The 42,182-nt window shown below is 69.3% G+C and carries 39 protein-coding genes; 29 read left to right on the forward strand and 10 right to left on the reverse strand.

The features are described from left to right. Window positions 1-383 precede the first annotated feature (383 nt). On the reverse strand, window positions 384-1,319 hold the full coding sequence (locus AB0L70_RS40335; RefSeq protein WP_363692205.1) for a cytochrome P450: 936 nt from the start codon (window positions 1,317-1,319) through the stop codon (window positions 384-386). A 627-nt stretch (window positions 1,320-1,946) separates the two neighbouring features. Here AB0L70_RS40335 and AB0L70_RS40340 point away from each other — a divergent pair. Further along, window positions 1,947-2,534: a DUF5134 domain-containing protein gene (locus tag AB0L70_RS40340; protein WP_363692206.1), complete on the forward strand. Its 588-nt coding sequence runs from the start codon at window positions 1,947-1,949 to the stop codon at window positions 2,532-2,534. Window positions 2,535-2,566: 32 nt separating this feature from the next. On the opposite strand, the gene pdxY is transcribed toward AB0L70_RS40340, so the two are convergent. The 3 genes from pdxY to AB0L70_RS40355 form a co-directional block, all read right to left on the reverse strand. Further along, window positions 2,567-3,418, reverse strand: coding sequence for a pyridoxal kinase PdxY (gene pdxY / locus AB0L70_RS40345; protein ID WP_363692207.1), 852 nt, complete (start codon window positions 3,416-3,418; stop codon window positions 2,567-2,569). Between the two features lie 61 nt (window positions 3,419-3,479). Beyond that, window positions 3,480-4,652: an acyl-CoA dehydrogenase family protein gene (locus AB0L70_RS40350; protein WP_363692208.1), complete on the reverse strand. Its 1,173-nt coding sequence runs from the start codon at window positions 4,650-4,652 to the stop codon at window positions 3,480-3,482. Window positions 4,653-4,772: 120 nt separating this feature from the next. After that, on the reverse strand, window positions 4,773-5,450 hold the full coding sequence (locus AB0L70_RS40355; protein ID WP_363692209.1) for an SDR family NAD(P)-dependent oxidoreductase: 678 nt from the start codon (window positions 5,448-5,450) through the stop codon (window positions 4,773-4,775). 170 nt (window positions 5,451-5,620) lie between these two features. Here AB0L70_RS40355 and AB0L70_RS40360 point away from each other — a divergent pair, with 170 nt between their 5' ends. The 10 genes from AB0L70_RS40360 (at window position 5,621) to AB0L70_RS40405 (ending at window position 17,413) form a co-directional block, all read left to right on the forward strand. Then, entirely contained in the window at window positions 5,621-6,412 is a 792-nt protein-coding gene (locus AB0L70_RS40360; RefSeq protein ID WP_363692210.1) for a glucose 1-dehydrogenase, read from the forward strand. Between the two features lie 172 nt (window positions 6,413-6,584). After that, window positions 6,585-8,528, forward strand: a complete 1,944-nt coding sequence (locus AB0L70_RS40365; protein WP_363692211.1) for a thiamine pyrophosphate-dependent enzyme — start codon at window positions 6,585-6,587, stop codon at window positions 8,526-8,528. Continuing rightward, window positions 8,525-9,016, forward strand: coding sequence for a VOC family protein (locus AB0L70_RS40370; RefSeq protein WP_363692212.1), 492 nt, complete (start codon window positions 8,525-8,527; stop codon window positions 9,014-9,016). The genes AB0L70_RS40365 and AB0L70_RS40370 overlap by 4 nt, the downstream gene beginning before the upstream one ends. Beyond that, a complete protein-coding gene (locus AB0L70_RS40375; RefSeq protein WP_363692213.1) occupies window positions 9,016-9,750 on the forward strand; it encodes an SDR family NAD(P)-dependent oxidoreductase in 735 nt (244 codons plus the stop codon). Before AB0L70_RS40370 ends, AB0L70_RS40375 begins: the two co-directional genes overlap by 1 nt. 17 nt (window positions 9,751-9,767) lie before the next feature. Beyond that, window positions 9,768-10,079 carry a muconolactone Delta-isomerase family protein gene (locus tag AB0L70_RS40380; protein ID WP_363692214.1) on the forward strand — a complete coding sequence of 104 codons (312 nt, stop codon included), beginning with the start codon at window positions 9,768-9,770 and terminating at the stop codon, window positions 10,077-10,079. Further along, the gene (locus AB0L70_RS40385; RefSeq protein ID WP_363692215.1) at window positions 10,076-11,236 is read left to right on the forward strand and encodes an SDR family oxidoreductase; all 1,161 of its coding nucleotides are present in this window, start codon (window positions 10,076-10,078) and stop codon (window positions 11,234-11,236) included. The genes AB0L70_RS40380 and AB0L70_RS40385 overlap by 4 nt, the downstream gene beginning before the upstream one ends. After that, window positions 11,233-12,114, forward strand: a complete 882-nt coding sequence (locus AB0L70_RS40390) for an amidohydrolase family protein (protein ID WP_363692216.1) — start codon at window positions 11,233-11,235, stop codon at window positions 12,112-12,114. The genes AB0L70_RS40385 and AB0L70_RS40390 overlap by 4 nt, the downstream gene beginning before the upstream one ends. Window positions 12,115-12,126: 12 nt before the next feature. Continuing rightward, entirely contained in the window at window positions 12,127-14,922 is a 2,796-nt protein-coding gene (locus tag AB0L70_RS40395) for an AAA family ATPase (protein WP_363692217.1), read from the forward strand. A 104-nt stretch (window positions 14,923-15,026) separates the two neighbouring features. Continuing rightward, complete coding sequence (locus AB0L70_RS40400) at window positions 15,027-16,217, forward strand: acetyl-CoA C-acyltransferase (protein WP_363692218.1); 1,191 nt, start codon at window positions 15,027-15,029, stop codon at window positions 16,215-16,217. Next, on the forward strand, window positions 16,217-17,413 hold the full coding sequence (locus tag AB0L70_RS40405; RefSeq protein ID WP_363692219.1) for a serine hydrolase domain-containing protein: 1,197 nt from the start codon (window positions 16,217-16,219) through the stop codon (window positions 17,411-17,413). Before AB0L70_RS40400 ends, AB0L70_RS40405 begins: the two co-directional genes overlap by 1 nt. A 19-nt stretch (window positions 17,414-17,432) precedes the next feature. Here AB0L70_RS40405 and AB0L70_RS40410 read toward each other — a convergent pair whose 3' ends face one another. Continuing rightward, window positions 17,433-18,548, reverse strand: a complete 1,116-nt coding sequence (locus tag AB0L70_RS40410; RefSeq protein WP_363692220.1) for an acyl-CoA dehydrogenase family protein — start codon at window positions 18,546-18,548, stop codon at window positions 17,433-17,435. A 187-nt stretch (window positions 18,549-18,735) separates the two neighbouring features. Between AB0L70_RS40410 and AB0L70_RS40415 the strand changes: the two genes are divergently transcribed. After that, on the forward strand, window positions 18,736-19,500 hold the full coding sequence (locus tag AB0L70_RS40415) for an SDR family NAD(P)-dependent oxidoreductase (RefSeq protein ID WP_363692221.1): 765 nt from the start codon (window positions 18,736-18,738) through the stop codon (window positions 19,498-19,500). Here the strand turns inward: AB0L70_RS40415 and AB0L70_RS40420 are convergent, their stop codons facing one another. Then, a complete protein-coding gene (locus AB0L70_RS40420; protein ID WP_363692222.1) occupies window positions 19,501-20,667 on the reverse strand; it encodes an acyl-CoA dehydrogenase family protein in 1,167 nt (388 codons plus the stop codon). Window positions 20,668-20,788: 121 nt separating this feature from the next. On the opposite strand from AB0L70_RS40420, the gene AB0L70_RS40425 reads away from it, so the two are divergent. From AB0L70_RS40425 to AB0L70_RS40480, 12 genes are all read left to right on the forward strand, one after another. Further along, entirely contained in the window at window positions 20,789-21,205 is a 417-nt protein-coding gene (locus AB0L70_RS40425; RefSeq protein ID WP_363692223.1) for a MaoC family dehydratase N-terminal domain-containing protein, read from the forward strand. Beyond that, window positions 21,202-21,639, forward strand: coding sequence for a MaoC/PaaZ C-terminal domain-containing protein (locus tag AB0L70_RS40430; protein ID WP_363692224.1), 438 nt, complete (start codon window positions 21,202-21,204; stop codon window positions 21,637-21,639). Before AB0L70_RS40425 ends, AB0L70_RS40430 begins: the two co-directional genes overlap by 4 nt. Continuing rightward, on the forward strand, window positions 21,632-22,540 hold the full coding sequence (locus tag AB0L70_RS40435) for an SDR family NAD(P)-dependent oxidoreductase (RefSeq protein WP_363692225.1): 909 nt from the start codon (window positions 21,632-21,634) through the stop codon (window positions 22,538-22,540). The genes AB0L70_RS40430 and AB0L70_RS40435 overlap by 8 nt, the downstream gene beginning before the upstream one ends. A 106-nt stretch (window positions 22,541-22,646) precedes the next feature. After that, on the forward strand, window positions 22,647-23,891 hold the full coding sequence (locus AB0L70_RS40440; protein WP_363692226.1) for an ABC transporter substrate-binding protein: 1,245 nt from the start codon (window positions 22,647-22,649) through the stop codon (window positions 23,889-23,891). Then, on the forward strand, window positions 23,891-25,855 hold the full coding sequence (locus AB0L70_RS40445) for an ABC transporter permease (protein WP_363692227.1): 1,965 nt from the start codon (window positions 23,891-23,893) through the stop codon (window positions 25,853-25,855). The genes AB0L70_RS40440 and AB0L70_RS40445 overlap by 1 nt, the downstream gene beginning before the upstream one ends. Continuing rightward, complete coding sequence (locus AB0L70_RS40450) at window positions 25,852-26,607, forward strand: ABC transporter ATP-binding protein (RefSeq protein ID WP_363692228.1); 756 nt, start codon at window positions 25,852-25,854, stop codon at window positions 26,605-26,607. Before AB0L70_RS40445 ends, AB0L70_RS40450 begins: the two co-directional genes overlap by 4 nt. Next, window positions 26,604-27,326 carry an ABC transporter ATP-binding protein gene (locus tag AB0L70_RS40455; protein WP_363692229.1) on the forward strand — a complete coding sequence of 241 codons (723 nt, stop codon included), beginning with the start codon at window positions 26,604-26,606 and terminating at the stop codon, window positions 27,324-27,326. Before AB0L70_RS40450 ends, AB0L70_RS40455 begins: the two co-directional genes overlap by 4 nt. A 94-nt stretch (window positions 27,327-27,420) precedes the next feature. Continuing rightward, window positions 27,421-28,890, forward strand: coding sequence for an AMP-binding protein (locus AB0L70_RS40460; RefSeq protein ID WP_363692230.1), 1,470 nt, complete (start codon window positions 27,421-27,423; stop codon window positions 28,888-28,890). Then, complete coding sequence (locus AB0L70_RS40465) at window positions 28,883-30,043, forward strand: acetyl-CoA C-acetyltransferase (protein ID WP_363692231.1); 1,161 nt, start codon at window positions 28,883-28,885, stop codon at window positions 30,041-30,043. The genes AB0L70_RS40460 and AB0L70_RS40465 overlap by 8 nt, the downstream gene beginning before the upstream one ends. Beyond that, entirely contained in the window at window positions 30,040-31,107 is a 1,068-nt protein-coding gene (locus AB0L70_RS40470; RefSeq protein ID WP_363692232.1) for a CaiB/BaiF CoA-transferase family protein, read from the forward strand. The genes AB0L70_RS40465 and AB0L70_RS40470 overlap by 4 nt, the downstream gene beginning before the upstream one ends. Beyond that, complete coding sequence (locus tag AB0L70_RS40475) at window positions 31,089-32,663, forward strand: AMP-binding protein (RefSeq protein WP_363692233.1); 1,575 nt, start codon at window positions 31,089-31,091, stop codon at window positions 32,661-32,663. The genes AB0L70_RS40470 and AB0L70_RS40475 overlap by 19 nt, the downstream gene beginning before the upstream one ends. A 15-nt stretch (window positions 32,664-32,678) precedes the next feature. Then, on the forward strand, window positions 32,679-33,269 hold the full coding sequence (locus AB0L70_RS40480; RefSeq protein WP_363692234.1) for a TetR/AcrR family transcriptional regulator: 591 nt from the start codon (window positions 32,679-32,681) through the stop codon (window positions 33,267-33,269). Here the strand turns inward: AB0L70_RS40480 and AB0L70_RS40485 are convergent. Next, window positions 33,262-34,449: a lipid-transfer protein gene (locus tag AB0L70_RS40485; protein ID WP_363692235.1), complete on the reverse strand. Its 1,188-nt coding sequence runs from the start codon at window positions 34,447-34,449 to the stop codon at window positions 33,262-33,264. The genes AB0L70_RS40480 and AB0L70_RS40485 overlap by 8 nt on opposite strands. Window positions 34,450-34,459: 10 nt before the next feature. Next, window positions 34,460-35,512 carry an LLM class F420-dependent oxidoreductase gene (locus AB0L70_RS40490; protein WP_363692236.1) on the reverse strand — a complete coding sequence of 351 codons (1,053 nt, stop codon included), beginning with the start codon at window positions 35,510-35,512 and terminating at the stop codon, window positions 34,460-34,462. A gap of 155 nt (window positions 35,513-35,667) precedes the next feature. Between AB0L70_RS40490 and AB0L70_RS40495 the strand changes: the two genes are divergently transcribed. The 5 genes from AB0L70_RS40495 to AB0L70_RS40515 are packed head-to-tail and all read left to right on the forward strand — an operon-like array spanning window position 35,668 to window position 40,729. Next, complete coding sequence (locus tag AB0L70_RS40495) at window positions 35,668-36,966, forward strand: alpha-L-fucosidase (RefSeq protein WP_363692237.1); 1,299 nt, start codon at window positions 35,668-35,670, stop codon at window positions 36,964-36,966. A 32-nt stretch (window positions 36,967-36,998) separates the two neighbouring features. Then, window positions 36,999-37,865 (forward strand): enoyl-CoA hydratase, encoded by an 867-nt coding sequence (locus tag AB0L70_RS40500; RefSeq protein WP_363692238.1) that lies wholly within the window; start codon window positions 36,999-37,001, stop codon window positions 37,863-37,865. Beyond that, a complete protein-coding gene (locus AB0L70_RS40505) occupies window positions 37,862-39,043 on the forward strand; it encodes a thiolase family protein (protein WP_363692239.1) in 1,182 nt (393 codons plus the stop codon). Before AB0L70_RS40500 ends, AB0L70_RS40505 begins: the two co-directional genes overlap by 4 nt. Beyond that, window positions 39,043-39,804 carry a 3-hydroxyacyl-CoA dehydrogenase gene (locus AB0L70_RS40510; RefSeq protein ID WP_363692240.1) on the forward strand — a complete coding sequence of 254 codons (762 nt, stop codon included), beginning with the start codon at window positions 39,043-39,045 and terminating at the stop codon, window positions 39,802-39,804. The genes AB0L70_RS40505 and AB0L70_RS40510 overlap by 1 nt, the downstream gene beginning before the upstream one ends. 22 nt (window positions 39,805-39,826) lie before the next feature. Then, window positions 39,827-40,729, forward strand: a complete 903-nt coding sequence (locus AB0L70_RS40515) for an alpha/beta fold hydrolase (protein ID WP_363692241.1) — start codon at window positions 39,827-39,829, stop codon at window positions 40,727-40,729. 23 nt (window positions 40,730-40,752) lie between these two features. On the opposite strand, the gene AB0L70_RS40520 is transcribed toward AB0L70_RS40515, so the two are convergent. Then, window positions 40,753-41,199 carry a class F sortase gene (locus AB0L70_RS40520; RefSeq protein WP_363692242.1) on the reverse strand — a complete coding sequence of 149 codons (447 nt, stop codon included), beginning with the start codon at window positions 41,197-41,199 and terminating at the stop codon, window positions 40,753-40,755. A gap of 260 nt (window positions 41,200-41,459) precedes the next feature. Further along, window positions 41,460-42,182: ice-binding family protein (locus AB0L70_RS40525; RefSeq protein WP_363692243.1), on the reverse strand; the 723-nt coding region annotated here is incomplete at its 5' end.

Below are 42,182 nucleotides of genomic sequence, written 5' to 3' on the forward strand. Positions count from 1 at the left end.
ACCACAACTCCACCGCCAAGCGTCAACTGGGGAAGGGCTTCGCGCACCAATCGGAGCGGGGCACGACGGCCACTGGGGTGGCGGCTTGTGTTCGGTGACCTGGTCTGGCGGGCCCTGCCACCGGGTGGATCAGCCTAGGGCCTCGGCAGCCGCGCTACTCAGTGACTCCACCGGGCTGGAGGCGCCGCGTCTGCGGCAGCGAATCGCGCACCTCTGCAAGGGCAGCGAGAAGTGAGCTGTAACCATTTCGAAGCTGGTCAGCAGGTACACGTTGCACCCGGAGGCAGAAGCCGGACCAGCAGTCGCTGTGGTAGCCAGGCCCCCGGCGACGGGCCCACCTGCAGTTGCACGGGGGCCTTCTGTGGGCTACCACTCCCTGTTACTCATGCAGACCTCCTTCCTGTTGCTGCGATTGGTGGTTCGGCCGGACCGGCATCCATCAAGGTGAGCGCGAACCGCGGTGGGTCGCACAGCGGCCCCAGCACGGGCATGCTGTCGATCATCCGCAGTTCGGCACTGTTGATCACCTGGTGGCACCGCGTCAGGACGTCGGTGACGAACCGTGCACCGATGCAGGCGGCCGGACCGAGACCGAAGGGCAGGTACGCATCTCGGTACCGCTCCGGCGGATCGATCCATCGCTCCGGCCGGTAGGACTCGGGATCCTCCCAAATCTCCGGTCGCCGATGCATCAGGTAGACGCAGACGAGCACCTGACCGCCCGGCTCCGCTGTACGATCGCCGATCGCGACCGACTGCCGTACGTCGCGATGCAGCAGCCAGGCGGGCGGCCACAGGCGCAGGGCCTCCCGCAGAGGATCTCCGGACGGGACAGGCGGCAACTGCAGAACCGCGCCGGCCGGCGTTTCCGGTGTCCAGCCGGCCCGTAGGAGTATGGACCAGCTCAGGGCGACCGACGTCGCGCGGCACGCGGCTACGATCAGACCGTCCACCGCGAGCGCGACCTCGTCGTCCGAGCCGAGGACGGCGCGCAAGACGGCGACGAGTTCGTTGCCTTGACTGGTCTGTGACAGTTCGCCGTACAGGGTGGACAGGGTTCTGCTGTGGGCCAGTCGCGCCTTCCAGCGCCTTCCCCGGGTGCTGTCGTGTGCCAGACCGGCGAGGGTGGCCAGACTTCGGCCGGCGCGGGTGCCCAGTCGCCTATCGACGTTCGGCAGCACGTGCGGCAACACCATCCGCAGACAGAGCTCACCTGCTGCTGCCGGCCAGGGTGTGGCGCCGGCCCCGAACTCGGTCAGTAGCTCGTTCATCCGGTCCGGTGAGGTCGCCCGCGTCGCCGCCTCCACGGCTGTTGCCATCGCAACCGAGGCGGGACGTCCAGACGCAGATCCGGGAATCCATCCGGGGATCCCGCCGAACGGCGCCGACTCGGCCCGAAGCGGCTCGGTCGTGCTCCTCAGAGACCTCCGGGCCAGTCGCGGATCGGTGACGACGAAGCGGCCGTCCGCCAGCACCCGCACCCCGATCTGCGGCTGCTTCGACCACAGTTCGAGGATGGCAGCCGGAGCGGCGATGAATTGTTCGGTCTCGGCTTCGGATATGTCGACGGTCTCGATGTCTTGCCCCTCCCTGGTGCCGACGTGACCAGAAATCGGCGGTCCGCCCCTTTGCGCGGCGGACCGCCGACGGATGTCAGAACGGCATGCGATACTTGACCCAAAGTCCGCCGGGCCTATCGGTTCCGCCGAAGTTCGAACGCAAGAAATAGCGCAGGGTTCGCATTGATTTCCCTCCTTTATAGTTGATTTGTGTGCTTCTGCCCGCTCCTAGTTGATACCGCGGGCAATGGAATGTAAATCAATTCGAATGATCTCGAAACATGACTCGGGTATACGAGTTGACATCAGCAGCCGTTGCAGGTAAATCCGTGAAGACATTTCCCACGGTGGTCTGGTCGTTGTCGAGTGGGCTGGAGTTGAGCGGACGTGCTGAGTGGAGTCTGGCCAGTTGCGTTGACGGTGGTGTTCGCGGCGACCGGGCTGTACAACCTGTGGCGGCTGGCAACGGCACGCTCCCAGGGCTTCGAAACGGTTGTCGACGTCAACCATGTCGTGATGAGCCCGGCCATGGTGGTGATGTTGTGGTGGCCATCGGCAACAGGTGCTCGGTGGCCCCAGGTCGTTGTCTTCGGTGCGATGGCGCTGGTGTTCTTCCATCGCCTGTCCGGCTCCGACACGGTCCCGACCCGGGCCGGTGAACTGATGCATGCAGCAATGAATCTGGGCATGGTGTGGATGCTGATCACGATGCCGGCGCTGATGCCGGCCGTGATGGACATGCCCGCCATGGCGATGGTCCACGAGCACCGTCGCGGTTCGATCAACGACCTGACCGGGCTGCACGCCTGGGCGGCACTCCTCAGCTGGGTCGTGGCCGGCCTGCTGGCCCTCGCGACGCTTTGGTGGGCAGTCCGGGTCGCACGCGCCCCCGGCCACCGACTTGCCTGCAGCTGCCACGGTCTCTCGTGCGCCGGCATCGCCGCGATGCTGGCCCTGATGACTCCGGCCCTCTGACTCGTCAGCTGGATCCGGGCTCGCCTGGCTGGTCAGGCGATGCGGTGGGGGGTGAACTGCATTTGGGGGTTGGCGTAGGCGTCCTGGGACTCGATGAGTTGGAGCTCGCGCTCTCCTGACTCGTGGGTGCGGGTGAGCAGGTCGAAGACGCTCGAGGTTGCCCGGGCGAGGGCGTCGGCGAGATCGCCCGTACGGCGGTAGTGGGCCGTGAAGAGCGCGGCCGTCACGTCACCCGAGCCGTTCGCCTTCATCGGGATGTACGGCGTTTGCACCAGCCATGCGCCATTGTCGTCGACGGCGAGCATCTCGATCGTGCCGTCCTCACGGTCGGGGCGCTCGACGCTGGTGACCAATACCGTGCGCGGTCCGGTCGCCCGCACGAGCTCCACCGAGGCCAGCGTCGACTCGAGCGTGTCAGGTTCGGTGTCGGTCAGGAACCCCAGCTCGAACTGGTTCGGCGTGATGATGTCGGCGGCCGGAACCACCCGGTCGCGCAGCAGCACAGGAATGGCCGGAGCAACGAAGCATCCGGACTTCGCGTTCCCCATCACCGGGTCGCAGGAGTACACCGCCGAGGGATTCGCCGCCTTCACCCGCTGCACGGCCTCGAGGATGACGTCAGCGATCCCCTCGCCGCCCTGGTAGCCCGAAAGAATCACGTCGATCTGCGGAAGAACCCCGCGGTCCTCGATGCCCAGGAGAACCTCTCGTACGTCGTCCGGGCTGATCATCGGCCCCCGCCACGCGCCGTACCCGGTGTGGTTCGAGAAGTTCACCGTGTACACCGGCAGCACCTCGACTCCGATGCGCTGGAGCGGAAAGACGGCGGCCGAATTGCCCACGTGCCCAAAAGCGACCGCGGACTGAATCGAGAGAATCTTCACCGCCCGATCATCCCACTGCGGCTCTGACGGCCGGTCCGAACCCTGCTGACCTCCGCCCGCGTCAGTTGAAGTGGGCACCTGGTTTGCGGTAGCCGCGGAGTAGGTCGCGGGCGATGATCAGTCGCTGCATCTCGTCAGTACCTTCGAAGATGCGCCAGAGCCGGACCTCACGGAACCATCGCTCGATCGGGAGCTCTTTCGTGTAGCCCATCCCGCCGTGGATCTGGAGCACCCGGTCGGCGACGCGGTTGACGGTGTTCGTGCCGTAGAGCTTGGCGATCGCGCTGTCGTGCTGGGGCGGACGACCCTGATCGACGGACCAGGCGGCGTACAGGACGAGCCAGCGAGCCGCCTCGAGTTCGACCTCGGAGTCGGCGATCATCCACTGGATCGCCTGGTTGTCGCCGATCGGGTTGCCGAACGTCTGCCGCGTCGTCGCCTGCTCGATCGCCAACTGGAGCAGCCGTTCGCAGGCACCGATCCCGCGGGCCGGGATGATGAAGCGGCCCTTCATGATCCAGCGCATCGCCAGTTCGTATCCCTGGCCGATCTCGCCGAGGACGTGATCGTGCGGGACCCGTACGTCGTCGAAGTTGAGCGTGGCCGGCACCGCCTGGCCCATGGTCACGATCGGATCGGACGTCCAGCCACGATCGCGGTCGACCAGGAACGCGGTGAACCCGCCCTTCGAACCCTTCTCGGCGTCGGTGACCGCGATCACGATCGCGAAGTCCGCCTCGTTGCCTCCGGTGATGAAGGTCTTCTCGCCCCGGATCACCCACTCGTCCCCGTCCCGGCGGGCGGTGGTCCGGATCGCGCGGGTGTCGGAGCCGGCGCCCGGCTCGGTGATCGCGAAACACGATTTGCGCTCACCCGAGATCGTCGGCAGCAGGTACTCCTTGCGCTGATCCTCGTTGCTCTCGTACAGAATGTTGTCGGCCTCGCCGCCGAACGAGAACGGTACGAACGTCCGCCCGAGCTCGCTCGTGATCAGCGTCTGGTCGACCGCCGACAGGTCCATCCCGCCGTACTCCTCGGGCGTACTCAGTCCCCAGAACCCGAACGACTTCGCCTTCAGTCTGAGCTCGGTCACGACGTCGGGCTCGACTCCTGGCAGCCCTGCCCGCTCCCGCCTGAGCACCTCGTTCTCCAGCGGCATCAGCTCCTTGCGTACGAAGTCCCGCGTCGTCTCACGAATCGCCCGCTGTTCGTCGCTGAGCGAGAAGTCGACCATCGTGCCTCCATCGATCGGATGCGGACCACCGTAGGCGCTACGCCACCCCCAACCAATGTCGAGGCGGCAGGATCACCGAGCGAGGAGCCGTTCGTATCCGGATGCTGCTGAGCGGCGCACTCAGTAGGTCGCTCGCCCACCGCTGATGTCGTACACCGCCCCGGTCGAGAAGCTGACCCGCTCGGAGCAGAGGAACGCCACCAGCTCCGCAACTTCCTCGGGCCGACCGACCCGCTTCATGGGGATGAGGTTCGTGATGTGCGCCAGTACCTCCGGTGCGGTGTCATCGTTCATCGGCGTCGCGATGACGGCCGGAGCGATGACGTTGACGAGGACACCGCTGGTGGCCAGTTCCTTGCCGACCGACTTCGTCAGCCCGATGACCGCAGCCTTGGATGCGGAGTAGGCCGACAGGTTCGGGTTGCCGTCCTTGCCGGCCATGCTCGCGATGTTGACGACCCGGCCCCAGCCGCGCTCGCACATCGTCGGCACGAACGCCCGCAGGGTGTTCACGGTGCCGATGACGTTCACCTCGAACACCTCGCGCCACTCATCGGCCGTGGTCTCGATCAGCGGCCGGTTCGGTCCGACCACCCCCGCGGAGTTCACCAGGACGTCGATCGGGCCTACCTCCGTTGCGATGCGCGCCAGCGACTCCTCATCGGTGACGTCGGCCGCAACGTCGGCGCCGCGCAGGTCGACGGTGACGACGTCGAGGCCGTCGGCGCGCAATCGCCGGGCCGTTGCCTCGCCGAGGCCGCTGCCGCCGCCGGTGACCAGTGCTTTTCTGCGGATCATGGTTCAGCTCCAGTGCGGTGCGAGGGGATGCCGGCGAGTCGCCGCTGTGCCACGGCAATGGTGGCCGACTTGCGGATCGATGGCCAGGCGATCCCTGCCTTGCCGGTCGCCTCCGACGGACAGCATGGATGATTTCGACAGAGAGACCGGCGAGGAGGGTCCGAGTGGGCATGCGATTTCAGGGGCGGGTTGTTTTGATCACCGGTGCGGGGTCGGGCATCGGACGGGTGACCGCACAGGCCTTTGCTGCTGAGGGTGCGGTGGTGGCCGTCACCGACATTGATGAGGCCGCCGCCACTGAGACGGCGGCCATGACGCCCGGTAGCTTCGCGCTGCGGCTGGACGTCACCGACGCACAGGGGATTCCGGACGTGCTGGCCGGGATTCAGGATCGGTACGGTCCGATCGACGTCTTGATCAACAACGCGATGATCTGCTCGGACACCCCGTTCACCGAGATGAGTGACGAGGCGTTGTTGCGAGAGTTGAACGTCGATCTGGCCGGCGCGATGCGACTCACCCGTGCGGTGCTGCCGGGCATGGTCGCGAAAGGCAGCGGGGTGATCGTGAATCTCAGCTCGGTCAACGGCGTGCAGTACTTCGGCCAGACCGTCTACTCCGCGGCGAAGGCCGGGCTGATCTCCTTCACGAAGGCCATCGCGGCCGAGTACGGCCGACACGGGATCCGCTGCAATGCAGTGGCCCCGGGCACGATAGCGACGCCCGTCTGGCAGCGCCGGATGGAAAGGAATCCGGCCGTCCTCGAGCGCCTTGTCCGGTTCTATCCGCTGGGCAGGGTCGGCCAGAGCGAGGACGTCGCTGATGCCGTGCTCTTCCTGGCCTCGGACCAGGCATCCTGGATCACCGGAATCACCCTCCCGGTCGACGGCGGCCTGCTGGCCGGCAACGTGTCGATTGCCGAGATCGCAGACGATTCCAGCCCTTCGGCCTTGAACTCATGAGGATGCGCGCTCGCCGTGGGTGTCCTAATCCAGGGGTGATCCCTGCTATCGCGGCGCCGGCCGGGCGGTCGATCGTGGGCTGATCAACGCGGTCGCCGGTCGAAGGTGACGGCGGGCGACCCGAGCGAAGGAGCCTGCGGCTGTGTCAGACCTTGACGATTACCGTCAGTTGGTGACGATCCGGCGGTTCGAGGAGCGTTGCCTTCAACTCAGCCGGGACGGCGTGGTGGCCGGCTCGATGCATCTTTGTCTCGGGCAGGAGGCCGTTCCGGTCGGCGCGCTGCGCGCACTCGGGGACGAGGACCGGATCCTGGCGACCTACCGCGGTCATGGTTGGGCGCTGGCCTGCGGCGTCGGAATCGACGGGTTGCTCGCTGAGATCTGTCAACGGGCCGACGGCGTGAACGGTGGCCGCGGCGGGTCGGCGTACCTGTCCTCGCCTGAGCACCGGCTGCTGGGCGAGAACTCGATCGTCGGAGCAGGTGTGCCGATCGGGACCGGAGTGGCGCTGGCCGCCGCGCGCCTCGGCACGGGCGGGGTGGCGGTGGTGTCGATCGGCGATGGCGCCATGAGCCAGGGGTCCGTGCACGAGGCCCTGGTGTTTGCCGCCAGCAACAAGCTTCCACTGGTCGTGATCTGCGAGAACAACGGCTGGGCGGAGATGACGCCTGCCGTGCTGACCCGCCTCACCCCGGAGCTGGCCGATCGTGCCGCCGGCTACGGCATTGCGGCGGAGGTGGTCGACGGCTGCGATCCTGAGGCGGTTCGACGTGCGGTGGCGGCCGCGGCCCAGCGTGCTCGCGAGGGCGCCGGTCCCACGCTGCTGGAGTGCCGGACCGTTCGACTGTCGGGGCACTACAACAAGGACATCGAGCATTACCGGCCGGCGGCTGATCGCGCCGAGGCCCAGGAGCGCGAGCCGATTGCCAGGCTGCGTGCGCGTCTGCTCTCCTCGGGAGTTCCGGCCACCCAGTTGGACGAGATCGAGGCATCGGTCGACAGCGAACTGGACGCGGCCACCGAACGGGTACTGGCGATGCCCGAACCCGATCCCGGCACCGCGACCGCTCACGTCATCGCCGAGATCAGCCCGGTCCGCCCACCCGAGCGCACCGGGCAGGCGACCGAGCTGACGTACCAACGGGCGGTGAACCTGGCGCTGCGCGATGAGCTGACCGCTCGTCCCGAGGTGGTGGTGTACGGCGAGGACGTTGGATTCGCCGGCGGGATCTTCGGCGTGACCCGCGGCCTGCAGAAGGCCTTCGGCCCGGACCGGGTCTTCGACACCCCGATCGCGGAGAGCGCGATCCTCGGATCGGCCGTCGGCGCGGCGGTGACCGGTCTCCGGCCGGTCGTCGAGATCATGTGGGGCGACTTCCTCTGGGTCGCCTTCGACCAGCTGGTGAATCAGGCGTCGAACGTTCGCTACATCAACCGCGGTGAACTCACCGCACCGCTGGTGGTCCGCCTCCAGCAGGGCGCGACACCCGGTTCCTGCGCCCAGCACTCGCAGAGCCTCGAAGCAGTACTCGCGCATGTGCCCGGACTGATCGTCGGAGTCCCCGCGACGCCGGCAGACGCCTATGCGATGACGCGTGCCGCGATCGCCGGCCCGGATCCGGTGATTCTGGTCGAGGCGCGTGAGCTCTATCAGGAGAAGGGCGACGTGTTCGTCGACGCGGCGAGCGAGTCGACGTACGGCGCCCGCTGGCATCGGCGAGGCGCGGACCTCACCATCGTCACCTGGGGCCCGATGGTGCATCGGGCGCTGGCTGCCGCGGCTGTGCTGAGCCGGGACGGCTTGGAGGTCGGCGTACTGGATCTGCGCTGGCTGAACCCGATCGACGACGAGGCCCTGGCCGAAGCGGTCGCTGCGAGCGGCGGCCGGGTGCTCGTCGCACATGAGGCCAACCGGACCGGTGGCTTCGGTGCGGAGATTGCGGCGCGGATCTCCGAGCGGCACTTCGACCAACTCGCCCAGCCGGTCGCTCGGATCGGCGCGCCGGACACCCGCGTGCCGGCCGCGCCCGCACTGCAACGCGCAGTGATCCCGGCTGCGGACCAGATCGTGGCAGCCGCACGTACCCTCACCGCTGCGGCACGGGTGGCCGGATGATCTTCGGCATCCTCCATCACGGTTTCACGGTCAGCGACATCGACAAGGCACTGGCCTGGTACGTCGATGCGCTCGGGCTGGAGCTGGTGCATCGGCAGCGTCAGGACAACGACTACACGCGCAAGCTGGTCGGGGTCGAGGGCGCCGTACTCGAAGTCGCTCAGCTGCGCATCCCAGGTACGCCGCCCGGACCGTCGACGCACGACATCGAGCTCATTCAGTACGTCGCTGAGCAGTCGGACGGGGAGGCGGTCGCGGTGAACCAGGTCGGCGCCGGCCATCTGGCCTTCCTGGTCGACGGCATCGAGGCTCTCGTCGCGCGAGCCCGAGCGGCCGGCGCGCGGTTCCGCAACGAGCCGGTCAGCATCACCGAGGGCGCCAATGCCGGCGGCGCTGCGTGCTATTTGCACGATCCGGACGGCAACACGCTGGAGTTCCTGCAGCCGTCACCCGAGCGACTCCGCCGGATCCGGACGGCGGCTTCTTGATGGCCCGCAGAGTCGCTGTGGTCACGGGCGGCGGTGGCGGTATCGGAGCGGCCACCTGTACGGCGCTGGCCCGGGAGGACTACCTCGTCGTCGTCGCTGATCGCGACGAGGCCAAGGCCGCGGCCGTCTGGGCCGACATTGCCGGTCAAGGGCTGCGGGCCGAGGCGGTCGTGGTGGACGTCGGCTCGTCCGAGTCGGTCAATAAGTTGCTAGCAGCGACTACCGGGTTCGGTGAGCTGCACGCAGTCGTGTGTTGTGCCGGCATTGTGCACGTGGGCTCGGTCGCTGATTGCTCGGACGACGTGTGGAGCCAGGTGATCGACGTCAACCTGACCGGAACGCTGCGGGTCTGCCGGGCTGCCGCACCGCTGTTCGGCTCGAGCGGCGGCAGCATCACCACGGTGGCCTCGATCGCCGGCCGGACCGCGTCGACGTACAGCTCACCGGCGTACGTCGCATCGAAGGCCGGTGTGATCGGCCTGACCCGCGCGCTGGCCGGGCAACTCGCGGGCCGCGGGATCAGGGTCAACTGTGTAGCCCCCGGCGTGATCGAGACGCCGATGACCGCGACGTACGGCGCCGAACGTCTGGCCGTCCTGGCCGGGAAGATCCCGGCGGGCCGGTTGGGATCGGCCGCGGAGGTCGCCGACTGCATCGCCTTCCTGGCCGGACCGCGGAGTTCGTACGTGACCGGTCAGGTCCTGGACGTGAACGGCGGCCAGTTCATCGGCTGACCGGTGAGATCCAACGGATGGAGAAGATGGAGTTCCTGGTCGAGATCGAGATCAACCTGCCGCCGGACTGTCCTGAGGACGAGCGCCTCCGGCTGCTGGCGGCCGAGACGGTGCGCGCTCGGGTGCTGCGCAAGGCCGGGGTCATCCACCGGCTCTGGCGGATTCCTGGTCGCACCGCGAACGTGGGCATCTGGGTCGCGCCGGATGCCACCGCCCTGCACGAGCAGCTCACCTCATTGCCGTTGTGGGGCTGGATGGACGTTCACGTCCGGCCGCTCGCGCTGCATCCCCTGGAGAGCGACGAAGCTGTGAGAGGAGCGACCGGATGAGCTCGGTCGAAGACATCGCACGACGTTACTGGCAGGCCGAGGAGTCCCGGGACATCGACCGGATCCTCGCGTTCTTCACTCCGGACGCGCGGTGGCGCGGGCCGGGGGTGGATCTGCAAGGACACGCGCAGATCCGGACCTTCTACGAGCGCAGTGCCGCCGAGTTCCCCGGGCTCAGCGTGCGGGTCGGACGGGCGTACGGCGATGCGGACGAGGCGGCGATCGAGTGGAGTGCCGTGTTCACCGATGCCGGCGGTACGACGTACGACCTCAAAGGCGTCAACATCATGCGGGTCGAGGATGACCGGATCGCTTCCCTGACCACCCACAACGACCCGTCCGGTCTGTCTCGGGCACCGCGACCGACCCCGATCAGCGAGCGGTTCGCCGGCCGGCGGGTGCTGGTCACCGGTGCCGGCAGCGGGATCGGTGCGGCGACCGCTCGGCAGTTCGTTGCCGAGGGCGCCGTCGTTACCGGCGTCGACCTGAATCCCGACGGTCTGGAGACGGTACGGCGCGAGCTCGGCCCGGCGTTCCAGCCGGTCACCGGCGATATCTCCGACTCGGCGACTCACGACGGACTGGTGGCGACCGCTGCCGGCCCGGACGGCTCGCTCGACGTACTGGTCAACAACGCGGGGGTGTTCCTGCTCGCCGGTGTGGACGCGACCCCGCACGACTGGCAGCGGACCCTGGACGTCAACCTCGTCGGCCCGGCCCGGCTGACCGCTCGGGCGGTGGAGGCGCTGGCGGCCGCGGGCGGCGGGGCGGTGGTCAACGTGGCCAGCGTGTCCGGTCACGTCTCGCAGGCGAACCGGTGGACCTACAACGCGAGCAAGGGCGCGATCCTGGAGATCACCCGCTGCCAGGCGCTCGATCTCGCGCCCCGGGGGATCCGGGTCAACAGCGTCAGCCCGGGCTACGTCTGGACCGAGGTGCTGGACCGCTCGGCCGGCGGCGACCGGGAGAAGTGGGAGCCGATCTGGGGCTCGTACTGTCCGCTGCGACGCTGCGCCGAGCCGTTCGAGGTCGCCGCCGCGATCGGCTTCCTGGCCTCGAGCGGCGCGTCGTTCGTGACCGGATCTGACCTGCTCGTCGACGGTGGCCTGGTCTCGATGAGTCCCGACGGCCTGGCGACGTACGAGTTCAGCTCGTGAGCCTGCCGCGATTCGTCGACGCCCATGTGCACCTGTGGGATCTCGAGGTGCTGCCGTACCCGTGGCTGGACGACCCGGGGTGCGAACCGCTGCGGGCCGACTACCTGCCGGGCGACCTTCGTGCCGACAGCGACGGACTCGACCTGGCCGCGACCGTCCACGTCCAGGCAGAGATGTCGCACGCGCTGGACCCGGTCGCGGAGACCAGTTGGCTGGCCGAACTGGCCGAAGCCGGCGATCCGCCCGTTCCGACAGTCTGCGTCGGGTACGCCGACCTGCGCCGGCCGGATCTCGGCGACGTGCTCGCCCGGCACCAGGAGTACGCGTTCTTCCGGGGAATCCGCCAGGAGGCGTGGTTCGATCCCACCTCCACCCGGGCCGACGTGCCGCGGTCGAACCTGCTCGACGATCCCCGCTGGGTCCGCGGCCTGGGCCGGCTGGCGGCTCGCGGGTTGTCGTTCGACCTGCTGGTGTGGGACCACCAACTCGCGCAGGCCGTGACCGTCTTCCGCGAGTTGCCGGAGTTGACGCTCGTACTGGAGCACCTCGGCGTACCGCCCGCGGCGCAGTACCTCGACCGTTGGCGCAGCGGTCTGCGGGCCTTCGCCGATCAGGTCCCGTGGGCCAAGCTCAAGTTGTCGGCCATCGGGATGGCCGGTGGTCCGGAGACAGGCGGTCCGTTGATCCGCGAGGCGATCGAGATCTTCGGCCCGCACCGATGCCTGTTCGCCAGCAACTTCCCGGTCGAGCGTCCGTCGATGACTTACCGCGACATCTGGGCGACGTACGACGCTGTCACCGCCGATCTGAGCCCCTCCGAACGGGAGGCGGTGTTCGCCGGTACGGCCCTCAGCGTCTACCGGATCGAATCCACCTGAAACCATGCAGCCATGAGCAGCACCGACCTCGGCTCCGGGCCGCGATGGACCGAGCCGCCGTTCACCGGCCGGGAGCGGGAACTCGCTGACCTGGTCGCGACGGTCCGCCGTGCCACCGAGGGCCCGGGTGGCGCGCTGATCCTGCGTGGCGAAGCGGGCATCGGCAAGTCCCGGACCCTGACTGCGGCCGCCCGGCACCTGAGCGGCGATCGGGTCCATCTGCTCCGGGTGCGCGCCCGCGAGCTGGAACGTGCGATCCCGTACCGGGCGTTCCGGCGGGCGCTCGGCCGAGCCTTCGGCGGCGCGGCCGGTGACACCGCGGAGCTGACCCGGGCACTGGTCCACGTTCTCGACGGGACGGCACAGCAGTCGGTGGCGGCGGTACACGGCGCGTCCGGGCGACTGTTCTCCGCGCTGCGTACGGAGCGGCCGGTCCTGCTGCTGGTGGACGACCTGCATCTCGCCGACGACGACACGATCGTGTTGCTGGCCGGCCTTTCGGGCCTGCCGGCCAAGCATCCGCTGGTGGTGATCGCGACCGTCCGCGGGCCTGAGGCAACGAACTGTGAGCCGCTGGTTTCTTGGCTGGAGCGGCTACGTGCCGAGCGCCAACTCTGGCAGTTCGACCTCGGTCCGCTGCCCGACGACGAGCTGGCCCGGCTCGTCGAGGTAGTGATCGGTGCGCCGGCCGCGAGCGACGTACTCGACCTGGTCCGGACCAAGAGCAGCGGCAATCCGTTCTTCGCGATCCAGACCCTGCTCGACCTGACCGAGGGCGACCCGGCCGAGGGGCCTGACCCGACCACCTGGAGTACGGCGGATGATCGGCGTGCGGCCGTTCTGCATCGGATCCTGCGGGTGGCACCCGACGTTCGACGGCTGGCCGCGGCGATCGCGCTGCTCCGTTCGGTCCAGCTGGATCGGCTGGAGCTGGCCGCCGAACTGGCGGGGTTGTCCCCGGCCGCCGCCGCGGCCGGCTGCGACGACCTGCTTGCCCGAGGCATCCTTCGGCTGGACGGCGCCGGTGGCTGCCAGTTCGGTCACGAGCTGGTTCGGGATGCCCTGTATCAACAGATCGGGCCGGCCGAGCACTGGCGCTGGCACACCCTCGCCGCGCAGCGACTCACCGAGTTGCCGGAGTCGGCCGACCGCGATCTGCAGATCGCCGTACATGTGCGCGAGACGGCTCGACCCGGCGACGCCCACGCAATAGCGGTGCTCGCAAGGGCGGCTCAGGCAGTCGGAGTGGCCGCCCCGCGTTCCGCAATCCCGTGGTACCAGCGGGCAGTCGAGCTGGCCGGGAACGACCGGCAGGGCGCTGCGGCGCTGACAGCCAAACTCGCCCGTGCCTACTTGCTTGCGGGCCGACCAGAGGACGCGGCCGGGTCGGGTAGCGAGGCTTTGGCGGTGCTGCCGCCAGGTGAGTCCCGTACTCGCCTGGTGCCGCTGGTGCTGGAGGCTCTGATCGAGCAGTCCGCCCTGACCGAAGCCGTTGCCTTGGTCGAGGCCGAGCGGGTGGCCGGTCGGTGGACAGTGGGATTGGCTGCTCAGGCGTCGTACGTGCTCGCCATGGCCGGGCGGGCTGCCGACGCCGGCGCCGCGACCCGGGAGGTGCTGGCCGGGCTCGATTCGCTGCCCGCCGTACTGCGGATCAATGCACTGGTCCATCTCGTCCACACGCGGTGCGTGATGGCTGGGTACGGCGCTGTGGGGGAGCTGGTCGGAGCGCTGCGCGACGCGGCCGTCGACGCGCCCGTCCAGGCCCAGCTGAACGCGTACTCGACGATCAGTTACGTGCTCGCGATGCAGGGCGATACGGCCGCCTGCGCCGAGGCAATAGCGGCGACGGACGCCGTCGTACCGACGTCCGACTGGCGGCTCTACCAAGCGGAACTGTCCGTCGCCCGGGCCCAGCATGCCGCGAACGTCGGTGACTGGGACGTCGCGGTCGCGCTGGCCGAAGCGGCGATGGCCGAGCTGGCTGACACCGGTTCACGGTCGTTCCTTACCGTCATCCGCGGTCTGTTATTGGAGTTGCGAGCCGGCCGGGGTGAGTGGGCCGCCGCGAACCGGCTGGTGGACGGTGATGCCGCCGCATCGGCTGCGCTGGCCGCGTTGGAGAGCGGGGCTCTCAGTACCTTGCACCTGCTCGCCGGGGACGTTGCCGCCGCACGTGATTGCCTGCAGCAACAACTCGCGCGAGCGGACGACCTGCTGCCGCGTGTGCGGGCGATGCTGCACGGCCGGCTGGCCGAGGTCGAGCTCGAGGCCGGCGACCTATCGGCCGCGCGGGCGGCTCTGGACGAGCACGACCGGCTGGATGCCGGCGTACCGGAATATGCGAACGCCGCCCGGATCCTCTACGCACGTGGCCGGGCGGCCGGCGATCCTGAGCTTGTCAGGGCGGGCCTTGCCTTGGCCGACGAACATCGGCTGGCGCTCGCGCGCGGGCAAGGACTGCTGCAGCTCGGTGCGATGGACGTCGAGCCCGAGCAGAATCTGACCGCGGCGATCCGGGTCTTCCACGACCTCGGGGCGGCGCCCTGGCGGCGACGGGCGGCGGCCGGGTTGCGCGACCGCGGCCTGAAGGTCCCGCGGAACCGGGCGACCGAGCGGGCCTTGCTGACCGAGGCCGAGTCGCAGATCGCGCGACTGGTGCAGCTCGGCCGCTCGAATCGCGAGATCGCCGTCGCGGTCTCCTTGAGCGTGAAGACGGTCGAAGCCTATTTGAGCCGGGTCTACACCAAGACCGGTTGCACCGGGCGGTTCGAGCTCGCCCGGGCCCTGGACCAGGGCCTGCTCGACTGAGTCCGCGCCTTCCCCTTATCCCGAGGGTGATCACGCCTGTGGGCGGTCGCTGATCGATGGTTGCGTCGGCGGGGACACATCCGTCTCTCCCAGGGGTGCACACGATGAATACCGCCGTCTTGATCGACGCCGTCCGGACCGCCGGAGGCAAGCGTTACGGAGGGCTGTCGGGCTGGCACCCGGCCGATCTGGCCGGGGAGGTGCTCAGCGAACTCATGAGCCGCAACGGCGTCGACCCGGAGCTGGTCGACGACGTGGTGATGGGCTGCGTCACGCAGGTCGGCCGGCAGGCAGCCAACATCGGCCGGTACGCCGCCCTCGCGGCAGGCTTCCCCGAATCCGTTCCGGCCACCACCATCGACCGTCAGTGCGGGTCGTCCCAGCAAGCCGTCCACTTCGCCGCCCAGGGAGTCCAATCCGGCGCGTACGACGTCGTGGTGGCTGCCGGGGTCGAGGTGATGTCCTCGACCCCGATGGCCTCGGCGATCGTGCCGGGCCTGCTCCCGTACGGCGACAAGGTGGTCGCGCGCTACGAACCGCGTGGCGGCCTGCAGTCCCAGGGCATTGCGGCGGAGCTGATCACGTCGCACTGGAAGCTGAACCGCGAGCTGCTCGACGAGTACGGCGTACGGTCCCAGCGGTTGGCCACCATCGCTCGCGACGAGGGCCGGTTCGACCGTGAGATCGTGCCGCTCCGGCGGCGGACGATGGACCGCGAGACCGGCGAGATCGTCGAGGGGACCGAACTGGTCCGTGCCGACGAAGGCATTCGGCCCGACACCAATCTCGAGGTGCTGGCCACCCTCAAACCGTCGTTCGTGCCCGAGGGCCGGACCACCGCGGCCACCTCGAGCCAGATCACCGACGGCGCGTCGGCCGCCCTGATCATGAGCGAGCAGAAGGCCCGCGAACTCGGGCTGACCCCGCGGGCCCGGTTCCACACCTTCAGTGTCACCGGCAGCGACCCGGTGATGATGCTCACCGGGCCGATCCCGGCGACCCGGAAGGTGCTGGCCAAGGCCGGCCTGGAGGTCTCCCAGATCGACCACTTCGAGGTGAACGAGGCCTTCGCCGCAGTGGTGCTCGCGTGGATCAAGGAACTGCGTCCGCAGGAGGAGAAGGTGAACCCGAACGGCGGCGCCATCGCCCTGGGTCACCCGCTCGGCGGTTCCGGCGTGAAGTTGCTGGCGACCATGCTGCACGAGCTGGAACGGACCGGCGGCCGCTTCGGCCTGCAGACCATGTGCGAGGGCGGCGGGTTGGCGAACGCGATGATCGTCGAGCGGCTCGGCTGATGGCTGCCGGTACGGCGGACCCCTTGCTGCACGGTGATGTCGCGGAAGGCTTCGGGCTTGTGGCCGACGCGTTCGCCGAGAACTTCCGGCTCGGTCTGGAGACCGGCGCATCCTGTGTGGTGTACCTGGACGGCCGAGAGGTGGTCCAGCTCTGGGCCGGCACCGCCGATCCGGAGACCGTGCGGCCGTGGGACGCCTCGACGACCGCGATGGTCTACTCCACCACCAAGGGTGTCGCCGCCATCTGCGCCAACCTGCTGGTCCAGCGCGGTCTGATCGACCTGGATCGGCCGGTGGCGGCGTACTGGCCCGAGTTCGGTGCCGCAGGCAAGGAAAGCTTGCCGGTCCGGATGCTGCTGAACCACCAGGCAGGTCTGCCGCTGGTCGACGCGCCGGTTACGTTCGACGACGTCGTGGCCGGCGAGCCGGTGGTGGCGGCACTGGCCGCTCAGGCGCCGGTGTGGACGCCTGGGTCGGCGCATGGCTATCACGCGGTCACGTTCGGCTGGCTGGTCGGCGAGCTCGTCCGCCGGGTCACCGGCCGGTCGCTGGGGACCTTCTTCGCCGACGAGGTCGCACGGCCGCTCGGACTCGATTTCTGGATCGGGCTACCCGACAGCGAACTGGACAGGGTCGCCCGCGAGGTACCTTCGGTGCCGGCCGATCCGGGACCTCCGACGCCGCAGCAGCTCCAGATCGCCGCGGCGTTCGGCGACCCGGCGTCGGTGTCGTCGCGGACGATGTTCCTCAACGGCGCGCTCGCCCCGAAGCCGGAGCCACCGAGCCTGTCGGAGCTGCGCCGGCTCTACCGCAGTGAGGTTGCCTCGATCAACGGCATCGGTACGGCGCGGTCACTGGCCCGGCTGTACGCCGCCTGCGTGAGCGAGGTGGACGGAGTCCGCCTGCTCGGTGACGACACGGTCGAGCGGGCACGTCAGGTCGAGTCGGACGGCCCCGACCGGGTGCTGTTCGTCCGGACCCGGTTCGGGCTGGGATTCTGGCTGCCGACCGACTGGAGCGTGCTGCTGGGTCCGGCCTCCTTCGGGCATCCCGGCGCAGGCGGTTCGCTCGGGTTCGGCGACGCCGCCGCACGGATCGGTTTCGGGTACGTGCCGAATCGGCTGAGCGCGACCGGAATGGGTGGGGATCCGCGCAAGGAACGGCTGCTCGACGCGCTGCGCCGATCGCTGGGCTGACCCGGTAGCCGCCGGCGGGTCAGAGGCCGAGAGCCTGCGCGACCCGTCGGCGGTGCAGGGAGGGACCGCCGAACAACAGCTGGCTGCTCTTCGCGCGCTTCAGGTAGAGATGCGCGGGGTGCTCCCAGGTGAACCCGATGCCGCCGTGCAGCTGGATGTTCTCGCTGGCAGCCTGCAGATACGCCGTCGAGCAGTAGGACTTGACCAGGCTCGCCATCAAGGCGAGGTCGGCGGCGTCCTCGGTGGCCGACACCGCCGCCCGGGCGGCTGCGGAGCGGGCCAGCTCGATGGTGACCAGCAGATCGGCGCAACGGTGCTTGACCGCCTGGAACGAGCCGATCACGCGGCCGAACTGGATGCGGGTCGTCGCATACTCCGTGATCATCTCGAGGCAACGCTGGGCACCGCCGACCTGCTCGGCCGCCAGGGCAACCACGGCCAACTGGAGGACCCGGGTCAGGATCCGCTCGCCGTCGCCGTCCGCGCCGACCAGGGTCGCGCGGGTGCCGGTGAAGTCGACGGCCGCCTGTCGGCGGGTGAGGTCCATCGTCGGCTGCTGGCTGCGGACGACCCCGGGTTCGCGGGGCTCGACCGCGAACAGGCCGAGTCCGGTCGTTGTCCGGCCGGCCACGAGCAAGAGCTCGGCCGACGGCCCATCGATCACGTGGGAGACGGTCCCGTCCAGCTGCCAGGACTGCCCGGTCCGGGTCGCGGTCACCGTCGTCGCCGTCGGGTCGCCGGCCGCGAGCGTGGCAGTCAACTCGCCGGCCGCGATGGCGGGCAACCAGCGGCTCATCGCCGCGGAGTCACCTGATTCGAGCAGCGCGTTCGCGGCCAGGACTACGGTGCCGAAGTACGGCACACAGGTCAGTGCCCGGCCGAGTTCCTCCAGCGCGATCGCCTGCTCGACGTACCCGTAGCCGGCTCCGCCGTACGCCTCCGGGATCGCGAGTCCTTGCAGCCCGAGCTGTCGAGCGAGCTCGCGCCACAGCTGGGTGTCCACGCCGTCGTCGCTGGTCATCACGGCGCGAACCCTCGACTCCGGCGCCTTGTCCGCAAGGAAGCGACGTACGGTCGCGCGCAGCTCGCCCAGCTCCGTCGGGGACGCGCCGGCGACTCTGCGGGCCATGGTCATCGATCCTCCTGGTCGGCGCTCGCTGTCTGGCTCAGACGCTAACGGCGGCTTTCGCGGCCGGTCAACGCATCGGCGGACAACGAGGGACACGGCTGGCCCGGTGCCTCTAGTGCGAGGGTGTTCTCCACTGCCGGGGGTCCTCGCTTGTCCTTAGTTTGCGAGGAAAACACCGAGCAGGAGGACTGCCGTGGACATCGCTGGAACCGTCGCACTCGTCACCGGAGCGGGCTCCGGGCTGGGTGCGGCCACTGCCTGCCGGCTCGCCGCCGATGGGGCGATCGTGGTCGGCCTCGACCGGGACGGCGAGGCGCTGAGCCGTCGGCTCGAGCAGGTCCCCGGGGCGATCGTGGTCGAGGGCGACCTCGCCGACACAGCGGCCGTTTCCCGAGCTGTCGAGGCGGCGTGCGAGGCCGGGGAGCTTCGGGTCGTGGTGAACTGCGCGGCCACCGGACTGCCTCCGACCAGGACCGTGCGCCGCAACGGCGAGGTGCAGCCGTTGGAGCCCTGGCGGCACGTGGTCGAGGTCAACCTGGTGGCGGCGTACGACGTGACCCGGCAAGCGGCCGGGGCGATGGCTCGGCAGCCGGAGACCGCGTCGGGTGGCCGGGGCGTGATCGTGCACACCTCGTCGATCGCGGGACTGGACGGAACGCTGGGAGTCAGTGCCTACGCGTCATCGAAGTACGCGTTGACGGCCATGGTCCACTCGACCGCCCGGGATCTGTCCGTCTGGGGCATCCGGGTGCTCGCGGTCGCGCCCGGTGCCTTCGACACGCCTGCGTTCGCCGGCCTGCCGGACGCAATCCGGCAACGGCGGCAGGAGGAATTCGTCTATCCGCGCCGCCCGGGCCGGCCGGAGGAGTTCGCGTCGTTCGTCCGGCATCTGGTCGACAACGACTACCTGAACGCCGACTGCTTCCGGATCGACGCCGGGCTGCGGATGCCGCAGTGATCAGCTCCGCGGTACGTCGCGCCACGGGCGATCGCGGTCGGTCCTCGGCTCGGCCGGCAGGCCGAGCACCCGCTCGGCCAGGATGTTGCGCATGATCTCGGACGTGCCGCCTTCGATCGTGTTCGCCTTCGACCGCAGGAACTGCCAGCGTGGGTCCTCGCGAACAGCGGTGACGTCCAGGTCGTACAGGGTGGCGTCCGGCCCGAGCAGATCCATACACAGGTCGTAGATCCGCTGGTTCAGCAAGGTGGCCGCAAGCTTGCCTACGGCCCCTTCCGGTCCGGGGGTCCCGGCCTTGGCCTGTTCAGCGGCGCGCACGGTGGTGAGCCGCAGGCATTCGGCCTCGATCCACAACTGGACGAGTCGATCGCGCGACACCGGGTCGTGATCGTCGGCCTGCTGCCACAGCGCGAGCGCGTCCTGGATCGGCCCGGCACCGCGTTGCAGCGCGCCGCTGATCATCACCCGCTCGTTCATCAGCGTGGTCAGCACGACCGGCCAGCCGCCGTCGACCGCACCGAGCCGATCGCCGTCCGGCACCTGCGCGTCGACGAAGAACACCTCGTTGAACTCCGCATCGCCGGTCAGCTGCCGCAACGGGCGGACCTCGACACCGTCGGCGCGCATGTTCATCACGAAGTAGGTGATGCCGCGGTGCTTCGGTACGGCGGGATCGGTCCGGGCCGCGAGCAGCCCGAAGTCGGCCACCTGGGCGAAGCTCGTCCAGACCTTCTGGCCGTTCACCACCCAGTTGTCGCCGTCCCGCCGGGCCGAGGTCGCCAGCGCCGCGACGTCCGAGCCGGCTCCTGGCTCGCTGAACAGCTGGCACCACACCTCGGCGCCGGTGAAGAGCGGCCGCAGATAGCGGCGCTGCTGGGACTCGGTCCCGTGCACGAGCAGCACCGGAGCGGCCATGCCGTAGCCGATCACGCCATGGTCCGGGGGGCCCGGCGCCCCGGCCTCTGCAAGCAAATCGTCGACGACGGCTTGCTGCTGGACCGGTAGGCCGAGACCGCCGAGCCCCTCGGGGTGGTGCACCCACGCGAGTCCGCGGTCGAACTGTGCTCCCCGGAAGGTCTCGGGGTCGACCTCGCCCGGGGGATGGTCGCGTAGCAGGGCCGCGACCAGGGGCTGCAGCAGTTCGTCGGCGTCACTCGTAGCAGGCACATCCCCACGGTGCGCCTTCCGGCGGCCCGGGATCAGTGGGAAAGACCCTGACGATAGGGGTCGTTATGTCTAGGGCGGGCACCACTGTGCAGGGACACCCGGCGTCCGCAGGCTTCTGCCCATGTACACGATGCCGATCGAGCGCGGCAAGATCCGTGAGTTCGCCCGGGCGGTGATGGCGCCGGATCCGGCGTACGACGCCCCGGACGCGGTCGTGCCGCCGACCTTCCTGACCACGGCGAGCCTCACCTGGGAACCACCGGACGAGCTCGACCTCGGTGACGTCGAACTCGACCTGCGTCGGGTTCTCCACGGCGAGGAGGAGTTCGTGTTCCACGGGCCGTTGCCGCGGGCCGGGCAGACGCTGGAGGTGACCAGCCGGCTCGGCGACGTCTATCGCAAGCCGGGCCGCCGCGGCGGTGACCTGACCTTCGTGACCATCGTGCGAGAGTTCCGCAGCCCGGCCGGTGAACTGGTGGCCGAGCAGCGCACCACGCTCGTGCAGACCAGCAAGAGCCCCCAGGAGGTGCGGCCATGACGGCACCTGCCGCGGTCCTTGCGATCGGTGACACGGCCTGGAGCAGGACGTTCGGGCCGGTGACCCGGTCCGACATCGTCAGGTACGCCGGTGCGTCCGGGGACTTCAACCCGATCCACCACGACGAGGAATTCGCGCGGTCGGCGGGGTTCTCGACCGTGTTCTCGATCGGCATGTTCCAGGCCTCCCTGCTGGCGTCCTTCGCGACGCAGTGGCTCGGCGCGGACCGGATCCGCCAGTTCGGCGTCCGGTTTCGCGAGCAGGTCTGGCCCGGCGACGTACTGACCTGCTCGGGCCGGGTCACCGCGATCGAACCCGCGGGCGATCAGCAGCGGGTCGAGGTCGAGCTCACCTGCACCCGGCAGGACGGCAGCGTCGCGGTCACGGGGACCGCGGTCTTCGCCGTACCGACCGAGAGCGCGGACGATGACTGACCTCGACTTTGCCGGCCAGGTGGCGATCGTCACCGGTGCGGGTGGTGGCCTGGGGCGCAGCTACGCCCTCGAGCTGGCCCGGCGCGGCGCCCGGGTGGTAGTGAACGATCTCGGCGGTGCGCTGGACGGGACGGGTGGATCGCAGGCGGCCGCTGACGGAGTCGTCGCACAGATCCGCGAAGCCGGCGGTGAGGCCGTCGCGAGTCACCACAGCGTGAGCACCGCGGAGGGCGGCGAGGCGATCGTGCAGTGCGCGCTGGACGCCTTCGGCACGGTCGACGTGCTGATCAACAATGCCGGCATCCTGCGCGACCGGAGCTTCCCGAAGCTGACGGGCGACGACCTCGAGGCCGTGCTCAAGGTGCACCTGTACGGCGCGTTCCACGTGACCCAGCCGGCCTTCCGGGTGATGAAGGAGCGGCGGTACGGGCGATTGCTGTTCACCAGCTCCGCGGCCGGCCTGTTCGGGAACTTCGGGCAGGCCAACTATGCCGCGGCGAAGGCCGGACTGGTCGGGCTGTCCGGCGTGCTCGCTGTCGAAGGCGCGAAGTACGGCATCACCTCGAACGTGATCTCACCGATCGCGGCGTCGCGCCTGACCGAGGGACTGATGGACGAGGTCACCGACAAGTTGCGACCGGACCTGGTCACACCGCTGGTGGTCTTCCTGGTGTCACCGGGCTGCACGATCACCCACGAGGTGTACACCGCCGGCGGTGGGCGGTTCGCCCGGGTGCTGCTCGGTGTCGGACCGGGCTGGTTCGCGGAAGGCGAGCCGACCGCCGAGGAAGTCGCGGACCAGATCGACCGGATCCGGTCCGCAAGCAACTACACCGAGCCGTTGAGCGCCGTACAGGAAGCCGGTCTGCTGGCCGAGCACCTGGGCATCGACGGCTCCTGATCGCTATTTGCAGGGTTCTTCCCGCTACTGGCCGGCAGCGGCTGGGCCAAGAGTCTGATCACCCGTGCGGAGACCGCCGGTGAACCCGTGAGGGAGCGTGCAGCAGATGAGAAGCATTCGAAGGTTCGGCTGTTTGGCGGTGAGCCTGCTGGTGGTGCTGGCAGGCTGCGGCAACGGCGACGGTGGGAACGGTGCCGGTGCGGCCGGTGCCGCGGCCAAGCCGATGGCCGATGCGAAGGTCGCGACGGGTACGCCGATCAAGGTCGGTCTGGTCAACACCGAAACCACGGGCGGCATCCCGGGCTGGCGGGTCGGCTCGGAGGTTGCCGCCGACTACGTGAACCGGCAGCTCGGCGGCATCAACGGCCACCCGATCAAGTACGAGGTCTGCAAGACGCAGGGCACGCCGGAGTCGGCCATCGACTGCGCCAACCGGCTGGTCGAGGCCAAGGTCGCCTTCGTCCAGGTCGGTGCGGAGGCCGGCGGCGACGCGATGCTGCCGATCCTGAACAGCGCGAAGATCCCGCTGGTCGGGCACACCGCGATCGGCCAGCAGCAGCAGGTCGATCCGAACGCGGTGTTCCTCGGCGCCGCGATCGAGGCGCTGTTCGCCGCGCCGCTGAAGTTCTACAAGGACAAGGGCAAGAAGTCGATCACGTTCTTCTTCAGCGACGGACCGGGCGCCAAGGCCTGGGCGGACGGGCTGCTGAAACCGGTCGCGGACAAGCTCGGCATCCACTACGACATCGTCCAGTACTCGCCGGCGAATCCGGACTGGAGCGTACTCGCGGCGACGGCGATGGCCGGCAAACCGGACGTGATCGCCGGCCTCGGCCTCGTCGATGCCTCCTGCACGGCCCTGGTGACCGCGCTGCGCACGAGCGGCTACGCCGGTGACGTGTACGTCGGCGGTTGCTCGAAGTTCATCGAGGCCGTGCCGGAGCAGGCCGTGGGAGTCCAGATCTTCAGCGACGGTTGGCGTGACGACGTGAAGGACGTCGCGCCCGCGGGCAAGAAGGCCGAGCTGGAGACCTATGTGCAGGCGATGACCGCGGCCGGCCACGGGGACCTGCTGAGCACCGCCGGCGGTGGTTTCGGCGACACCATGACGATCGCCCGGATCCTGACGGCCGCCAAGGGCGACCTGACCGGGCCGGGTGTGCTGAAGTCCCTGAAGGCAGCGAAGTCGGTGGACGCGTTCGCCGGTCCGCAGATCAGCTGCGACGGCACCGCCTGGAAGGGAACCACGGCCTGTAGCAACTCGGTGATCTTCTACCAGGTCGAGTCCGGCGGCAAGATCGGCGTCGCCTCCGACGGCTTCGTCGGGATGTCCGGTCTGGCTCCGCAGTAATGAGCTCGTTCCTGCTGTTCCTGATCGTCGGCCTGGGGACCGGTGCGGCGTACGTCGCACTGGCCCAGGGCGTCGTGGTCGTCTACAAGGCGACCGGGGTGATCAACGTGGCCCAGGGTGCGATCGCGGCTTGGGGAGCGTTCACCTTCGCCGAGCTGCGCAAGAGCGGCGACCTGGTGCTGCCGGTCGGACGGGTTCACGTCGGGTCCGCGATGGGCACGTCCGTGCTGCTCGCGGTCGGTGTGTCCGCGGTGACCGGGCTGCTGGCACACGTACTGGTCTTCCGCCAGTTGAGGTCGGCGCCGGCCCTGGCCAAGGTAGTTGCCTCCGTCGGGCTGATGCTGACTCTCCAGGTCGCGACCCTGCTCCGGTTCGGCGAGGACTCTCGCGCGGTGGATGCGTTGCTGCCGAATCGTCTGGTGGTGGTGAGTGGAGTCGCGGTCTCCAGCGGCCGCCTCTACATGGCCGGCACAGCGGTCGTGCTGACTGTCCTGCTATGGGCCTACTTCCGGTTCAGCAGGCTCGGTCTGGCGACCAGGGCGGCCGCCGAAAGCGACGTCCACGCGTCCCTGTCCGGCTACTCGCCGGACCTGCTGGCCGGCTCGGCCTGGGTCCTCTCATCGGCCTTCAGCGGGTTGATGGTGATCCTGGCTTCGTCCGCCACCGGCCTGACCGCGTCCAACTACATCTTCTACATCGTGCCCGCGCTCGCCGTGGCGCTGGTTGGGCGGTTGCGTTCGGTCGGCCTGGTCTGCGTGGCGGGCTTCGTCCTGGCCGGTATCCAGTCCGAGCTGTCACTGTTGCGGATCAAGCCGTGGTGGCCGGACTGGGCCGGTCCCGGCCTGGCTGACGTCGTACCGTTCGTGGTCATCGTCGTCTCGCTGTTCGTCGCCGGCCGGAGCCTGCCGTCGCGGGGCGACGAGGACGCGGACCGGCTGCCGGAGGTCCACCGTCCGGCCAACCGGCCGCGGGTTGTCGTGGTCGCGACCGCCGTCGGCCTGCTGGCGGTGGTGGCCACGCAGGGCAGCTTCCGGTTCGCCGTCGTCACGTCGATGATCATGGCGATCCTCGGGCTGTCGTACGTCCTCCTGACCGGATTCGTCGGGCAGATATCGCTGGCCCAACTGGCCTTCGCCGGCGCCGCCGGCTTCACGCTGTCGCGCCTCACCTCGGGGGCTGGCGTGCCGTTCGCGCCGGCGATCCTGCTGGCAGGCCTGGCCGCGATGGTGCTCGGCGTCCTGGTCGGCATCCCGGCGTTGCGGATCCGCGGCGCGCAGCTCGCGGTGGTCACCTTGGCGGGGGCGGTGGCGATCGAGCAGTTCGTGTTCAGCAACCCGTCGCTGTCGCCCCCGACCGGGAATCCGATCACCGATCCGTCGTTGTTCGGTATCGATCTGGCGATCCGCCGCGGCGCGGAGCTGGTCCGGCTGCCCTTCGCCGTCATGGTGCTGGTCCTGCTGGTCGTCCTGACCGTTGCGGTCGGCAACCTGTTGCGTGGGCACACCGGCCGGGTGTTCCTGGCCGTGCGCTCGAACGAACGGGCAGCGGCCGCGGTCGGCATCGACCTGGCGGTCACCAAGCTGATTGCGTTCGCGCTCTCGTCGTTCATCGCCGGCATCGGTGGCTGTCTGATCGGGTACAGCCGTGGCCAGCTGTCGACCGCGTCGTTCGCCGTCATCTCCGGGCTGGCCTTGCTGGCGGTGGCTTACCTGAGCGGTATCACCAGCATCTCGGGTGCGATGATCGCCGGCCTCTCGGCGCCGCTGGGGCTGGCGAACGTGTTCTTCGACCGGGTGTTCCACCTCCGCGGTGACTGGTGGTTGCTGCTGTCCGGGGTAGGGCTGATGATCACCGTCATCCTCAACCCGCAGGGCATCGCCGGTCAGGTCCGCGAGGCCAACGGCAGGTTGCTCGGGAAGATCAAGGCCCGCAGGACCACGCCGGTCCCCGAGGTGGCGCGATGACGACTCCGGTGCTGAGCACGCGCGACCTCACCGTCCGATACGGCGGGGTCGTCGCCAACGACCAGGTGTGCCTGCAGGTGGATCCGGGCCAGATCGTCGGGCTGATCGGCCCGAACGGGGCCGGCAAGACATCGTTCATCGATGCGGTCAGCGGCTTCACCGGATGCACCGGTGAGATCGAGCTCGCGGGTACGGCGTTCGGTTCGTTGCCGGCGCACCGACGGGCCCGGCTCGGGCTGGCCCGCACCTGGCAGTCCATCGAGCTGTTCAGGGACCTTTCGGTGTACGAGAACGCACTGGTCGCCGCCCATCGGTTCAGCATCCGCCGGTTGCTGGCGGACCTGGTCCGGCCGGGGCGCGAGGAGGCCGACTCGCACGTGTGGGCCGCGCTCGATCTGGTCGGCCTGCGTGACCTGGCACACCGCCGTACCGAAGAGCTGTCGCTCGGGCAACGCAAGCTGCTCGGGGTGGCCCGGGCGCTGGCGGCACGGCCGAAGATCCTGCTGCTCGACGAGCCGGCGGCCGGGCTGGACGTCGAGGAGAGCAAGGAACTCGGCGACCGGCTGCGCGATGTAGTTGCCGAAGGCATCAGTGTGTTGCTGGTCGATCATGACATGGGACTCGTGCTGGAGGTGTGCGACCAGGTGTACGTACTGGAGTTCGGCAAGGTGATCGCGCATGGCGAGCCGAACCGGGTGCGGACCGATCCGGCCGTGATCGCGGCGTACCTGGGCAGTGGAGCGGACACATGACGACCGTGATCGACGTACGGAACCTGGTCGCCGGGTATCCCGGCGTACCGGTGGTTCGTGGGCTGACGATGCACGTCGACGCGGGCGAGGTGGTCGCGCTTCTCGGGCCGAACGGCGCCGGGAAGACGACGACGTTGCTGACACTCGCCGGCGTGCTGCCCGCGCTCGGAGGTGACCTGCGGGTGCTGGGTGGGCCCGTTCCGCTTCGGAAACCGCATCGGCTGGCACGGCGCGGACTGGCGTTGGTCCCGGAGGCACGCGGGTTGTTCTACCAGCTCACCGTCGCGGAGAACCTGCGGCTCGGACGGCATCGACGCAGTACGACGAGTGTCGACGACGTGGTCGAGCTGTTTCCGGCACTCGGGCCGCTGATGAAGCGGCGGTGCGGACTGCTGTCCGGTGGCGAGCAGCAGATGCTCGCGATGGCGAAGGCCCTGATCGCCGACCCGTCCGTGCTACTGCTCGACGAGATGAGTCTCGGGCTGGCACCGGTGATCGTGCAGCGGCTGCTGCCGGTGATCCGCCGGATGGCGACCGAGCGTGGCATCGGGGTCCTGCTGGTGGAGCAACATGTGCAGATGTCGCTCGACATCGCCGACCGCGGCTACGTGCTGCGGCACGGCGAACTGGTGATGTCCGGTCGCGCGGACGAGCTGCTGGCGCGGCGGGACCTGCTGGAGGAGAGCTATCTGGGCGAGGTCGGGTCCGATGGCCGCTAATCCGAGGGCGGACCCTGCTGGTCGCCCGAGCCGGGCCGGCGGCAGAGTGGCAGAGCCGCCTCAACTGTCGACGAAGATGCGAGGAGCAGCACAGGTGCCAGCCGATCAGCCGCCGTCGTTCGCCCGGATCCTGTCCGGCCTTGCCAAGACCGACCCGGACCGGACGGCGATCGTGTGCGCCGGCGAGCGGGTCAGCCGCGCCGAGCTGGAGCGGCGCGCGAACCGGCTCGCCCGGGCCTACCTCGAGCGTGGCGTGCAGGTCGGTGACTTCGTCTCGATCGTGCTGCCGAACTCGATCGAGTTCTACGTCGCGCTGGTGGCGGCCTGGAAGGTCGGCGCGGTCCCGGCGCCGCTGTCCGCCCGGATGCCGGCGGGCGAGCGGGACGAGATCCTGAAGATCGCGGACCCTCGGCTGGTCGTCGGACTCGACACGACGGCGTGGCCGAGCCTGCCCGCGGGCTACCTGCCCGCTCACAGCGAGGCGCCGCTCCCGGACCGGATCTCGCCGGCCTGGAAGGCTCCGGCCTCCGGCGGCAGCACGGGCCGGCCGAAGCTGATCGTGGCCGGCCAGCCCAGCGTGCTGCCGGCCGACACCGGGAAGCTGTTCCACCAGCGCGCCGACGACCGGCAACTGGTCGCCGGACCCCTGTACCACAACTCACCGCTGACCTTCTCGAGCCTTGGCCTGTTCCTGGGCCAGGAGTTGGTGGTGCTGCCGTCCTTCGACGCCGTAGCCGCACTCAAGGCGATCGAGCGGCACCGGATCACCTGGGTCAACGTGGTGCCCACGATGATGCTGCGAATGCTCCGGGCGATCGAGGCGGAGCCGGGCCGGTACGACGTCTCGTCGCTGCGAATCCTCTGGCACATGGCCGCTCCGTGTCCGGACTGGCTGAAGCAGGCCTGGATCGAGCTGATCGGGCCCGACGCCGTGATCGAGATGTACGGCAGCACCGAGTCCATCGCCTACACCGTGATCACCGGGACCGAATGGCTGACCCATCGCGGCTCCGTCGGACGGCCGTTGTCCGGCGAGATCACGATCCTGGACGCCGCCGGCAAGCCGGCACCCGCGGGGGAGGTGGGCGAGGTGTTCATGCGTTCGGTGATCCCGATGTACCACTACAAGGGCGCCGAGGCGCGTCGGCACGGTGACTGGGAGTCGGTGGGCGATCTGGGCCGCCTGGACGACGACGGGTTCCTCTACCTGAGCGACCGCCGGACGGACCTGATCCTGTCCGGTGGTGCGAACGTCTATCCGGCCGAGGTCGAGGCCGCGATCGCCGAGCACCCGGCGGTGCTCACCTGCGCCGTGGTCGGCCTGCCGGACGCCGACCTCGGCCAGCGGGTGCATGCCGTCGTACAGACCGCAGCGGAGCTGACCGAGACCGAGTTGCTGGCGTATCTGGCCGAGCGGCTGGTCCGGTACAAGATTCCGCGTTCCGTGGACTTCGTCGATCAACCGCTGCGAAGTGATGCCGGGAAAGTTCGGCGCGGTGCGGTCCGCGATGCGGCGATCGAACGACTCGGCGGCACTGTTTCCGGGAAGGACTCCGATGGCTGAGGCCTACATCGTCGATGCGCTGCGAACTCCGATCGGGCGGCGCCGGGGCGCACTGGCCACGGTCCATCCGGCCGATCTCGGTGCACAGGTGCTGCGGGCGCTGATGGCGCGGACCGGCATCGATCCAGCTGCCGTCGACGACGTGATCTTCGGCTGCGTGGACACGATCGGGCCGCAAGGCGGCGACATCGCGCGCACCGCGTGGCTGGCGGCCGGCTTGCCCGAGTCTGTTCCCGGCGTCACGCTCGACCGGCAATGCGGCTCGTCACAGCAGGCCCTGCACTTCGCGGCCCAGGCGGTGCTCAGCGGTACCCAGGATGTCGTGGTGGTCGGCGGCGTACAGAACATGAGCCAGGTGCCGATCCAGTCGTCCTTCCACTCCGATCGGCTGCCCGGGTACGACGACCCGGACCCGTACGTCGGTTCGGCCGGCTGGCGATCGCGGTACGGCGAGGAACCGGTCAGCCAGTTCCGGTCCGCCGAACTGATCGCGGAGAAGTGGGATCTCGACCGGGCCGAGCTGGAGACGTACGCGTTGGAGAGCCATCGCCGGGCCGTGGTCGCGGCCGACGAGGGCCGCTTCGACCGGGAGCTGAGTCCGTGCTTCGGCCTGGCGGCCGACGAGGGGCCGCGACGTGACACGTCACTGGAGAAGATGGCCGCGCTGCCGACGCTGCTGCCGGACGGGAGGGTCACCGCGGCAACGTCGTCGCAGGTCTCCGACGGCGCTGCAGCCCTGCTGGTCGTGTCCGAGCGGGCCTTGCGAGTGCACGGCCTGACACCGCGGGCCAGGGTGCATCAGCTGTCGGTGGTCGGTTCGGATCCGATCTTCATGCTGACTGCCCCGATCCCCGCGACCCAGCACGCGCTCGCGCGATCCGGGCTGTCGCTGGACGACATCGACCTGATCGAGATGAACGAGGCGTTCGCTCCCGTCGTACTGGCGTGGCAGCGCGACACCGGTGCCGATCTGGCGCGGGTCAACGTGAACGGCGGCGCGATCGCACTCGGGCATCCGCTCGGCGCGAGCGGGGCCCGGCTGATGACCACTTTGCTGGCCGAGCTGGATCGTACCGATGGCCGCTTCGGGCTCCAGGTGATGTGTGAGGGTGGCGGGCAGTCGAACGCGACGATCGTGGAGCGACTCGGGTGACCGCGCAGCTCAGACCACTGGCCGATCTGCGCGTGGTCGAGTTGAGCGTGGCCGGGTCGGCGGCGACCTGTGCCTCGTTCATGGTTGCCTTCGGCGCCCAACTCGTCCGGATCGGCCGGGTGGACGCGCCCAGTTCGGTCGACGCGGCCATGAGTGGGTTCACCTCGGTCGACTTCGGCGCGGACCGGGAGACGATGCCGGTCGACCTCAAGTCGGCGGCCGGTCGGGAGACCGTCCTGAGACTGGTCGAGCGTGCGGACGCGGTGATCGAGGGTTTCCGCCCGGGCGTGGCCGAGCGACTCGGACTAGGGCCGGAGGAGTGCCTGGCCCGGAATCCGCGGCTGGTCTACTGCCGGGCGACCGGCTGGGGCCAGCAGGGGGAGCAGGCCGGTGTCGCCGGGCACGACACCAACTTCGTCGCGGTCAGTGGGGCACTGCGCGCGTTGGCCCGGGACGGATCGGCCCCGATCGTCCCGCTGAACCTGATCGGCGAGATGGCCGGTGGGCTGCACGCGGCGCTGGCGCTGGTGAGTTCGGTGCACCACTCCCGCCGTACCGGCGCCGGCGTGGTGATCGATGTGGCCCAGGCCGAGACCGCGGCCGCGTTGATGCGCTCGGTCTACGCGATGCACGCGGCCGGCGACTGGACCGACCCGGGCCGCAACCATCTCGACGGTGGCGCCCCGTTCTTCAACGTGTACGAAACCTCCGACGCCGAGTACGTCGCGGTCACCGCGATCGAGCCGCACCGCTACGAGCTCCTGCTGCGTGGCCTCGGTCTCGACCCCGCGGAGCTGCCGGCGCAGCTCGATCGGGACAGCTGGCCGCGGATGACCGAGAGGCTGGCCGCAGTGTTCCGGACCAGAACCCGGTCGGAGTGGTGCGACCTGCTCGAGCGCAGCGAGGTGTGTCTGACGCCGGTCCTGTCCCTGGACGAGGCACCTTCCCATCCGGTCAACGCAGTACGTGGCGTCTTCGATCCGCTCCCGCGACTCGCGCCGCCGATGTGGAGCGCCGAACCCGGCAACGAAAGGTGGTGGGCCGAGTGCCCGGTCCCGAAGTGAAGGCGTTCAACCTGCCGCCGGCGCATCCGTTCGTCGGCCAGGACATCGACTGGCTGCTGCGTACCTGCGAGAGCGTGTACGGCGATCGACGGTTCCTGACCTGGGAGCCGTTCGAAGGACTGGGCCGCACCTGGTCGTACCGTGAGTTCGTCGTCGACGTACGACGGGTCGCGGCCGGATTGCGCGCACGCGGGATCGATCGCGGTAGCCGGGTGCTGATTCATCTGGACAACTGCCCGGAGTTCGTCCTGTCCTGGTTCGCCCTGGCCAGCCTGGGTGCGATCGCTGTCACCACCAACACGCGAGCCGCCGGCCCCGAACTGCGGTACTTCGCCGAGTCGTCGCAGGTGACCGCTGCCATCACCCAGCCCGCCTACGCCGAGCTGGTCAGCGCATCGATCTCGGAGGCGCGCTGGGTCGCGGTCACCGAGACCGACGCCGGCACGACCCCCACGGCCGGACCAGACCGGTCGTCGTCCTTCGACGCGCTGTACGGCGATCCGGCGGCGTCGGCCCGCGAACCCGAACCAGGCCTGGCCGTGCTGGTCCAGTTCACCTCTGGCACCACGGCCCAGCCCAAGGGTGTCGTCTGGACGCATGCCAACGCCTTGTGGGGAGCGCGGGTCACCGCAACTCACCAGGACCTGCGACGCGACGACGTCCACCTGATCTTTCTGCCGCTGTTCCATGCGAACGCGCTCGCCTATTCGTTCCTGCCGTCCATGTGGGCCGGCGCCGGCGTCGTACTGCAGCCGCGGTTCTCGGCGCGCCGGTACTGGCCCGTGTCGGTCAAGCACGGCTGCACCTGGAACTCCACGATCGCGTTCGCCATCCGGGCCCTCTCGGACTACGAGATCCCCGCTCACAGCTACCGGCTGTGGGCGGCCGGGACGTGCGATCCGCCCTGGGACGCCCAGTTCGGCGTTCGTTCGCTCGGCTGGTGGGGGATGACCGAGACGATCACACAGGGCGTGGTCGGCTACGTCCATCATCCGAACCGGCCGATGTCCATCGGGCGCGCGGCGCCTGAGTACAAGATCGACATCGTCCGTCCGGACGGCGCATCGGTCGAGAACGAGGAGCCGGGCGAGCTGCTCATCAAAGGTGACCGGGGTGTGTCGCTGTTCGCCGAGTACCTGGATGATCCGGCTGCGACCGAGGGAGCCTTCACCGAGACGGGCTGGTTCTCCACCGGTGACCGGGTGGTCCGGCACGCGGACGGCTTCATCACGTTCCTCGAGCGGCTCAAGGACATGCTCAAGGTCGGTGGCGAGAACGTCGCCGCCTCCGAGATCGAGCAGGTCGTGCTCGGCGTGGACGGCGTCGTCGAGGCCGCGGTCGTCGGCGCGCCGCATGACATGCTCGACGAGGTGCCGGTGGTGTTCGTCGTCTCGCGGCGCGACCGGGCCGCCCTGACCACGGAGATCACACAGGCCTGCGCCGACCGCCTGGCCTCGTTCAAGGTGCCGCGCGAGGTCTACGTGGTCGACGACCTGCCGCGCGCGACGCTGCAGAAGGTGGCGAAGGCCGAATTGCGCCGCCAACTCCGGAACTGACGTATTCTGGCCCGCGTGCCAGAACCGTCGGAGGAGGACAACGCCACCCGTGCGCGTATTGTCCGGGCGGCCGAGAAGCTATTCTCGGAAAAGGGTTTTCACGGCACCGGGATGAGCGATATCGAGCGTTCCGTGCGACTCGGCCGGGGCGCGATCTATTATCACATCGGCAACAAAGAGACGCTGCTCTTCGATATCACGATCCGCCGGATCGAGAAACTCAACGCGTACGCCGACGAAATGCTCGGCCTGAGTATCGAGCCGGCCGCGAAGGCGCGGTTGCTGGCGCGGGCGATCGTCCGCGACATGGCCGAGCACGAGCACGCCACCCGGATCTTCTACCGGGAGTGGCAGTGGCTGACCGGTGAGAATCGCGACCGGGTCGTGGCGGCGGCCGACCGGTTCGAGCAGGCGTGGAAGCGGATCCTCGACGAGGGCGCTGCCGACGGCAGCCTGGTTGCCCGGCGGCGGCTGACCGTGAAGGGCGTCCTCGGCCTCTTCAACTCGATCTACCTCTGGTACGACCCCGCCGGACCGCTGGGTCCGGACGAGATCGCGGACGAACTGGTCGAGCTACTGCTGGACGGACTCCGCAGCGTCAGCTGATCGCTCGGTAGACGGCCACCACGGCCGCGTTGGCGAGGCCGACGTTGTGCTGCAGGCCGATCCGGGCCCCGGCGACCTGACGCGGACCGGCGGTGCCTCGAAGTTGCCAGGTGAGTTCCGCACACTGCGCCACACCGGTGGCGCCGATGGGGTGTCCTTTCGAGATCAGCCCGCCGGACGGGTTCACGACCCAGCGACCGCCGTACGTCGTTGCCGCGGCGTCGACCAGCTCGTGGCCACGGCCCTCCTCGGCCAGACCCAGCGCCTCGTAGCTGATGAGTTCGTTCGTGCTGAAGCAGTCGTGCAGTTCGATCACGTCGACGTCGTCGATCCCGGTGGCTGCTTGGTCGAGTGCGCGCCGGGCCGCGGTCCGGGTGGCCTCGGAGCCGACGGCGCGGATCGCCGATGCGGTGCCTGCGAACGTGGCCGGCGGATCACTCGCGACCGCATGACCGATGAGCTCGATCGCGCGGTCCCACAGGTTGTTGTCGTCGACGAACCGTTCGCTGGCGAGGATCGCGCAGGCCGCGCCGTCGGAGGTGGGCGAGCACTGCAGCCGGGTCAGCGGCTCGTACACCAGCGGCGCCGCCAGGATCTCGGCCTCGGTGTATTCGGTGCGGAACTGCGAGTTCGGGTTGTGCACGGAGTGTTTGTGGTTCTTCCAGCCGATCCAGGCGAAGTGCTCGGGCTTCGAGCCGTACTTGTCCATGTGCTCGCGGCCGGCGTTGCCGAACATCTGTGGCATCGGCGCGAACGAGTCGTCCCAGCCGCGCGCCGCGACCGCCAGGTCCAGCTGCCACTGCAGCGGGTTCACCGCCCCGTCGCCGGTGCTGAGCGAACCTCGTTCCATCTTCTCGAAGCCGAGCGCCAGCGTGCAGTCCGCCGCACCGCCGCGGATCGCCAGGCCGGCCAGATAGAGCGCGCTCGACCCGCTGGCGCAGGCGTTGACGACCGTCATGATCGGCACGCCCGTGGTGCCGAGCTCGTACAGCGCGCGATGTCCTGATCCGCCGAGCGCGCTACCGGCGTACGCCTGCTGCACGCGCTCGTAGCCGATGCCTGCGTCGGACAGCGCCGCCTCACCTGCCTCGCGCGCCATGTCCGGGTACTGCCAGTCCCGGCTGCCCGGCTTGACGAACGGGGTCATCCCGACGCCGATCACGAACGTTCGGATGCTCATGCGGATCTCCTCAGTTGTCGGACAAGGCCTTGACCTGCGCGATCAGATCGACCACGCGCTGCTCACCGACCGGGACCGGAGAGACCTGCAGCTGGGTGACTCCCGCGTCCCGGTACGCCGCGATCCGGTCCGCGACGAACCCCGCCGGACCACACAACGAGGTGAGTTCGAGCAGGGCGTCCGGGACAGCGGCGGCAGCCTGGTCCCGGTGGCCGGCCAGATAGAGGTCCTGGATCTCGCGGGCTTCGGACTCCCAGCCGAATCGGCTGACCAGGTCGGCGTAGAAATTGTGGCCGCGGGCACCCATTCCGCCGATGTAGAGGGCGAGGGCCGGCCGGGCGAGCTCTCGGGCGGCGACGACCTCGGGGCCGTCGCCGATGGCCAGGGTGACGCCGGCCGCGATCTGCAGCGGGCCGAGGGACGGGTCGCGATCTGCTCGGCCGGCGGCGAGCGCCGTACCCCAGGTGTCCTGGACCTTCTCGGGGATCAGGAACGCGGGCAGCCAGCCGTCGGCGATCGTCGCCGCAAGCTGCACGTTGCGTTCGCCGAGCGCGGCCAGCCAGACCGGGATCCGGTCCCGGACGAGCCGGGGAATGATCTTCAAGGCCTTGCCCAGGCCGGTGCCCCGGTCCGGCGGTAACGGCAACGGATAGCGCGGCCCGGCGTGGACGACGGGCTGGTCGCGGGCCCAGATCTTCCGGCAGATGTCGACGATCTCCCGGGTCCGTGCCAGTGGTGCGTCGTACGGAACGCCGTGCCAGCCTTCGACGACCTGTGGACCGGACGCGCCGAGGCCGAACTGGAACCGGCCGCCGGACAGGCTGTCGAGGCCGGCCGCCGTCATGGCGAGCAGTGCCGGCGTCCGGCTGTAGATCGGCAGTACGCCGGCGCCGAGCCGGACCGTGCTCGTCCGCGCGGCCAGGTAGCCGAGGTAGCTCGGTGCGTCGAACCCGTACGCCTCGCCGACCCAGACGAAGTCCAGGCCGGCGCTCTCCAGTTCGGTGACGTGGCGCGCCTGCCGCTCGAAATCGCCGGCGTAACTCAGTCCGAGACCGATCTGCACAATGCGCCCTCCCCGGTAATAGACTGATCGGTATATACGCTCTCAAGCGATAATTCATTGGTCAACGTGTCGTGCGTCTCTCTTTAATAGACTGATCGGTCAATTCGACGTAGTGTCGACTCCGAAGACTGTGGCCGCGGCGATGAGGACGATGCATGGACGACTACCCCGGGAGCCAGACTCCGGACTGGTTTCTCGATGCCAAACTCGGGATCTTCGTGCATTGGGGGATCTACTCGGTGCCGGCCTGGGCGCCGACCGGTTCGTCGTTCGAGGACGCACTCGGTGACTTCGCCCGCCTCCCGTACGCGGAGTGGTACGCGAACTCCCTGCGGTTGCCCGACAGCCCGACCCGGCACCACCACGACGAGCGGTACGGCGTCGGCGTGGGCTACGAGGATCTGGCCGACGAGTTCCGCGCCGAGCACTTCGACGCGGGCGAGTGGGCCCGGTTGTTCCGCGACGCCGGCGCGCGCTACGTCGTACCGACTGCCAAGCATGCGGACGGGTTCGCGCTCTGGGATACACCGAGCACCGGATTCACCGCTGTCCGGCGTGGACCGAAGCGGGACCTGATCGGCGCGCTGGAGAGTTCGGTCCGTGCCGCCGGTCTGCGCTTCGGGCTCTACTACTCGGGTCTGATCGACTGGCACACCCGCCCGCTGTCGCCGGTGCGGAGCCTGCAGGACGTGGCTCAAGCTGATCCGGAGCGCACGGCCCACGACCCGACCCACGCTGCGTACGCTCGCGGTCAGCTCGCCGAGCTGATCGAGCGCTTCCGTCCCGACGTGCTGTGGAACGACATGGGCTGGCCGGCGGCCGGCCGCGGTGACCTCGGTGCCTTGTTGCGGCAGTACTACGCGACCGTGCCGGACGGCGTCGTCAACGACCGGCTCGGTGTCGCGCACTACGGCTTCCGAACGGTCGAGTACGGCATCGGTGAGCGGCCGGAGACCGGAGCCTGGGAATCGACCCGGGGCCTCGGCAACTCGTTCGGCTACAACAGCGCCGAGACCGACGACGACCTGATCAGCGTCGCCGACCTGGTCCGGTCGTTCGTCGACATCGTCGCCGGCGGCGGCAACCTGCTGCTGAACGTCGGCCCCAGTGGCGACGGCACCATCCCGGACATCCAGCGCACCCGGCTGACCGGCCTGGGTGACTGGCTCGCCGTGAACGGCGAAGCGATCTACGGCACCAGGCCGTGGCGGCGTCCGGCGGACGACCTGGACGGTACGCCGGTGCGCTACACGACCTCGGGCGACCAGCTGAATCTGATCGTTCTCGGCGAGCCGCCGGAGCGGCTGAGGCTGACGCCTGATGTGGCGGCCCTGGCCAGGTCGGGCCGAGTGCTCGGCTTCGGCGACGTGGAGCTGGTGGACGGCGTGGTGCGGATCCCGGTCACCACCCAGCCCGCGACCGTCGTGTCGCTGACGATCGACGGCGCGGCATGACCATTCACAAGGATCTAGCAGAGGAGCACTCGGTGACGGAGCAGTTCACCCGGATCCGCTACGACCAGCCGCGCGAGCACGTCGCCCGGATCACGTTGGCCCGGCCGGAGAAACGCAACGCGCAGGACACAGCGATGCTGTACGAGATCGATCGGGCCTTCACCCTGGCCGGCACGGATCCCGAGGTGAAGGTCGTGGTACTCGCGGCTGACGGTCCGGACTTCTCCTCCGGCCACGACCTGAGCGGTGACTTGACCGGCGAGGATGCGGACGTCTATCCGGGAGCACCGCTCGTGCATCAGGACACCCAGTCGGGCCTGCCCGGAATCGAGGGCACGGTCGCGTTCGAGTGCGACGCCTACCTCGGCCTCAGCCTGCGCTGGCGGAACTTTCCCAAGCCCACGATCGCGCAGGTGCAGGGCCGGACGATCGCCGGCGGTCTGATGCTGCTCTGGCCGTGTGACCTGATCATCGCCGCGACGACCGCGAGCTTCTGCGACCCCGTCGTCGCTCTCGGCGTGAACGGGCACGAGTTCTTCGTGCACCCCTGGGAGGTCGGCGCCCGCAAGGCGAAAGAGATGTTGTTCACCGGCGACCTGATCAGCGCGGCCGAGGCCCACTCGCTCGGCATGGTGAACCACGTCGTCGACGAAGCCGAACTGGAGGACTTCACTCTCGGCCTGGCCGCGCGGATCGCGACCCGGCCGGCGTTCGCGCTGAAACTCGCGAAGATGAGTGTGAACCAGGCCCTGGACGCGCAGGGGCAGACCGAGGCGGTCCACAGCGCCTACTCGCTGCACGCGCTCGGACATGCCAACAACCTGCAGCGGTACGGCATCCTCATCGATCCCGAGGGACCGGCCGCGCTTCGGGCCGGGATTCAGGGCGGCGTGCGATGACGCGGGCTGTCCTCGTGGACGCGGTGCGGACGCCGTCCGGTAAGGGAAAGGCCGGCGGCGCGTTGGCCGGCGTACATCCGGCCGACCTGCTGGCCGGCGTACTGGCCGCACTGGTCGAGCGCAACGGGCTCGATCCAGGCCGGGTGGACGATGTGATCGGCGGCTGCGTCTCGCAGGTGGGCGAGCAGACGATGAACGTCACCCGCACCGCGGTGCTGGCGGCCGGCTTTCCCGAGACGGTGCCGGCCACGACGGTGGACCGGCAGTGCGGTTCGAGTCAGCAGGCGGTGCATTTCGCCGCGCAGGGTGTGGTGGCCGGGGCCTACGACATCGTGATCGCCTGTGGCGTCGAGTCGATGAGCCGGGTGTCGCTGGACGCGCCGTTCCAGGGAGCCGACGTCTTCGGCGCCGGGGTGCGGGCGCGCTATCCGGAGGGTTTGGTCAGCCAGGGCGTCGCGGGTGAGCTGGTCGCGGCCCGGTGGAAGATCGACCGGGAGGCCTGCGACGAGTTCGCGCTGCGCTCACATCAGCGGGCCGCGGCAGCGGTGTCGTCCGGCTGGTTCGACGGTGAGATCGTGCCCGTCCAGCTGGACGATCGCGTGCACAGCACCGACGAGACCGTGCGACCGGGAACTTCGGCGGAGGCGCTGGCCGGTCTGAAGCCCGCGTTCTACGACGGCGCGTTGGCCGAACGCTTCCCCACGGTCGACTGGGTCATCACGCCGGGCAACTCCTCGCCGTTAACCGACGGTGCGTCGGCGGTCCTGCTGATGAGCGAGGAGATGGCGGCGAAACTCGGGCTGCGTCCGCGTGCCGCGTTCCGTGGGTTCGCCGTGGCCGGGGACGATCCGTTGCTGATGGCAACGGGACCGATTCCGGCGACCCGGAAGGTGCTGGACCGGGCCGGTCTGGAGCTGGACCAGATCGACACGTTCGAGGTCAACGAGGCCTTCGCCTCGGTGCCGCTGGCCTGGTCGCAGGAGCTCGGCGTCGACCTCGAGCGGGTGAACCCCTGGGGCGGCGCGATCGCTCTCGGGCACCCACTCGGCGCGTCCGGCACCAGGCTACTCGGCACGCTGGTGAACCAACTGGAACGCACCGACGGCCGCTACGGCCTGCAAACCATGTGTGAACGCGGCGGCCTGGCCAATGCGTTGATCGTCGAGCGGCTGTCCTGATGCGGATCGACGGTGGCGTCGCCCTGGTGACCGGTGGCGCGTCCGGCCTCGGAGAGGGCACAGTCCGACGACTGCATGCCGACGGCGCCCGGGTGATCGTGCTGGACCTACCGCGGTCTGATGGTGCGTTACTGGCCAAGGACTTGGGGGAGCGGGTCCGCTTCGTGCCGGCCGACGTAACCGATGAGGTCCAGGTGTCGGCGGCCCTCGATGCCGCGGCCGAGCTGGGACCCCTGCGGGTCGTGGTGAACTGCGCCGGCGTGGCCGATCCCGGCCGTACGCTCGGCCGCGACGGGGTGCTCCCACTCGAGCACTTCACCCGGATCGTCACGATCAACCTGATCGGCTCCTTCAACGTGATCCGCCTTGCCGCCGAGCGGATGGCGTCGCTCGATCCGGTCGAGGACGAACGTGGTGTCATCGTGAGCACCGCGTCGGTGGCCGCCTTCGACGGCCAGATCGGCCAGGTCTCCTATTCGGCCTCGAAGAGTGGGGTGGCCGGGATGACGTTGCCGTTGGCCCGTGAATTCGCGAGCCGGCAGATCCGGGTGATGACGATCGCACCCGGTCTTTTCGAGACCCCGATGATGCAGGTGCTGAGCGAGCAGGCCCGGGCCGCGCTAGCCGCCCAGCCGCCGCACCCGAGACGGCTCGGCCTGCCTGCCGAGTACGCCGCCCTGGTGGCGCACATCATCTCCAATCCGATGCTGAACGGCGAGGTCGTCCGGCTCGACGGCGCGCTCCGGCTGGCTCCGCGCTGAGTCCACGCCAGAAAGGAACCTGATGGCACAGCAGAAGCTCGGCCGGTTCGTCTCGGACGAAGGTCGTGCGATCTTCGACGCGGCGTACGACGAGGGCATGCGGGACCTGCCGGAACCGGCCGAAGTGCGCGACGTCTCGACGACATTTGGCGACGTCCGCACCTATCGCTTCGGCGACGCGGCGGGGACTCCGCTTCTCCTGCTCCACGGCCGCGGTGGCACGACGGTGATGCTGCGGCCGAACATCGCCAAGCTGGCAGCGCATCGCACCGTCTACGCGGTCGACATGCTCGGCGAAGCCGGGCGGAGTGTTCAGACGGCGCCGTTGCGGAACTCGGAGGACCAGGCTGCCTGGTTGTCCGAGGTCATCGAACAGCTCGGACCGCAGCGTTTCCACCTGGCCGGCATTTCGGTCGGCGGCTGGACCGCCTGCAACCTGGCCATCCGTGATCCCAAGCGGGTGGCATCGCTGGCCCTGCTCGATCCTGCGCAGACGTTCGGCCGGATCCCGCTCGCAGTGATCCTTCGGACCATCCCCACCCTGATCCCGTTCACGGCCGAACGCGCCGTACCGAGATTTCTCGCGTACGTCGACGGCCAGGGCGGGGAGTCGCCCGCGGACGATCCGGTGGGAAAGGTGATCGGCGCAGCCCTGCGCTATTACCGGCCGGGTGTGCCGCCCCCGTCGTACTTCACCGACGAGCAGTTGCGGAGTCTTTCGGTGCCGACGTTGGCGCTGATCGCGGGGCGCTCTGTCATGCACCAGCCGGAGCGCGCCGTCGAGCGTGCTCGCGAGCTGGTTCCCCGGGTTGAGGCCGAGCTGTGGCCGGCAGCTACGCACGCCATCTCCGGCCAGTGCGCGGCAAAGGTCAATGCACGACTACTGACCTTCGCGAACACGGTCGACGCAAACCCCAGCCGCTGACGCCAATCCTCATCTCGCGTTGGCTACGTGGCCAGGTCGGCGAAGACGACCAGGTTGGCCTCGTACTTCCTCGACACGGTGTCGAGGCCGCCGCACGTGATCAGGCGTAGGACGGGGTGGTTGACGTCGCCGTACACGGCAGCGCTGGGGAAGGTCGCCTTCGGGTATTGCTTGAGCCTGGTCACCCGGAATACGGCCGTCGAGCGGTCTTGGCGGGTCACTGTGATCGCGTCGCCCGGCTCGAGCTGGGCCAGCCGGGCGAACACGCCGGCTCGCCCGGCCCAGTGGACATGGCCGGCGATGACGGCCGGGCCGTTCTCGCCGGGCGAGGGGGCACCGGTGAACCAACCGGCCGGGAATCCGTTCGGCGGTACCTGCAGGGTGCCGTTGCGTTTGATGCCGAGTCGCATCAGCGCTGAGTCCACTCCGATGGCGGGGATGACCACCCGGATCGGGGCAGACTTCCGCATCGGTGCCGGCTGCTCTGACCGTTGGCTTCGTGGGCGCGCTGGCTCGGAGGATGACGTCGCTCGCGGTGTCGGGGTGGGCTTGCGCGCCGTCGGCCGCGTACTCGGGGTCGGTGTGATCACCGTTGTGGTTGGCGCAGCGGTCCGCCCGATCACGACGTCGGCTGCGGTGGGGCCGGGCTGAGTCGGCCCCGTGCCTGACTCATCTGTGCACCCGGTCACAGCCGAAACGATCGCGAGGAGCAGAACCGCTGCGCCGGTCCTCATGGTGTGCCGGACGCATCGCCTGTGTTGACAGGGCCTCGCGGGGTCTTGGTGACCTGCGGCGGCTTGGGCGAGACGGTCGGCGCGGGTGGGGAAGTCGGAGGCGACGTCGGCGGTGAGGTGGGGGGAGACGTTGGTGGTGAGGTGGGCGGCGACGTCGGCGGGCTCGTCGGGGGAGACGTGGGCGGCGACGTCGGAGGCGTCGTGGGTGGCGTTGTCGGGGGCGTTGTCGGGGGCGTGGTTGGCGGCGTTGTCGGGGGAGTCGTGGGTGGCGTGGTCGGTGGCGTGGTGGGTGGGGTGGTGGGGGTGCAGGTGGGTTTGGTGAGGGTGTTGGTGTCGAGGGTGACCGATCCGTTGCGGGCCAGCATGCGGCCGACGGCGGTGGCTGAGGTGTTCATGGTGATGGAGGTCAGCGCGAGGATGGTTCCGCGGAATTGTGTCGCGGTCCCGAGGGTGGCCGAGCTGCCGACTTGCCAGAACACGTTGCAGGCTTGGGCTCCGTTGGTCAGTACGACGCTGCTGCTGGTCGCGGTGGTGAGAGTCGAGCCTGCCTGGAACACGAAGACCGCGCCCGCGTCGCCCTCAGCGTCCAGAGTCAGCGCGCCGGTCAATCCGATCGAGGAAGCCGAGTTGTAGACGCCCTGGGTCAGCGTCTTGCCGCCGAGGTCGTCGGTGATCGGTGTCGGTGGCGATTCTCCGGCGGCGACGTTGTAGGCCGTGAC

The sequence above is a fragment of the Kribbella sp. NPDC051952 genome, assembly GCF_040680855.1.
GTDB lineage: Bacteria > Actinomycetota > Actinomycetes > Propionibacteriales > Kribbellaceae > Kribbella.

Coding starts and splice junctions, on each gene's coding strand:
- AB0L70_RS40515 (WP_363692241.1), top strand. CDS start 39,827: ATGGCACAGCAGAAGCTCGGCCGGTTCGTCTCGGACGAAGGTCGTGCG.
- AB0L70_RS40520 (WP_363692242.1), bottom strand. CDS start 41,199: ATGCGGAAGTCTGCCCCGATCCGGGTGGTCATCCCCGCCATCGGAGTG.
- AB0L70_RS40435 (WP_363692225.1), top strand. CDS start 21,632: ATGACTGACCTCGACTTTGCCGGCCAGGTGGCGATCGTCACCGGTGCG.
- AB0L70_RS40360 (WP_363692210.1), top strand. CDS start 5,621: ATGCGATTTCAGGGGCGGGTTGTTTTGATCACCGGTGCGGGGTCGGGC.
- AB0L70_RS40510 (WP_363692240.1), top strand. CDS start 39,043: ATGCGGATCGACGGTGGCGTCGCCCTGGTGACCGGTGGCGCGTCCGGC.
- AB0L70_RS40335 (WP_363692205.1), bottom strand. CDS start 1,319: ATGGCAACAGCCGTGGAGGCGGCGACGCGGGCGACCTCACCGGACCGG.
- AB0L70_RS40505 (WP_363692239.1), top strand. CDS start 37,862: ATGACGCGGGCTGTCCTCGTGGACGCGGTGCGGACGCCGTCCGGTAAG.
- AB0L70_RS40440 (WP_363692226.1), top strand. CDS start 22,647: ATGAGAAGCATTCGAAGGTTCGGCTGTTTGGCGGTGAGCCTGCTGGTG.
- AB0L70_RS40450 (WP_363692228.1), top strand. CDS start 25,852: ATGACGACTCCGGTGCTGAGCACGCGCGACCTCACCGTCCGATACGGC.
- AB0L70_RS40385 (WP_363692215.1), top strand. CDS start 10,076: ATGAGCTCGGTCGAAGACATCGCACGACGTTACTGGCAGGCCGAGGAG.
- AB0L70_RS40400 (WP_363692218.1), top strand. CDS start 15,027: ATGAATACCGCCGTCTTGATCGACGCCGTCCGGACCGCCGGAGGCAAG.
- AB0L70_RS40350 (WP_363692208.1), bottom strand. CDS start 4,652: ATGGTCGACTTCTCGCTCAGCGACGAACAGCGGGCGATTCGTGAGACG.
- AB0L70_RS40410 (WP_363692220.1), bottom strand. CDS start 18,548: ATGACCATGGCCCGCAGAGTCGCCGGCGCGTCCCCGACGGAGCTGGGC.
- AB0L70_RS40370 (WP_363692212.1), top strand. CDS start 8,525: ATGATCTTCGGCATCCTCCATCACGGTTTCACGGTCAGCGACATCGAC.
- AB0L70_RS40445 (WP_363692227.1), top strand. CDS start 23,891: ATGAGCTCGTTCCTGCTGTTCCTGATCGTCGGCCTGGGGACCGGTGCG.
- AB0L70_RS40355 (WP_363692209.1), bottom strand. CDS start 5,450: ATGATCCGCAGAAAAGCACTGGTCACCGGCGGCGGCAGCGGCCTCGGC.
- AB0L70_RS40375 (WP_363692213.1), top strand. CDS start 9,016: ATGGCCCGCAGAGTCGCTGTGGTCACGGGCGGCGGTGGCGGTATCGGA.
- AB0L70_RS40465 (WP_363692231.1), top strand. CDS start 28,883: ATGGCTGAGGCCTACATCGTCGATGCGCTGCGAACTCCGATCGGGCGG.
- AB0L70_RS40495 (WP_363692237.1), top strand. CDS start 35,668: ATGGACGACTACCCCGGGAGCCAGACTCCGGACTGGTTTCTCGATGCC.
- AB0L70_RS40455 (WP_363692229.1), top strand. CDS start 26,604: ATGACGACCGTGATCGACGTACGGAACCTGGTCGCCGGGTATCCCGGC.
- AB0L70_RS40380 (WP_363692214.1), top strand. CDS start 9,768: ATGGAGAAGATGGAGTTCCTGGTCGAGATCGAGATCAACCTGCCGCCG.
- AB0L70_RS40430 (WP_363692224.1), top strand. CDS start 21,202: ATGACGGCACCTGCCGCGGTCCTTGCGATCGGTGACACGGCCTGGAGC.
- AB0L70_RS40405 (WP_363692219.1), top strand. CDS start 16,217: ATGGCTGCCGGTACGGCGGACCCCTTGCTGCACGGTGATGTCGCGGAA.
- AB0L70_RS40485 (WP_363692235.1), bottom strand. CDS start 34,449: ATGAGCATCCGAACGTTCGTGATCGGCGTCGGGATGACCCCGTTCGTC.
- AB0L70_RS40425 (WP_363692223.1), top strand. CDS start 20,789: ATGTACACGATGCCGATCGAGCGCGGCAAGATCCGTGAGTTCGCCCGG.
- AB0L70_RS40395 (WP_363692217.1), top strand. CDS start 12,127: ATGAGCAGCACCGACCTCGGCTCCGGGCCGCGATGGACCGAGCCGCCG.